This window comes from Sphingomonas sp. BK069 (assembly GCF_014193405.1).
Lineage (GTDB): Bacteria > Pseudomonadota > Alphaproteobacteria > Sphingomonadales > Sphingomonadaceae > Sphingomonas.
Genome location: NZ_JACHZH010000010.1, coordinates 1 through 56,477, shown reverse-complemented (window position 1 = coordinate 56,477; position 56,477 = coordinate 1). Strand labels below are relative to the sequence as shown.

The following is a 56,477-nucleotide window of genomic DNA, read 5'->3' as shown; positions in this document are numbered from 1 at the left end:
CGCCGTGCGGGGTCCCGGCGACGCGATGGTCGGCGATCCCCAGCGCGATGCCGAAATGCTGCAGCGTGCCGTCCGGGAAAAGCAGCCGCGCGCCGACGACGCCGACCTCGTCGAGGGACAAGAGCGCACGCGCGCGCGCCAGCCAGTCCGCCGCAAGCAGCTCGGTGTCGTTGTTGAGAAAGCACAGGATCTCGCCGCGGGCGTGCTCGGCGGCAAGATTGTTGAGCGCGGAGAAGTTGAACGGTCGCTCGTCGCGCAGCACGCGGATCTCCCCGGCCGCCTCGCGCTCGGCCAGATAGGCCAGCGTGGCCGGGTCGTCCGAACCGTTGTCGACGACGATGATCTCCACGTGCTCGTGCGGCGCCGCGAGGATCGAGGCGACGCACGGCGCCAGCACGTCGAGGCCGTTGCGGGTCGGGATGATGATCGACACGGGCGTGTCGAAGTCGCGCGCCGGGAACACGCCGGTGCAGCCCGGGGCAAAGCCGTCGCCCGAGCGGAAGGGCAGCCCGGTCCGCTCGAAATGCTCGTTGATCGCGCGCTCGGCCGCGACGATGGCATAGCCTTTCTGGTCGGCCGAGATCGCGGTTGAACCGGGCGTCGTCCGCCAATGGTAGAGCACGTGCGGGATATGCACGATCGCGTCGTCGCCGCAGCGCTCGTAGCAGCGCAGCAGCAGGTCATAGTCCTGGCTGCCTTCCAGACCCAGCCGGAAGCCGCCGATCTCGTTCAGCAGCGCGCGGCGGTAGACGCCGAGGTGGCTCACCATATTGTGGCCGTACATAAGGAACCGACTGAACGCGCCCTTGAAATAGGGGGCGAAGCGATTGTCCTGCAGGTCGATCTTGTCCTCGTCGGAGAACAGCACGTCCGCCGCGGGATGCTGTTTGATGTAATGCGCGACCACGAACAGCGTGTAGTCGGGGATGACGTCGTCGTGGTCGACCAGCACGACGTAATCGCCCGTGGCGAGCGCCAGCGCGCGGTTGCTCGCGTCCGAGATATGGCCGTTCTTGGGCGAGCGGACGTAGCGCAGCCGCGCGTCGCGCGCGGCATAGTCGGCCAGCGTCTCCACCACCGCGGGATCGGGCGAATGGTCGTCGGCGACGCAGATCTCGAAGTCGGGCCAGGTCTGCGCCAGCAGCGCGTCGAGGCACGCACGCAGCAGCGGGACCGGCGTGTTGTACGTCGGCATCACGAACGAGAAGGTCGGGCGGATCGGCATCGCCGCGGTCATCGCGCGGATCACCGCATAGTCCTCGGGCGCCGGGCGGCCGTGGCGGAACAGCCAGCGACGGTACAAGGTGTCGAGCCCGACGTCGGACAGCATCAGCGCCAGCGTCACCTCGGCCGCCTCGCGCGGGGTCAGCGCGCGCCGATCGAAGCAGGTCCGCGCCAGCTCGACCAGCGGCTCTGGGTCGAGCTCGCCCGCGGCGCTGTCGCGCAGCAGCGCGGCGGCCTCGGCGAAATCGGTGACGGTTCGAAACGCGAGCCGCGGCAGGTGGAGCAGGTTGCCCTTGCGGTCCGGATCCCAGCGCACCCCGCGGATCAGCTCGGGCGCGGCGAGCAGCAGCGCCACTCCGGTCGCCCCCACCCGGAACGACAGGCTGGTCTTCTCGACGAAGCCGTCGCCATAGTCGACGTACAGCTGGCCCTGGAGCGGACGCTCGGGGTCGAGCGGCCGGACGTCGATGGTCAGCACGCCCAGTCCGCCGCCCGCGGCGACCGCCGGGTCGAGCACCAGCCGCACCCAGGGATCGTGCGACACGAGCTGGAGCCGGCGCCCGCGCGCGGCGGGCGCGATGTCGCTCGCCTCGACCGGCACCAGCCCGGCGCAGCGCCGCGCCAGCAGCTTGACGGCGCGCTCGCGGTCCCGTCCGGCCGGCGCGGCCACCCCGGCGTGGCGCAGCGCGTCGAGCTCGGCGAGCGCGTGGCGGTTGCCGTCGAGCGCGGCGCTGCGGCGATACCAGCGCAGCGCCTCCGCGGCGCGGCCCGCCAGTTTGTGGACGTGCCCGATGCTGAGCAGCAGGTCGGCGTCGCGTCGCCGGCGCCACAGGGCGGCACGATAGGCCGCGAGCGCCGCGTCGAGCGCCCCCATCTCCTTGAGCGCGTGGCCCAGCTGGATGCGGATGGCGTGGTCGCCGCGCCGCACCGCCAGATGCGCGCGATAGTGGCGGACCGCCTCGGCCCAGTCGCCGGAGTCGCGCGCGCGGTCGCCGTCGACGCGCGCGTTGGAAGGTGGGCGGCGCCCCAACAGGACCCGGATCATCGCATCTTTCCCCGTATAGGCAGCCCGCTAGCGCAAGCGCCACGGCGGCACTAGAGCGACGCCGACATATGGCAAGGTTCGATCTCCGGGGAATGCGATGGCGCGAGGCGGCGCGGCGCCGCGCGCGTGCGCACGACTGGGCGGGCGCGGCCGCGGCGTGGCGGCACTACCTCGATCGGCGCCCGGCCGACGCCGGGGCGTGGGAGCAATATGGCCACGCCGCCAAGGAGACCGGCGCGCTCGACGAGGCCGCCGCGGCCTATGCGCGCGCGGTGGCGATCACGCCTGACGCGGCCGAGCCGTGGTGGCATCTCCACGATGCGCGCGCGCGGCTGGGCGATCGCGCCGGCGCGATCGAGGCGTGCGCGCGGGTCGCCGCGCTCGATCCCGACTTCGCCCCCGCACGCGAGCGGCTGGCGGCGTTGGGCGCGCGCGACTTGGCCCCGCCCGTGGCGAGCGACGGGACGCCCGAGACGGTGGTCGCCCCCGGCCGGTACGACAGCTGGCGCCGCGGCCTGCTCGTCGCTCCGCCGCCCCGACATCCCCGGCGCGACGGCGCGGTCACCGTGCTGGTCGACGCGCGCGAGGCGCTGCCGGTCGCAGTCCGCGCCACGCTGGCGGCCTTGCTCGACCAGACCGACCAGCGCTGGCGCGCGATCGTCCACGCCGCGCCCGCCCTGCGCAACCATCCCGTCGCGAGCCTCGCCGCGCTCGACCCGCGCGTGCGCTTCGACGCGGGCGACGCCGCCTGGCCTGAACCCGCCGCGACGCTGCTGCTGACCGCCGGCACGCTGCCCGACCGCGAGGCGCTGGCCTGGTTCGCCTATGCCGCCGCGCGCACCGGCTGTGCCGCTGCCTATGCCGATCACGACCACCACGTCGACGACTGGCGCGCTGGGCGCGGCTTCACGCGACCGGTCTTCCAGCCGGACGCGGACCCCGAGTGGTTCGCCGATCCGGCGGTCGCGCCAGCACTGCTCTACCTCGATCGCGCGCGGGTGCCACTGCACGGCTGGGACGCAATCGACGTCGCCGCGATCGCGCGGTCGGCCGGGGCGGATGGCGCGATGGCGCACCTGCCGCTGCTGCTCTCGAGCCGCAAGGAGCTGGCGCCTCAGGCCGAGCAGGCGCCGCCCGACCCCGCGCCCCTCGCGCCCGATCCGGGGCCAATCGCGGCCATGGTCGCGAAAGACTCGGTTGAGGGGCGCATACAGGTCGTGGTGCAGACCCGCGATGCGGCGGCGATGCTGAAGGCCGCGATCGACAGCCTGCGCCAGCACGCCGCGCGCGCCGAGCTGCTCGACGTCACGGTGGTCGACAACAGGAGCCGCGAGCCGGCGACGCGGCGGCTGCTCGACGACTGGGTGCGGCGCGGCGTGGCCGACGTGCTGCCGCTCGACGCGCCGTTCAACTGGTCGCACGCCAACAATCTGGCGGTCGCCGCGGGCACCGCGCCGCTGCTCCTGTTCCTCAACAACGACACCGAGATGCTGACCCCGGGCTGGGACATGCTGCTGCGCGACGCGCTCGCCGCACCGGGGACAGGCGCGGTCGGGGCGGCGCTCTTCTATCCCGACGGGACGCTCCAGCACGCCGGGATCGTGATGGGGATGGGCAGCGGCGGCCCGATACACGAGGGGGTCGGGCGCGACGCCGCGATGGGCCCGAACGACCGCTGGCGCCGGCGCCGCGCCGCCGCGGCGGTGACCGGCGCCTTCCTCGCCGTCCGCCGCGACCTGTTCGACGCCGCCGGCGGCTTCGACGCGACGCGCTACGCCATCGCCTTCAACGACATCGACCTGTGCCTGCGGCTCCGCGCCGCGGGGCGGCGGGTGGTGGTCGCATCGGACGTCCGGCTGCTTCACCATGAGTCGAAGACGCGCGGGTTCAACGTCACCCGGTCGCAGGTGGCGTGGGACCTGGACGAGCTCGCCGACCTGCACGCGCGCTGGGGCGCGGCGCTGTTCCACGATCCCGGCTACAACCCGCACTGGACCCGCGACGGGCATCCCTTCGACGGGTATCGCTACCCGTCACGCGACGAGATCCTGCGTCATATCGACCGCGCCGCGCGCGCGCTGCCCTGGTCCCCGATCACAGACGCGGACGCGCCTTACTGGTGGTGACGCGGCGCCGGCGGGCGCGTCAGCGGATCTGGCGCGCGGTGATGAACGGCGTGAACAGCTGGTTGATGATGCTGAACAACTTGGACGGCTGGTTCGTCGAGGCGTTGGCGAAGTACAGCACGTCCTTGTCGCGCATCATGAACCGCTGTGCCAGGAAATAGGCGTCGGGGCGCAGCAGGTTGAGGCGATAGATCACGGGCCGCTCGCCGGCCGCGTCGGCGGCCGCGTCGTAGCGGAACAGGAAGATCGCGGAGGGGTTGGCGAGATTGTCGTTGGGGCCGCCGACGCGCGCCAGCGCCTCGGCGAGCGAGACGCGGTCGGCGTCGAACGGCACCTGCGCGATCCGGTTCGCCGCGCCCAGCGCGGTATAGGTCCGCGGCCGCCGGATCAGCTCGATCCGGTCACCCGGCACTAGCGTGATGTCGTCGGCGCTGCCGGTGCGGATCGTCCCCAGCGGCTGCTCCACCACCTGCGTGCCGCGGACCACGCGCACCAGCGTGTCGTCCGCCGCGGCGGCGCTGCCACCGGCGTTGGCGATGGCGTCGAGCAGGCGCTCGCGACCGAGCGTCAGCGCGAGCCGACCGGGGCGCGGGATCGCGCCGGTGAGATAGACGGTGTTGGTGACGTTCTGGCGGATCGTCACCAGCGCGCGCGGATCCTGCGACTTGCCGCGCAGCCCCGCGACGACGCGCTGCTGCACCTCGCCGGTGGTCAGCCCCGCAACCGTAATCGGCCCGAGATAGGGCAGATCGATCCGCCCCTGCGCGTCGACCATCGTGTCCGGGAAGGTCTCGCCGTGCGCCGAGGGGTCGAACCCGCCCCCCGCGGCCGCGGCGGCGCGATTGCCTGCGAACAGCGACACGCCGACCTCGTAGATCGTGATCGAGAGCACGTCGCCGGGGCCGATCTGGTCGACCCGGCGCTCCCCCCCGAGCGTCGCCAGAGTGCGCGCGCCCGCCGCGGCCATGGGGGCGTTCATCCCCTCCACCGAGGCCAGCGTCAGGTCGGTGACCTGGAAGGTGGCGGTGCCGTCGGGCTGGCGCGCCTCGGCGCGGTGCAGGATCGCGCCCGCGGTCGGCCCGTTCGACGGAAGCGAGGTGCACCCCGCCGCGCCCAGCAACGCCACGGGCGCCAGCACGGCGGACATACGCGAACTCACGAACGGCACCGACATCGAGGCTTCATTCCCGCATTGATCGACGGGCGCGGCACGCGCCCTCCCCACGACACGCCGCCGACCGTCGCTCCCGGCGCGGTCACATCCCGCGCGTCTGGAGGCGATGATGCACCTCGCAGGCCTCGGCGATCGTGTCATAGCGTACCAGCGCGCCGCCATAGAGCACCGCGCCGGTGCGACAATAGGCTTTGAGCGTTCCGGGATCATGCGATATCATCACCAGCGTCGCATTGTCGCGCCGCGAGATCAAAGCGTCCTCCGAGCGCCGGCGAAAGCGCTCGTCGCCCGCGGCGGTGACCTCGTCGACCAGATAGCAGTCGAACTCGACCGCGAGGCTGATGCCGAAGGCGAGCCGCGCGTTCATGCCGGCCGAGTAGGTGCTCACCGGCTGATGCAGATAGGGGCCGAGCTGGGCGAATTCCTCTACGAAATCAAGCAGCTCGCGCTCAGGCCGGTCGTAGATGCGCGAGATGAAGCGCGCGTTGTCGGCGCCGGTGAGGCTCGACTGGAAAGCATTGGCATAGCCGATCGGCCAGGACGTCGTCATCGATCGGGTGATGCGGCCGGTGGTGGGCTGCTCGACCCCGGCGATCAGCCGCATCAGAGTCGACTTGCCCGCGCCGTTGGCGCCGCAGATGCCGAGCGCGTCGCCCTTGCCGATCGTGAAGTTGAGGTCGGAGAACACGCGCTTCTCGAACTTGCGCAGGTGGTAGCTCTTCGACACATGGTCGAATCGGATCATGGGATATTCCGTCGTCGTTCTAATCGGCTCTCGCCGGCTCGCCCCTACAGCCTCGGGCAGGCGATGAGAAGGCGCGCGCTGAACCGCGAACACGTCTCTTCCCCACCGCTGGCGGTGCCGCTGTGCCTCGACGCGCGGATGCTCGCCGCGGGCGGGACGGGCGTGTCGACCTACGCGCGCGCGCTCGCGGCGGCGACACGAGTGCTGAGCGACCGGCCCTATCGCCTCGTGGCGGAGCGCGACGACGACGGCCGCGCAAGGCGCTGGCTCGGGGCGCTATCGCGCGGGCCGCGGTCGCTGCGGACAGGCCGCGACGCCGAGGGCGCGGTGCTGCTGGGGCGCGACCTGTTCCGACGCGCGCACGTCCATTTCGACCTCCACCGCCGGCTCATGCCGCTGCGCTGCGACCTGCCCGCGGGCATCATGCACTGGACCTATCCGGTGCCGCTGCGGCTCCAAGGCTGGATCAACCTCTACACCGTGCACGATGCGATCCCGCTGGATCATCCCGAGCTCACCTCGATCGACCCGCGCCGGCACCGCGCGGTCCTCGACGCGATCGTCGCCGGCGGCGACGGCATCACCACCGTGTCCGGTGCGGCACGCGCGGGCATCGTCGCGGCACTGGGCTGTGACCCGGCCTTCGTGGTCGACACCGGGCAGCCGGTCGACGTCGACGACGCGGCACTCACCGCGCTGCCGGCCTCGCTCACCCCGGACGGCTATTTCCTCGCCGTCGGCACGATCGAGCCGCGCAAGAATCTCGCCGCGTTGCTCGCCGCCTATCGCCGCAGCGGCGCCGCGCTGCCGCTGCTGGTGGCCGGCCCCGCCGGTTGGCGCGCGGGGCCGATCCTCGACGACATCGCCGCGACGCCCGGGGCCACCCACCTCCCCTACCCGCCGCGTGCGCTGCTGCTGACGCTGCTCGCGAACGCACGGGCCCTGCTCTTCCCCTCGCTCGCCGAGGGTTTCGGCCTGCCCGTGGCGGAGGCAATCGCGCTTGGCACGCCCGTGCTGGCGGGCGCCGGCGGCGCGCCGGCGGAGGTGGCAGGCGACGCCGCGCTGCTGGTGAACGTCGCCGACCTGGACGCACTGGCGCAGGGGATCGCGCGACTGGCGAGCGACGACGCGCTGGTCGCCGATCTCGCCGCGTGCGGCCGCGCGCGCGCGCCGGCCTTCGCGCCCGCGCGCTTCGCCGAGCGGCTGTCTGAGGTCTATCACGCCGCGTTGCAGCGCTGCCCCGGGGCGGCTAACGCGCGGCATCCGTGAGTGTTCGGGGACAATGGCGTTTTGCGTGTCGGTATCGACGGCTATAATCTGGCGCTGCCGCACGGCACCGGCATCGCGACCTATGGCGCGATGCTGGCGCGGACGCTGCGCGCCGGCGGCCACCAGGTCGACGGTGTCTTCGGGCTCGACGTGGCGGGCCCGACCGATCAGCGCGAGACCTTGTTCTACGACCAGCTCGCACGACCCCATCCCTGGCGGATGCGGCGCAAGGGACCGCGGCGCGCGCTGGCGGTGCTGTCCGCGGGACGCGGCCTCGCCGCGCTGGAGGTGCCGCGAGGGACGGTCGACACGCGCGCGCTCGATCACCGCACCGCGATGTTCGACCGGCTGTGGAGCTGCCCGCATCTGTTCGAGCGCGCCCACGCTTATTTCCGCGCCACCGGCCGCTTCGTGCGGCTGCGCATGGCGACGCCCCCCGCCGTGATGCACTGGACCTATCCCGTGCCGGTCACGCTCGCAGGGACGCGCAACGTCTACACGTTGCACGACCTGGTGCCGCTGCGCCTGCCCTTCGCCACGCTCGACGAGAAGCGCCAGTATCGCGCTTTGGTTGCCGCCTGCGCCGCGCGCGCCGACGCGATCTGCACCGTCTCCGAGACCAGCGCGGCCGACATCACCGCGCTGCTCGGAGTGGCGCCGGAGCGGATCGTCAACACCTATCAGGTGTCGGCGATCGAGCCGGCGGTGCTGGAGGAACCCGCGGCGACCGCCGCGGCAGCGGTGCACGCCACCTTCGGCCTACGGGACCGGGGCTATTTCCTCTATTTCGGGGCGATCGAGCCCAAGAAGAACATCGGCCGGCTGATCGAGGCCTATCTCTCGCTGGGCACCGACACGCCGCTGGTGATCGTCGCGGGTCGGTCGTGGCAGAGCGAGGCCGAGCTGGTGCTGCTGCCGCGCGCCGACGATCCCGACAGCCCACGCCACGCGCACCTGGAGCGGCGAATCATCCAGATCGACTATCTGCCGCGCCACCTGCTGATGCGGCTGTTGCGCGGCGCGCGCGCGCTCACCTTCCCGTCGCTGTACGAAGGCTTCGGGCTGCCGGTGCACGAGGCGATGCTGCTCGGCGTGCCCGTGCTCGCCTCTGCCACCGGCGCGGTGCGCGAGGTGGCGGGCGACGCGGCGGTGCTGGTCGACCCCTATGACGTCGCCGCGATCGCGGTGGGGCTGCGCGCGCTCGACACCGATCCCGCGCTCCGCGCCGATCTCGCCGCGCGTGGCCGGCGGCAGGCGGCGCGCTTCTCGGCCGAGCGCTACGCCGCGGCGCTCGACACGCTCTACGCACGCGCGATGGCGGCGGCATGACGGCCGCGCAGGACGAGGCCGACGTGCCCGACCAGCTCAGCTTCCTGCCGATCGACCCGTTCGCCGCTTTCCCGCAGCTGGCGAGCGGGTTGGCGGGGCTGGGTGGCGACGCTACCGGCGACGCGCCCGGCTATGTCTTCCAGTCGCTCGACATCTACCCGGTGCTAGGCCCCAACCGCTTCACCGTGCACTTCCACGGGCTGAGCGCGACCTGCGGCACGCTGACCGTGCGCGTGCGCGCGCTCTCCTGCCATCCCGCGCTGCCGCCCTGCCCGGCGCCGATGCCGCTGCTCGAGATGTCGGTGCCGCTGCGCGAGCTCGCCGCGCGCGGCGGCCTCCTCCACGTCGACGTGATCGGCCGGCGCAACATGGGCTGTACCATCGGCGGCATGATCGACGACGCCACCGACGCGCGCGCCACCGCGCTGAGCCTGTCGATCGACCCGCGCGCGCGCGCCGCACCGCCGCTTCCCGACATGCCGGTCGAGCGCGTTGCACCCCCCGCGGTCGCGCCCGCCCCGGCGGAGCGCGCCGACCGGCCCGAGCTGGCGGTCATCGGCGTGCCGCAGCTCGCCCGCCCGGTGTCGCAGGCCCTGACCGCGGCGCAGCTGCGCGACCCGCTGGTGGCGGCGTGGAACGCGGCGTTGCGGCAGGACGGGGGCGATTCCTCCGAACGCTGGGGCCACGCGATCATCCTCCAGGCGCTGCGCCACTATGGCGTCGACCTCGACGCCGCGCGCGGGCTCGGCATCGTGACACGCCGCCACCCGCTGCCGTCCTATCTCGCGGGGCGCGGCGGCACGACGCTGGTGGCGGTGACGCGGCCCGAGGACCTGGGCGAGGCCGATCCCGGCATCGCCCTGGAGCGCTGGCATGATCCCGACCTGTGCTCGCCGCGGCGCTACGCCGAGGCGGTGCATCTAACGCTCTTCGACCGGCTGGCGCTCCCCGCGATGCGCGAGCCCTTCGACGCGATCTGGTCGATCGACGCGTGGCGCTCGGCCCCCGACCGCTTCGCCCCGATGGTGCGCGGCGCGATGCCGTGGCTGCGACCGGGCGGCGTCGCGGTGCACCTGCTCCCCTACGCCGGGACGCTCGACCACCCCGCTGACGGGCGCGGCCTCGGCCGTGTTGAGATCGAGCGGCTCGCGCTGACCCTGGTCGCCGACGGGAGTGAGGTGGCGCAGCTGGACTTCGCGCTCGATCCCGCGCCGCGCGGCGCCGCCCCGGTCACCCCGTTCGCGCTGATCGCACGGCGCCCGCGCTGAGCCGCGCGCCGCGTAGAGACAGAACCCTCCATGCCGACCCGTGCTCGCGCTCGCGCGGTTCAGGCAGCGTGCTCGCGCACGCCGGCGGCGATCAGCCAGCCGATGCTATACACCAGCAGCAGCGCGAAAAAGGCCGTCAGCACGATCTTGCCACGCTGGGGGAACAGCGACTTGACCGGCATGTTAGGCTCCACCACCCGGACAAGATAGAGCTGTTGCCGCCGCGCCCGCTCGCGCGCCTGCGCCAGCGCCGCCGCGGCCGCCTCGTAGCGCTTGCCCGCGAATTCCTGGCGTAGCCGGAGATCCTCGTAGCCGCCGAGATTGCCCGCGATGGTGCGCTCGCCGCCGTCCCCCGCGAGGCGCCCGGACTGCGCCGCGAGCTGCGCCTGGAGCGAGCGGACCTGCCGCGACAGCGCGACATATTGCGGGCTCGAGTGGCTGACGAACGCGCCCGTCGTCTCCAGCTGCGCCTGCGCCGCGGCGAGATTGGCGCGCAGCCCCGAGACCAGCCCGATCTGCGCCTTGCCCGACCCCTCGGGATCGACGTCGGCGCGGGTCTGACGAAAGGCGGTGAGGTCCCCCTGCACCGCGGCGAGCGCGGTCTCGGCCTCGCCGAGCTGGCGCCGCGACGCCGCGATCGCATCCTCATAGGAGCGTGCGTTCATCGTGTTGACCCGCTGCTCGCCCATCTCGAGCAGGTGGCGGATGATCGTATAGGCGTCGTCGGGGCGGAAGGCGTGGACCGACAATTTGGTGATGCCGGTGTCGTGGTCGGTCTCGACCGTCACCTTGCCCTCGTAATAGGTCAGCAGCTTCTCGGGCGTGGGATCGGCGGTCGACAGGCGGCTGACGACATCCACCTCCGGGCGGCGGAAACGCTCGACCAGCCCGATGTCGCGCGACAGCCGCGCCACGGCGTCGTGCGAGGTGAGATAGTCTGAGACGCTCGCCGCCTCCCCACCCGAGCCGCCCATGCCGCTGAGCCCGAGCAGCTGCCCGAAGCCCGAGGGCGAGGCGGTCGGCCCGTCCGCCGATTTCACGAGGAAATGGGCCTGCGACTCATATTGATCGGCCGAGACTAGATAATAATAGCCCGCCAGCAGCAGCGTCGGCAGCACCACGATCAGCATCAGCATGCGGCGTCGCCGCACGATGGCGAGCAGCCGCGCCATCGCCGAGGGCTTCAGCTCGGTGACCGGATCGTGGGCGGGGGCGATGATGCCGTGCATGTTCATGCGCAAGGGTCTCGTAGATCAGCTCAGGTGAATGCGGCGGCGCACCGCGCGGATGGCGAGCAGCCCGAACAGGTTGAGCACCAGTGTCCAGGCGGTCATGTAGGTGAAGTCGACATACTCCAGCGTCGCGGAGGGGAACTGCCCGTGGCGCACCAGCTCGAACATCTGCGGGAAGGGATTGTACAGCAGATAATGGCGGTAGGGCTCGGGCACCCACGACACTTGGTAAAAAGCGGCGGAGAGCGGGATCATGAAGTAGCTGAACGGGTGCACTAGCCGCTCTAACAGGCGATTGTCATGCGTGCCGCCCACGATGATCATCGAGATCCCGAAGGAGAAGAAGAAGATATAGGCGATTCCGGCGAGCAGCATCAGCGGCCGCGCGGGCAGGTCGGCGAAGCCCAGCACGATCACCAGGCTGAGCAGGATGGTGAAGGCCACGAACGTACCCGCCGCCTCCAGCAGCGCGCGCGCGATCGCGATGTCGAACACCGTGACCATGCGGTGATAGAGCAGCGGCAGGTTGCTGTGCAGCGTGCCCTCGGCGCGGTTGACGATGCCGCGGAACATGATGAAGATGGTATAGCCGACGACGGTCAGCGCGACCGGGTTGATCGTGCCCTTGTGTCCGGTCTGGCCGCTGTGCAGCAGCGCGATGATGCTGCCGAGCATCAGCGGCTCGGCGATCAGCCAGAGATAGCCGATATTCTCGCGGCCGTAGCGCGTGTGCAGCTCGCGCATCAGCACCGCGCCGATCACCCGGCCCTGGACGGACAGGGCGCGGCGCCACGGGGTACCGGCAGTGGGAGCGGGGGAACCGCTCATGCGTCGACGTCCTTCCTCCACAGAGCACGGCACCGGCTGGGCTGGCCGCGCCGATCTCCTCGCGGGCGCGCTCTAACCTATAGTGCACGCGACGGGAATGGCGCGCGCGCGGGTGACCGCGCTGCCGCGGCACCCTATAGCCGCGCGCGTGACCCCCGCCGATCCTCTCCTGCTCGACGTCGGGCGCCTGGTCTGGCGCGGCTGGGCCGGGCGGCTGCCGACCGGGATCGACCGCGTCTGCCACGCCTATCTCGACCGCTACGCCGGCCGCGCGCACGGCGTGATCCAGTGGAAGGGGCGCCGCTTCGTGCTGCCGCCGGCCGACACCGCCCGGCTCGCCGCGCTGCTGACGAGCGACATCGCCGACCGGCGACCGCGCCTCGCCGCGCTGCTGGCGCGCGCGCTGCGGCGCGCCGTGCGCCCGCCGTGCCGCGGCGCGCTCTATCTCAACGTCGGGCACACCGGGCTCGACGATCCCAGGCTGGTCGGCTGGATCGCGCGCCACGAGCTGCGCGCGGTTCATCTCATCCACGATCTGATCCCGCTCGAGACGCCGGAATATTGCCGCCCCGGCGAGGCGGCGCGGCACGAGCGGCGGATGCGCCACGCGCTGGCGAGCGCGAGCGGCATCATCGGCAACTCGCGGGCCACGCTCGACGCCCTCGACGCCTTCGGTGCGGCGCGCGGCCTGCCGCGCCCGCCCGCGGTCGCGGCATGGCTGGCGGCCGACGCGCTGCCGCGCTCCGCCCCCTCGGCCCCTGCCGGCGCGGGGCGGCCGTATTTTGTCGCGGTCGGCACGATCGAGGGGCGCAAGAACCACCTGCTGCTGCTCCAGCTGTGGCGCGCGCTGGTGCAGCGGCTCGGTGAGACCGCGCCGCGGCTCGTGCTGGTCGGGCAGCGCGGCTGGGAGGCGGCGGACGCGATGGCGCTGCTCGACCGCTGCGCCGCGCTGGCGACGCTGGTCGAGGAGCGCGGCCGCTGCGACGACGCGGCGCTGGCGACGCTGCTGAGCGGCGCGCGCGCGCTGCTCATGCCCTCCTTCGCCGAGGGCTATGGCATGCCCGTGGTGGAGGCGATGCGGCTCGGCGTGCCGGTGATCGCCTCCGACCTGGCGGTGTTCCGCGAGATCGCGGGGACGATCCCGACCTATCTGTCACCGCTCGACGCGGTGGCGTGGGAGCGCGCGATACTGGAGTTCGCCGGCGAGTCGCCGGCGCGCGAGCGCCAGCGCGCCGCGCTGCGCGGCTATCGCGCGCCCGACTGGGGCACGCATTTCGCCGCGGTCGAGCCGTGGCTCGCTACGTTGCCCGCGCGCGGCGAGCGCGCCAACACCGCGCGCGGCTAGAGCCCCTTCACCACCGCGTCGATCGCGATCAGCTGGCGCAGCAGCGGCTCGAGCTGGTCGAGCGGCCAGGAATTGGCGCCGTCCGACAGCGCGCGGTCGGGATCGGGGTGAGTCTCGATGAAGAGGCCAGCCACCCCCGCGCCGACCGCGGCGCGCGCCAGCACCGGTACGAACTCGCGCTGCCCGCCCGAGCGGTCGCCCTGCCCGCCGGGGAGCTGGACCGAGTGGGTCGCGTCGAACACCACCGGGCAGCCGGTCTCGCGCATGATCGCCAGCCCGCGCATGTCGGAGACGAGATTGTTGTAGCCGAACGAGGCGCCGCGCTCGCAGACGGTGAACGCGTCGGGGTCCTGCCCCGCCGCGATGGCCGCCGCGCGCGCCTTGGCGACGACGTTGACCATGTCGCCCGGCGCCATGAACTGCGCCTTCTTGATGTTCACCGGCCGCCCGCTCGCGGCGACCGCGGCGATGAAGTCGGTCTGGCGCGCGAGGAAGGCGGGGGTCTGCAGCATGTCGACCACGGCCGCCACGGGCGCGACCTGCTCCTCGGTGTGGACGTCGGTCAGCACCGGCACGCCGATCTCGTCGCGCACCTTGGCGAGGATGCGCAGCCCCTCCTCCATGCCGGGGCCGCGGAAGGTCCGGCCCGAGCTGCGGTTCGCCTTGTCGAACGAGCTCTTGTAGACGAACGGGATATCCAGCCGCGCGGCGATGTCGCGCAGCGTTGCCGCGGTGGAGAGCGCCAGCGCCTCGCTCTCAATCGCGCACGGCCCGGCGATCAGGAACAGGGGGTGCTCGGGACCTATCGCGCGGCCGAACAGGTGCATCGGATCCATTCCCGTCGTTTCTGCTGCGACCGCGAATTGGCGCGGCGCTAGACATGGGTTATAGCCGCGCGCTTCGGCGCCCGGTCCCGGCCGGTTAGCTCCCCTGCGGCGGATTGGCTACTCGCCCGACGAGGTGACGGTTGTGCGTATCAACGAGACGGGCCAGGCCGAGGCGGCGGTGCGGTCGGCGCTCAACACCATCCGCGTGGAGCGCGCCGCGCTCGAGGTGCTCGCCGACACGCTGCTGAACGCGCCGATGCGCGAGGCGTTCGCGCGCACCGTCGTCGCGATCGCCGCGACGAAGGGGCGGCTGATCGTGACCGGCATGGGCAAGAGCGGGATCATCGGCCGCAAGATCGCGGCGACGATGACCTCCACCGGCACGCCCTCGCTGTTCCTCCACCCCGGCGAGGCGAGCCACGGCGATCTCGGCATGATCACCGGCGACGACGTGGTGCTGGCGATCACCTGGTCGGGCGAGACCACCGAGCTGGGCGACCTGATCGCTTATTGCCACCGCTTCGCGGTGACGCTGATCGTCGCCACCGCGCGGGTGGACAGCACCGCGGGACGCGCCGCGACGATCTGCCTGCCGCTGCCGCAAGTCGACGAGGCCTGCCCCAACCGGCTCGCCCCCACCTCCTCCACCACGCTCCAGGCGGTGCTGGGCGACGCGCTGGCGATCGCTTTGGTCGAGCAGCGCGGCTTCTCGCCCTCCGACTTCCTCACCTTCCACCCCGGCGGGCGGCTCGGCGCGCGGCTCACCACGGTGGCGCAGCTGATGGGCAAGGCCGAGGACATGCCGGTGGTGCGGGTCGGCGCCTCGCTGATGGAGGCGACGATCGAGATGAGCCGCAAGCGCTACGGCGCCACCGCGGTGGTCGACGCGGCGGGGCAGCTCGTCGGAGTCTTCACCGACGGCGACCTGCGCCGCAGCTTCGCCACCCAGCACCTGCACGAGCCGATCGAGGCGCACATGACCCCCAACCCGCTCGCGGTCGAGGCCGACACGCTGTCGATTGACGCGCTGCGGCTGATGAACGCCGAGGCGGTCACCGTGCTGTTCGTCTGCGCCGGCCGCCGGCCGATCGGGGCGCTGCACATGCACGACCTGCTGCGCGCGGGCGTCGCCTGAGCCCGCCTCCGCACCGGCTCGCGGATCAGCCAGCGCGCGACCTCCTCGTCGTCCCGGCGCGCTACGGCTCGACGCGGCTGCCCGGCAAGCCGCTGCGCGCGATCGCCGGGCGCACCCTGCTCGAGCGGGTCGCGCAGGTCGCCGCCACGGCCGCGGCGCTGGCGGGTACGTGCGACATGGTGGTGGCGACCGACGACGAACGCGTCGCCGACCACGCGCGCGCGCTGGGGCACGAGGTGGCGATGACCGCGGCGGCGATCGAGTCGGGCTCGGGCCGCGCCTATGTCGCGGCGTGCCAGCGCGCCGCGCCGCCGGGAATCGTCGTCAACCTCCAGGGCGACGCGCCCTTCGTGCCGCCCGCGCTGGTGGCCGCGCTGCTCGCCGCGGCACGACGCAGCGCCGCCGCCTGCGTCACCCCGGTGGTGCGGCTCGACTGGGCGGCGCTCGACCGGCTGCGCGCGCACAAGCGCGACTCGCCGTTCAGCGGCACCACCTGCGTGCGCGGCGAGGACGGCGACGCGCTGTGGTTCTCCAAGGCGATCCTGCCTGCCATCCGCGACGAGGCGGGGCTGCGCGCGGCCGACCCGCTGTCGCCGGTGTACCGCCACCTCGGCCTCTACGCCTATCGCCTCGCCGCGCTGGCGCGGTTCGAGGCGGCGCCGCCCGGCCGCTACGAGCGGCTCGAGGGGCTGGAACAGCTGCGCTTCCTCGAGCTCGGCATGAGCGTGCACACGATCGCGGCGGACCCGCCGGCGCACAGCATGTCAGGGATCGACACGGCGGCCGACCTCGCGCTGGCGGAGGAACTGATCCACCGCCACGGCGATCCCCATCCCGCATGAGCGCCACCTTCGTCATCGTCCGCCACGGCGACACCTTCGCGCCCGGCGAGCCGCCGCGCCGCATCGGCGCGCGCACCGACCTGCCGCTGGTCGAATCGGGGCGCGCGCAGGCGGCCGCGCTCGGAGCGGCGTTCGCGCGGCGCGGCTGGCGCTTCGACCGGATCCTGGCGGCGCCGCTCCGCCGCGCGAGCGACACCGCCGCGGCGATCCGCGCCGCGCTGCCCGACGCCCCCGCGCCCGAGCCCACCGCCTTCCTCGCCGAGATCGACCATGGCCCCGACGAGGACCGCGCCGAGCCCGAGGTGGTCGCGCGCGTCGGTGCCGCGGCGCTGGGGGCGTGGGACGCGCGCGGCGAGCCGCCCCCCGGCTGGCAGGTCGACCCCGCGGCACGGCGCGCCGCCTGGCGCGCGCTCTACGCGCGCGAAAGGGGCGAGACGCTGCTGATCACCAGCAACGGCGCGGCGCGCTTCGCGCTGCTGGCCGAGCCGGCGCTGGCGCAGGGGCTGGCGACGCTCAAGCTGCGCACCGGCGCCTTCGGGGTGATCCGCGCCACGCCCGCCGGGTTGGCGCGGCTCGCCTGGGACGAGCGACCGTGAGCGGTTGCGCGCGCGCGCCGCATCGGGGAGAGACGCGGCGATGAACCCGGTGCGCCTGCTCCTCTACCCCTGGTGGGTCGCCCAGCTCGCGACCGGCGCCAAGGCCTTCTGCGACAATCCCGTGATCGGCTCGCCGCGGCTCAATCGCTGGGGGCTGCACGCCGCGCGCGTGCGCACCGCGGCACGGCTCGCGGCGGCGCGACGGCACCGACTGGCGCCGCTCGTCGACCCCGCCGACCGCGCCGCCTTCGACCGCGACGGCTTCGTGCTGCGCCGCGACTTCCTGCCGCCGGCCGAGTTCGCCGCGCTGCGCCGGCAGGCGCTCGGCCGCGCCGCGCCGGCGCGCGAGATGGTGCAGGGCGACACGATCACACGCCGCATCGCGCTTGACCCCGCCGCGCTGGCGGCGATGCCCGCGGTCGCGGCGCTGGTGCGCGGCGCGACCTGGCGTGGGCTGATGCGCTACGCCGGCAGCTACGACAGCGAGCCGATCGGCTATATCCAGACGATCCTGTCGCACGTGAACGACGGCCCGCCCGACCCGCAAACCGCGCTCCACGCCGACACCTTCCACGCCACGGTGAAGGCGTGGTTCTTCCTCACCGATGTGGCCGCGGACGAGGGCCCGTTCGTCTACGTTCCCGGCTCGCACCGGATGACCCCCGCGCGTATCGCCTGGGAGAAGGAGCGCAGCGTCCGCGCCGCGAGCGGGCTCGACCGGCTGTCGTCGCGCGGGTCGCTGCGCGTCGCCGCGGAGGAGCTCGCCGCGCTCGGCCTTTCCGCGCCGCGCGCCTTCGCGGTGCCGGCGAACACCCTGGTGGTGGCGGACACGTCGGGCTTCCACGCGCGCGGCCCGTCGCTGCGCCCGGCGACGCGGATCGAGATCTGGACCTACGGGCGGCGCAACCCCTTCCTGCCCTGGACCGGGCTCGACGCGATGAGCCTGCCCGGCATCGCCGAGCGTCGCGCCACGCTCGCCTGGGCGGCGCGCGACCGGCTCGCCGGTTGGCTCGGCCAACCCTGGGCCGACGTCGGGACGAAGACGCCCGACGCCCCCGCGGCGCGGGGCTGAGGCGATGCCCGACCCCGCGGGCGAGGTGCCGCTGCTGCGCGCCCCGCCCTTCCCCGGCGCGCGCGTGCTCCTGTCCGAGCCGGGTGTGGCGCCGCCCCGCCCGATCGCGGCGGCGACGGTGGAGCGTATCTTCGCCGCGCTGCGCGCCGCGCGCGTCGGCGGCAGCTACTGGGCGCCGGCGGGAACAGCCACGCCGCGCGTCGACCGCGCCGCGACACCCGCCGGCGAGCCGGTCGACCCGTGGTCGGTGCTCGCGCCGGGGGTGACGGTGCGCGGCCACGGTGACGACGAGTGGGTCGCGCTCGCACACGTCGCCGGCGCGCGGGTCGAGCTGACCGCGCCAGGGCGCTACGACACGCCCGAGGGCGTCGCCGCGGCGCTGCTGGCGCGGCGCTATCGCGACCCCTTCACCGGCGCGTCGAGCGACCTCGACACGACGGTGGCGCTGCTCGGGCTGTGGCGGGAGATCGCCGCGACCAACCGCGCGATCGTCGCCGCCTGCGGCATCGCCTGGTGGAAGCGGCGCGAGATCCGGCGCTTCCTGTGGTCGCCGGGGCGGTCGCTGCGCTTCTACCGATCGGAACGGGCCGCGATCGCGCACGCGGCGCGGGTCGGCGGCGCGGTCGCGGTGTGGCCGTCGCGCGTCTCGGCGGCGATGGCGCGCGACGCCGCGGCCGCGGGGGTGCCGCTGGTGCGCGTCGAGGACGGCTTCGTCCGCTCGGTGGGGCTCGGCAGCGACATGGTGCCGCCGTCGTCGATCACGGTCGACGCGCGCGGCATCCACTATGACCCGGCGCGCGCCAGCGACCTCGAGCAGCTGCTCGCCACCGCGACGTTCGCGCCGGCGCTGCTGGCGCGCGCGGGGCGGCTGCGCGCGACCGTGATCGCCGGCCGGATCAGCAAATATGGCGGCGCCGCGGCGCAGAGCTTCCCGCCGCGCGCGGCCGATCGCCGGCTGGTGCTCGTTCCCGGCCAGGTCGAGGACGACATGTCGGTGCGGCTCGGCGGCCACGGGCTGGCGAGCAACCTCGAGCTGCTGCGCCGCGCCCGCGCACTCGAGCCCGACGCCGAGATCTGGTTCCGCCCGCACCCGGACGTCGACGCCGGGCACCGTCGCGGCGCGGTGCGCGATGCCGACGCGCTGGCGCTGGCCGACCGGGTGGTGCGCGGCGGCGCGATGGCCGACCTGCTCGACCTGGTCGACGGCGTCCACGTGCTCACCTCGCTGACCGGCTTCGAGGCGCTGCTGCGCGGCCGCGACGTGACCTGCCACGGCACGCCCTTCTACGCCGGCTGGGGGATGACGCGCGACCTCGCCCCCGTGCCCGAGCCGCGCGGCCGCGCGCTGACGCTCGACGAGCTGGTAGCGGGCGTGCTGATCCTCTACCCGCGCTACCTCGATCCCGTGACCGCCTTGCCCTGCCCGCCCGAGACGCTGGTGGCGCGCATGGCGGCGGGGGGAGCGCTCAACCGGCTCGACCGGGTCAGCCGGCTGCGCCGCTGGCAGGGCCGGCTCGCGCGGCGCTGGCGCTAGGGTCTAGGCGTCTGCGCGCGGTGCCGATCCCGCCGCCTTCTTGGCGGAGAGATAGGTGCCGAACACATGGTCCCAGAACATCGCGGTGATGGCGTAATTGCCCTCTTCCCGGCCGTGGTGGTGGCGCAGGTGGTGGCGCCGCAGCATGCGCATCAGCCGGCCGCGCACCGGCAGCCGGTGGCAGGCGAAATGCACCGCGTCATAGACGACATAGCCCAGGATGAAGCCGAGGAAGAGCACCGTGCCCGCCCCGCCCAGCACCCACGCCATCGCCGCCCAGATCGCGCCCGACCAGGTTACGCTGACGATGGGCGGCATGATGCTGCGCCATGGATCGTCGGGGTCGTCGTGGTGGTTGCCGTGCATCAGGAAGACGAACCGGCGCCCCCACTCGGTCGGCAGCGCCAGGTGGAACAGGTAGCGGTGCATGACATATTCGAACAGCGACCAGGTGAGCAGCCCCGCCAGCACGAGCCCGGCCCATGCCGCCGCCCCGACGCGCCCGAGGCTGGCGCAGAACACGACCGTCAGCAGCACCGCCCAGAGCGCGACGAACAGCTGCGGCGGCATCACCGTCAGCCGCTCCATCCAGCCGTACCGGAAGAGCCGCAGGCGCGGGTGGCCGACGCCGGCGCTGACGCGCCGCGAGGGTTTGCGGCTGGCTCGGCTCACATCCATGGCCCGGCCATGGACAGATAAGCGTCTGGTCTGTCAAGTTGCGGTGCAGCGAGAACCGCCGAACCGGTACAGTAATACCACAGCGTACCAGCATGATGATTGATCCCGATCAAGCCGCGGGGCCGTGGCGCCGCATCCTTGTCACCGGTGCGTCGAGCGGTCTGGGCGCGGCGCTGGCGCGTCACCATGCCGCGCCCGGCCGCGCGCTGCTGCTGTGGGCGCGCGATCCGGCGCGGCTCGAGGCGGTCGCCGCGGACTGTCGTCGCGCCGGCGCGACCGCGCAGGTCCGCTCGCTCGACCTCGCCGACAGCGCCGCCGCGCTCGACGCGCTCGCCGCGGAGGACGCCGCCGGCGCGATCGACCTGGCGATCCTCGCGGCGGGGCTCGGCGACGTGCGCGGCCGCGGGCGCACCGTGGAGGAGGCCGCGGCGGTGGTGCGGCTCGGGCTGGTCAATTTCGTCACCCCCGGCGCGATGGCGGCCGACCTCGCCCAGCGCATGGCCGCGCGCGGACGCGGCGACATCGTGCTGATCGGCTCGGCCGCGGCGGCGCACTCGCTGCCCTTCGCCGCGGCCTATGCGGGCTCGAAGGCGGGGCTGGCGCGGCTCGCCGACGCGCTGCGGGTCGCGGTCGCGCCGCGCGGGGTGCGCGTGCTGCTGGTCCAGCCGGGCCCGTTCGACACGCCCGGCGGCCGGCTCGTCCCCGCGCCGGCGTGGCTGACGCGGCGCCCCGAATGGGTCGCGGCGCGGATTGCGCGCGCGTGCGAGCGCGGGCAGCCGCGACTGACGCTGCCGCGGTTCTTCGCGGCACTGCGCTGGGTGGATCGCCTTCTCCCGCGCCGCGTGCGCGACCGCCTGCTGCGCGCGCTGGCGCCCGACCAGGCCAACCCGCCTTAGGGCTCTGCGACCGCGGCCAGGATGGCGTGATGCAGCCACGCCGGGGTGAGATCGACGCGGCGGCCGGGCTCGCCCCCCTCCCCCGTGCGATCGCCGAGGCGGAGGATCACATAGGGCGTGTGGCGCTCGGGGCCGGGCGCGATCGCCCCGGGGATGCTCGGGCGATGGTCGCCGAAGAACACCAGCACCGCGCGACGGCCGGCGCGCTCGAGATGGTCGATCAACGCGCCCAGCATCGCGTCGCCGCCGCGCAGGTGGTGCAGATAGGCGTCGAGCCCGCCGGGCGAGCCCGCGATCCGCTCCTTCCCCCACGGCCCGTGGTTCTCCATCGTCACCGCGTAGACGAAGGTGGGCGCGGTCGCTGCGTCGGCGAGCGCGCCCAGCGCCGTGCCGAGCGTCCGGTCGTCGACGTAGCGCCCGGTGCCCGGTGCGGCCGCGGCGAACGCCTTCTCGCCCACCAGTCGCTCGAAGCCGACCGCGGGCATCAGCCGGTCGCGCCCGTAGAAGCGCAGGTCGTGCGGGTGGACGAACAGGGTGCGATAGCCGCGCCCGCGCAACCGCGCCGACAACGCGTAACTGGCCTCCCCCGCCGCGGTAAGGAAGGGATCGTAGCGGCGGAAGCCGAGCGCCGCCTCGTCGCGCCCGAACAGCACGCCATATTCGGTCCGCATCGTATAGGCGCCGAAGCCGCTGACGTGGAGCTCGCCCCATTGCCACGCCGCCGCGCGCGCGCGTTCCAGCCCGGGGAGCGGCGCGGCGCCCGCGAGCGCGACCGGGTCGGCGAAGGACTCGCACTGGACGACGATCACCAGCTCGGGGCCGGGCGCGGGGCCGGGCTCGCGGTCGCCGGGCAGCGCGGGCGGGTCGGGCTGCGCGCGCCAGCGCCGCCAGTAGAGCAGCAGCGTCGCCACCAGCCCGTGGCGCGCGAGATCGGCCTCGGCGTCGGGCACGCGCGCCAGCGCGGCGAACGACCGCCGGCGCAGCAGCCCCGCCAGCGCCGCCAGCGCGACCGCGGCGATCGCGGCGCCGGCGAGGTGCGGCATCACCCGCGGCACGAACAGCCAGGCCAGGGCCGCGGGCAGCGCCAGCGCGCCCAGCACGCCGAGCGCGCGCTGCGCCGGCGACAGCGCGGTCAGGTAGAAGCCGGGATGGCGCACCATCGCGCCGATCAGCGCGAGGTCGGAGAAGAGCAGCGGCTCGCCCAGCACCGCGCGCTTGGCGTTGGACGCGATCGCGAGCACCGCCAGCAGCGCCGCCGCGAGCAGCGCCGCCGCGGGCGCGTTGCCCGTCACGGCGAGACCCAGCCCGAAGACGATCGTCATCACCACCAGCAGCACCGCGCTGCCCCGTCCGCTGCGCCGCAGCCGGCGCGCGCGCGGCCGCACCGTCGCGTCGAGCGCGAGCGCGGCGAGCAGCAGCAGGAGATAGGACAGGACGGGGATCGTCACGCTACGGCCGCGCACTCGCTCGAGGATGGGGCGGCGGCCCGGCGGCACGCGACCGTGCGGCGCTATAGGTCGACGAGACGCGATTGTCATGTCGCCTCGGCGCGAGAACCGCTGTATCGCGGCACGATGACTGACCTGCCGCTCATCCCGGACGCGCTGCCGAAGATCGCGGCGCCCGGTGCGACGCCGCTGCCGCAGCGGCGCGAGATCCTGCTGCTCCAGGGACTGATGGGGCCGCTGTTCCGCCGCGTTGGCCAGGCGCTGCGGCGGCGCGGCTACGGCGTGCACAAGGTCCATTTGAACGGCGGCGACCGGCTGTTCTGGCGGCTGCCGGGCGGGGTCGACTATCGCGGCGCGCCGGCGGACTGGCCCGACGCGCTGGCCGCGCTGATCCGCGAGCGCGGCATCACCGACGTGATCCTGTTCGGCGACTGCCGCCCGCTCCACATCGCCGCGATCGCCACCTGCCGCGCGCTGCACGTGCCCGTCCACGTCTTCGAGGAAGGCTATATCCGCCCCGATTGGGTGACGTTCGAGCCGGGCGGGGTCAACGGCCATTCCAGCCTGCCGCGCGACCCGGCCTGGTACCTCGCCGAAGCGGCGCGCCTGCCGCCCGCGCCCGAGCATCGCCAGGTCCCCTCCTCGTTCCGGCGCCGCGCCGCCGAGGCGGTGGTGTACAACAGCGCGGACGTGTTCACGCGCTGGTATTACCCGCACTGGGAGAACCACCGCCCGTGGCACCCGCTGGTCGAGGCGGCGGGCTGGATCCGGCGGCTGCGCCGGCGCCGCCAGGCGGCGGAACGGTCGCGCCTGCTGGTCGAGCGGCTGCTCGGCCGTGGCGAGCCCTATGTGCTGTTCCCGCTCCAGCTCGATTCGGACGCGCAGATCCGGCTCCACTCGGATTTTGCCGGCATCTCGGACGCGCTGCGGCTGGTGATCGAGTCGTTCGCGCGCCACGCCCCGCCCGAGCTGCGCCTCGTGATCAAGGAGCATCCGCTCGACAATGGCGTGCGCGACTGGTGCGGCGAGGCGGCGGCGCTCGCGGCGCGCCACGGCGTGGCCGACCGGATCGACTATATGGAGAGCGGCGACATCGTGCCGGTGGCGCATGCCGCGCGCGGCATGGTGACGATCAACAGCACCAGCGGCACGCTCGCGCTCGCCGCCGGGGTGCCCGTGATCGCGCTCGGCCAGGCGGTCTATGACATCGCCGGGATCACCGATCAGCGCGGGCTGGACGCGTTCTGGCGCGATCCCGTCGCGCCCGACCCGGCGGTGTTCGCCGCCTTCCGTCGCGTGCTGATCGACCGCTGCCTGGTGCCGGGCGGTTTCTTCTCCGACGCCGCGCTTGACGCGGTGACGCAGGGCGTGGTCGCGCGGTTCGAGGCGGCGAGCCCGCTCGGGCTGGCGGCGCCGGTCGTGCAGGACGTACCGACGCCGCTAGCGCGCACGACCGGCTCCGCCGCGGGCTAACCCCCCCTCCCCCGGCATCACGCGGCGCATGAACTGATCGAACAGCGGCACCGTGAAGGCGGTGTCGCCGTGCGCGGGGCTGTAGAGCATGCCCTTGGCGATCAGGCTATTGCGCGTCGGCGCCACCGAGGAGACCTTCACCCCGAGCGCCTCCGCCACGTCGCCCGAGCGGTGCGGCCCCGGCCCCAGCGTCGCCATCGCGCGCAGGTAGCGCTTCTCCGCCGGGGTGAGCCGGTCGAAGCGGACGCGGAAGAAGCTGGCGTCCAGCTCGGCCAGCGCTGCCGCGCGCGCCGCGGCGACGTCGGCCGCGGTGATCGGCGAGACGTCGGCCGCGTCCCAGCTGTGCTTGCCCCATTCCTGCAGGAAATAGGGATAGCCCTGCGTGTCGGCGACGATCGCGGTGACCGCCTCGGGCTGGATCGCCTCTTCCTCGCGCTCGATCGGCAGCCGGATCGCGTCGGCCGCGGCCGCGGCGTCGAGCGGGCCGAGCGCGACGAACTCGAACAGCCGCTCGGCATAGGATTTGGCGCGCCCCATCTGACCGAGCAGCTGCGGCAGCCCCGCCCCCACCAGCGTCACCGGCAGACGCTTCTGGTTGGCGCGGTGGAGCGCGCTGATCAGCGCGGCGAGCTGGTCCTCGGCGACATATTGCAGTTCGTCGACGATCAGCACCAGCGCGCTGTCGCGCTCGCGCGCCGCCTCGCCCACCGCCACCATCAGGTCGGCGAGATCGAGATCGAGGTCACCCGAATCGGCCAGGCCAGGCTCAGGCTCGAGATCGAGCGCGACCTCGAAGTCGCTGTACTTCACCTTGAGCTTGGCGAAGCCGGCGAGCGCGCGCAGCGCGCGGCGCACCCCCTCCCCTGCCCGGGCACCGCGATCGAGCCGCAGCAGCCCGGCGCGCAGCGACGGCGCCAGCAGCGCGGGGAGCGAGCGCTGCTCGGGCGCCTCGATCGTCACCGCCAGCATGCGCTCGGCCTCGACCGCGTCGCGCACCGCGCCGAGCAGCACCGTCTTGCCGACGCCGCGCAGCCCGTAGAAGATCGTCGAGCGCGCCGGCCGCCCGGCGCGGATGCGGTCGAGCGCGACGAGGCTCCGCTCGAGCAGCGGCTCGCGCCCGGCGAGCTCGGGCGGCGGCGTGCCGGCGCCGGGAGCGAAGGGATTGCGGCGCGGGTCCATAGCGATGTTATGGCAAGTTAGCGCAATCCTGTAAACTCGGATAAACTTCGTATAGGCGAACCGACGCCGGGCCCCTCCCCTTCAGGGGAGGGGTTGGGGTGGGGTGCCTCCGCTGGCGCGGTGTTCGTGGATACGCCCCACCCCCGATCCTCCCATGGGGGAAGGCAGATAAATCCGTCTTCCCTGAGCCGTGCGCGGTCGCCTGCACCTCTCGGCCCCTCCCCTTGCCCGACTTCACCTTCCCATGTACCGTAACGCCATATAAGCTTCAATCATGGGCGGTTCACACGCGATGAATTCAGTCGTCACTCAGATCGGCGATCTGGCCGAGGCCGGCGAGCGGATGATCGAGCGGTTGCGCCGCAAGGCCTTCCTGCCCGAGAGCCGCAAGGGGCTCAACGTGCGCGTCGGCATCGCCGAGGCGGCCCAGCTGCTCGGCTGCTCGACCAACCGCATCCGCATGGCCGAGGACGACGGGCGCCTGCCCCCCGCCCCCGCCTCGGAGACCGGGCGGCGGCTCGGCTATACCATTCCCGAGCTGCTCCACATGCGCGAGGTGCTGGGCGCCTCCCCTGCCCGCGCCCCGCTCGACGTGCCCGCGATCGTCGCGGTGCAGAATTTCAAGGGCGGCGTCGGCAAGTCGACCGTCACCACCCACCTCGCGCACTATCTCGCGGTGCAGGGCTATCGCGTCCTCGTCGTCGACTGCGACAGCCAGGCGACCACCACCACGCTGTTCGGCTTCAACCCGCATTTCAACGTCACGCGCGACGAGACGCTGTACCCCTATCTGTCGATCGACCCGACGCAGACCGACCTGAGCTACGCGGTCAAGCGCACTCCCTGGCCCAATGTCGACCTGATCCCGAGCAACCTCGAGCTGTTCGACGTCGAATATGAGCTCGCCGCGGCGGGCAGCGACGGCGGCTCGGTGCTGGCGGCGCGCTTCCGCAAGCTCAAGCGCGGCCTGTCTGACCTCGCGCGCGACTATGACATCGTGCTGCTCGATCCCCCTCCCGCGCTCGGCACGATCAGCCTGGCGGTGATGCAGGCGGCCAACGCGCTGCTGGTGCCGCTCGCCGCGACCACGCCCGACTTCTGCTCGACGGTGCAGTTCCTGTCGATGATGGACCAGGTGCTCCACCAGCTCACCGGCGCGGGGATCGACGTCGACTATCAGTTCGTCCGGCTGATCTGCTCCAAATACGACGCCAACGATCCCAGCCACGCGATGGTGCGCGCGATCATGGAGCAGAGCTTCGGCGCCGCGCTGCTGCCGGTGCCGATCCTCGACTCGGCCGAGATCAGCCACGCCGCGATGCGGATGATGACGATCTACGAGCTTGACAAGCCGATCGGCACGCCCAAGACGCACAAGCGCTGCCGCGCCAACCTCGACGAGGCGCTGCGCCAGGTCGAGCAGCTCGTCCGCCATGGCTGGGGCCGGGTCGAGCCCGCCAGCGAGGAGGCGGTGATCCATGCTGCGGCATGACGCAGGTCCGGGCCGGGCGGGGCTGTCCTACATGCCCTCGTTCCGCCTATGTTCCGTGACGGAGGTGCGCCATGGCACGTAAGCAATCCGACTATCTCGCCGCGCTGCTCGCCGAGGAGGCGGAAGGCCCTGCCCCCGCCCCTTCGCGTTCGCCGGTCCGCGAGGCGGCGCCCGAGCGCGCGCGCGCCACCACCTTGCTGGGGCGCGAGTCGGCGCTGGCGCGGGTGGCCAGCGGCGAGGTGCGCCAGGTGACCCAGCTGCTGCTCGACCCCGCGCGCGTGCGCGTCTGGTCCGGCAATGCGCGCAGCTACGCGCATCTCAGCGAGGCGAGCTGCCGCGAGCTGATCGACTCGATCATCGCCGAGGGTGGCCAGAAGGTGCCCGCGGTGGTGCGCCGGGTCGAGGGTGATCCCGCGCACGATTACGAGGTGATCGCGGGGACGCGGCGCCACTGGTCGATCAGCTGGCTGCGTGCGAACAGCTACCCCGATCTACCCTTCCTGGCACAGGTGGCGCAGCTCGACGACGAGGCCGCCTTCCGCCTCGCCGACCTGGAGAACCGCGCGCGTGCCGATGTCTCCGACCTCGAGCGCGCGCGCAACTATCGCGCCGCGCTGGCGACGCATTACGGCAACCACCAGACGCGCATGGCCGAGCGGCTCAAGCTCTCCAAGGGCTGGCTCTCGAAGATGCTCAAGGTGGCGACGCTGCCCGACGAGGTGATCGCCGCCTTCGCCAGCCCGGCCGAGGTGCAGCTCAAGCCTGGCTATGCGCTGGCGCAGGCGCTCGACGACCCGCGGTCGGCGGCCGCGATCCTCGCCGAGGCGCGCGTGCTCGCCGCGGATCAGGCGTTCCGGCGCGAGCAGGCGGTGACCTTATGGGGCGCGGCCGAGGTGGTGCGTCGTCTGCTCGCGGCGCCGCTGGTGCGCACCGCGCCGCCCGAGCCCTGGACCTGGCACGGCGCCGCGGGGCGCCCGGCGCTGACGATCCAGTCGGTCAACCGCCAGGGCGTTACGGTGCGTCTGCACGCGGGCTCGGGTGCCGGCGCGGACGAGCTCGCCGAGGCGCTGCGCGCGGCGCTGGCGCATCTGGAGGACGAGGGCAGGGGGCTGCGGCCGTGACGCCGCGCCGCCCCGCCGCACGCGATGTTTCCCCGGGGAAACGCGCCGGCGGCTCAACATTCTCAACATTCGTGCGCCACGAGCGGGGGGTAGCTTCGAGCGTGGCAGGCACTCGCGTCGCTGCGGCAGCCCATGTTTCCCCGGGGAAATGCCGCCCGCGCGGGTGGAGCGCGCCAGGTCGGAAGATCGTCACCGTGGATCAGAGTGTTTCCCCGGGGAAACACCGACCCTGCCCCTCCCGCACGTTTCCCCAGGGAAACCTCGGAGCGGCGGCATGACGCGCGCGCGCCGCGAGGCCGTGTCGGATCAGTTCGAGCTCTTCCTCCCCTATCTCGCCGACCTGCCGCTGCGCGACCAGCGCGAGATGATGGAGCGCCCGTTCTTCAGCTTGGCCAAGTCGAAGCGGGTCAAGCCGATCGACTATCGCTCGCCCGACGGCAAGACCTGGGTGCATGTCTCGGCCAGCGCCGAATATGGCATGGCGACGATCTGGGACGCCGACATCCTGATCTACTGCGCCTCGATGCTCGCCGACATGGCGCGACGCGGCGCGAACGACGTGCCGCGCAAGCTCCACGTCATGCCGTTCGACCTGCTGCGCGCGATCGGGCGCGAGCCGACCGGGCGCGCCTATGAGCTGCTCGGCCAGGCGCTCGACCGACTGGTCGCGACCACGGTCAAGACCAACATCCGCGCCGACGCGGGCGCACCCGCCAACGCGCGGTCGCGACGCGAGGCGACGTTCAGCTGGCTCGACGGCTGGGCCCAGTTGGTCGACGAGCGCACCGAGCGATCGCGCGGCATGACGATCGAGCTGTCCAACTGGTTCTACGAGGGCGTGCTGATGTCCGGCGGGGTGCTGTCGATCGACCGCGCCTATTTCGACATCACCGGCGGGCGCGAGCGCTGGCTCTACAAGGTCGCGCGCAAGCACGCCGGCGGGGCAGGGGAGGGGGGCTTCGCCATCTCGCTGCCGACCTTGTTCGAGAAGTCGGGCGCCGAGGGCCAGTATCGCCGCTTCAAGTTCGAGATCGCCAAGATCGCCGAGCGCGACGAACTGCCCGGTTTCGCGCTGGTGATCGAGCCAGGTGAGGGCAAGCGCGAGCCGGCGTTGCGCATGCGCCGCCGCGCCGAGGACGCGCGGCCGTCTGCCTCGATATCGGTCGCGAACCCGGCGTCGGCGTCCGTCGCGCCGCCTCGTTCGCGCGGCGGCGCCGTGCCCGCCGCGACACCGGCTGAGGCATCGCCGACCGGCACCGTCGCGCCCGCCGCGCCCGAGGGCAGGGCAGGGGAGGCGGACCTGCTCGCGCCCGCCGATCTCGATGTCAGCGCGCTGGTCCGCCGCAGCGTGACCAGCCTCTCGACGCGCGCCAGCTTCGGCGAGATCACCGCGGCGACGCTGGCGACGCTCCGCGCGGAGTGTCCGGGCTGGGACTATCAGACCCTCCACGCCGACTTCCGCACCTGGGTCGAGGCCGATCCGGCGCGCACGCCGGTGAGCTACCAGAGTGCCTTCATCGGCTTCGTGCGCCGCTTCGACGCCAAGAATCGCCACCTGCTGCGCTGAGATCTGCGGCGCGGACGACCGGCGCGTTCCCGATGTATCGGCTCGCCCCGCCCCTGATGTCTCCGCCATAACGGGTCGAGCCAGCGTCTGAACATGCGCGAGCGCCGGATGTCATGAACTGATTCAAACGGCGCGGTGCGCGCGGTCGCTGATCCAGAGTGTCGACACATCGGGAACGGTCAACGATACATCGGGAACGATCCGTCGATACATCGGGAACGCGAGCGTCGATACATCAGGAACGTTTCGACGATACATCGGGAACGGTGAAGGCGGCGCGACTCGCGCGAAATCGTGCACTTGCGCCCTGTAGGTGCGGGCGTAACCTCTTAACTCCATATCTAACCCTCTAACCCGGGTGAGATGTTGAGCTAAGGGAGAGGAGAGGAGAGAAGGGGAGGGGGAGTAGAGCTCGATAGCCGACGCCCAACCGGCGCGTCGCCGTCGCGCGTCGGGCCAGTAGCGCGCGCACGTAGCGGGCCGCGGCACGCTCGTCGCCGAAGTCACGCTGCAACCGCCGCCCGGGCCCACCCAGTCGACCCCAGCTGGTCTCGACGACGATCCGCCCGAACAGGTCGCGCGCCGCGACCACCGACCAGCGCCGGCGTACCCCGAGTGTATCGTCGATCGCCACCAGTTCGAGCGGATCGTAGGGAAGTATATCCATGTGGCGATGCTAGCGCGCGCGTGGACGGCCGTCCGACGACTTGTCTGAATCACTGGCGCGCGATTGATTCACCCGACCGATCGCTGGCGGTGGCCGCACTCGCGCGCGGCAACCGCGCGACCTCTCGCCTTCATCCCGTCTCTCGCATCAGAGAAGAGGCAGCGACCGGCCCGCTTCGTCCCATTCACCCCTTCTCTGGGGCGCGTATACGATCGGTGCCTTCTACTAGCGCGGATCCTTCCAGGCGCGCGCAGGCCACAGAGGCGTGGGCGAGCAACCGCTGTCCAACCGACCGATGATGCACCGCTGCACCCTGCTCGCCGGCGTACGGTCGCTCGCTTGCACCGTCCAGCAGCGGGTCGGCTAGCAGGGGAGGGAGCCTTGGTCGAGCGCGTGGCCAACGGCGTTACGCGGCGTGATCAGATCCGCACGCGTGCGTCGACGTTTAACACGCGGCGGCGGTGTCGTAGCACGAGGCGTCGAATGCCGTCGTGTTGATCGAAGTGAAGGCCGGCTTGCAAGAGAGGATGCTGCGACCGCCCTTGTTGACCGTGAACAGGCGCACCGGCTGCCAGCGACGGTTCGGGTCGCGGGTAGCGAGCGCGCGGATCGGAAAGGACGTGCCGCGGCTCAAGGCCTGATCCAGCGGTACGTCTCCGAGCCAAACGATACCGTACGACGAGCGAAGGTCGCGCTTGCTCGCGCGAACCCACGCTTGATCGCGGTCGGCGGTTGGGCCGATAGCATCGCATGCACTGGTTCTATCTTGCGGGAGCGATCGGGTTCGAGATCGTCGCCACCTCGGCGCTGAAGGCGACGGCCGGGTTCACGCGGCCGCTCCCCTCAGTCGTCGTGGTCCTGGGCTACGCCGCCGCCTTCTACTGCCTGTCGGTCGCGCTGCGCGTGATCCCGATGGGCATCGCTTATGCCATCTGGTCGGGCATCGGTATCGTGGTGATCTCGTTCGTCGGGCTCCTGGTGTATCGCCAGCGGCTTGACGCGGCGGCGCTGCTCGGCATCGCGCTAATCCTGGCGGGCACGCTCGTGATCAACCTGTTCTCCACGGCGCGACACTGAGCGTCCGGCGGAGGACGGGGCGGGTGGAGCCGGACGCACCGCGCCGCAGCGCACGGCCTCGCGTCAGGGCAGCGTCAACCGTACAAGGGACGTCCGCACCGGATCTTGATTGGTACCCGCCGGGCCGGGGCGCATGGGCCGTCGGTGAAAGGATCCAGCGCTGCCATCCCCCCGGGAGCGTCTCGCGGCGCGGCTGAATCAGCGTGCGAGAGCCGCGACGATGGTCATGGGGTGCGGCACGCCCTATCCACCCCGCTCGCCCCCCCCCAGCATAAACGTGGCGACCCCGACGCGCGACGATGGTAGCGCGTGCCCTGCGTCGGCGGTCATCGATCGCGTCGCGCACATGGGCCAGCGGGGAAGGAAATCGCCGCGCCGCGCCTCTCAACCGTCAGCGGCACCAGCGAGGAACCGGAAAGGACGAGATGGCGGGCGGGACGGCAGGAGGCGCGATCGACGCCGCGCGCAGGCGGCAGACCGCCGTCTGGGTGGCGCGCGAGATTCTGCCGCACGAACATCGCGTCCGCGCCTGGCTGCGGCGCGCGGGCACCGCCCCCGAGGATGCGGACGAGCTGATCCAGGAGGCCTATTGCCGGCTCGCCATGCTGGAGGCGGTCGATCACATCGACAGCCCCTATGCCTATTTCTTCTCGATCGTGCGCAACCTGCTGGTGCGGCGGCTCAAGCGCCAGCGCATCGTGCCGCTCGAGACGATCGCCGAGATCGACGCCTATCACGACGATCGCCCCTCGCCCGAGCAGCTCGCGGCGGGGCGGCTGGCCTATGGCAAGGCGCTCGACCTGATCGCGCGCCTGCCCGAGCGCTGCCGCCGCATCGTCCAGCTGCGCAAGATCGAGGGCTGGTCGCAGCGCCAGATCGCCGAGCATCTCGGCACCACCGAGAAAGCGGTCGAGAAGCAGGTCTGGCTCGGCGTGCGGTTCCTGCGCCAGGCATGGAGCCAGGCCGAGCAGGACGCGGACGAACTGATGGGCGAGCACGAGCAGCGCGGAGGGCGTCGGCGATGACGGGTCCGGTGACAGGTGCGGGGATGAAGCAGAGCGCGGGCGAGATCGCCGACGAGGCGGCGGCCTGGGTCGCGCGGCTCGACGCCGACGGCTGGTCGGCCGCGGACGAGGTGCTGCTCGAGCAGTGGATGGCGGCCGACCCGCGCCGCCGCGGCGCGCTGCTCCACGCCCAGGCCTGCTGGGTCGCGCTCGACCCGCCGGCGCCGCGCGCGCGCGCGACGGTGCGGCGGCGCGGGCTGTTCGTGGCGGCGGGCGGCGCGCTCGCCGCCTCGGTGGTCGGCGGCTTCCTCTGGTTGGCGGCGGGCACGACCTATCGCACCGAGATCGGCGAGATCCGTCGTGTCCCGCTCGCCGACGGCTCGACCGCGACGATCAACAGCGACACGCAGCTCGAGGTGACGCTGGCGAGCCGCCGGCGCGAGGTCCGCATCGCCAGCGGCGAGGCGTGGTTCCGCGTCGCCAAGGATCCCGCGCGGCCGTTCGTCGTCGAGGCCGGGCAGGTGGTGGTGCAGGCGGTCGGCACCGCTTTCTCGGTGCGGCGCCGCGACGGCGGCGCGGACATCGTCGTCACCGAGGGCGTGGTGCAGGTCTGGGCGGCGCAGGCGGACGGCTATCGCACCAGCCTGGTGGCGGGGCAGAGCGCCTTCTTCGGCGACAACGCGGCGGTGCGCGTCAGCGACGGGCCGCCCTCGGCGGTCGACCGCGCGCTAGCGTGGCGCTCGGGCGCGATCGACCTGAGCGGCCAGACGGTCGCGCACGCGGTCGAGGATTTCAATCGCTACAACCGCCGCAAGCTCGTGCTCGCCGACCCGCGGCTGGCGGGCGAGCAGATCGACGGCATCTTCCGCACCGACGACCCGGAAGGCTTCGCGAAGGCGCTGCACGACAGCTTCGGGGTGCCGCTCGATACCTCCGACACCGCGGCGATCCGCATCGGCCACGCGAAAAATACATCCAACGTGGAAGGAACTTCACCGCTCACGTCTCTCCACCAGCACGGGAAAGAAACGAGACCGTGAGGAGTGGAATGATGGGGGGAATGAGGCGGCACCTGTGGCTCGCGACGGGCGCGGCGGTGGTGGTGGCGGCGCAGCCGGCGATCGCGCAGGCCAAGCAGTTCGACATACCCGCGCAGCCGGCCGAGAGCGCGATCACCGCGCTCGGCCGCCAGGCGGGCGTGCAGATCGTCGCGGCGCGGTCGTTCAGCCGCGGCAAGCGCACCAACGCGGTGCGCGGTGCGATGAGCGTCGACACCGCGCTGACGCGCCTGCTCGAGGGTACCGGGCTGCGCGCGCAGCGCAGCGGGCCGCAGACCTATGTCGTGCTCGGCCCGGTCGCGGCGATGTTCGCGCCGGCCCGGGCGACCGCGCGGCAGGTGTCGGCGAGCGAGCCGCAGGTGGCGCCCGGCGTCACCACCGACCAGCCCGCCGACGGCGCGACCGGCAGCACCACCGCTGCCAACGTGGCGGGTGAGGGCCAGGCGGAGGAGCCCGCGCGCGACGTCGTCGTCACCGGCTCGCGCATCGTCTCGAGCGGCTTCACCGCGCCGACGCCGACCCAGGTGCTGAGCTACGAGGCGATCACCAAGAACGCCCAGCCCAACGTCTTCACCACGGTGGCGCAGCTGCCCGCGCTGCAGGGCTCGACCGGGGCCACAGTGGGCGCCAACGGCACCTCGACCGGCGTGCAGGGGCTCAGCACGCTCAGCCTGCGCGGCCTCCAGCCGATCCGCACGCTGACGCTGATCGACGGCCAGCGCGTCGTCGGCGCCAACGTCACCGGCGTCGCCGACGTCAGCCTCTTCCCGCAGCTGCTGATCGAGCGAGTCGACGTCGTCACCGGCGGCGCCTCGGCCTCCTACGGCTCGGACGCGGTCGGCGGCGTGGTCAATTTCGTCACCAACACGCGCTTCACCGGCTTCCGCGCCAATATCCTCGGCGGGATCAGCACCTATGGCGACGACGCCAATTGGACCGTCCAGGCGGCCGCGGGCAAGTCGCTCGCGGGCGACCGGCTGCACCTGATCGTCAGCGGCGAGTATAGCCACGAGGACGGCATCCGCTCGGCCGGCTTCGGCGTGGGCAACGATCCCAACGGCGACGGGCCCAACGGCCGCACCTGGCTCACCGCGCGCGGCGTGCAGAATCGCGGCATCACCACCGACGGGCTGCCGCAATATCTCGTGCGCGACCACGTCCAGTCGACCTTGTTCGGGCGCTACGGCCTGATCAACGCGGGCCCGCTCGCCGGCACCGCCTTCGACGTCAACGGCAACCCGGTGCCGTTCCGCTACGGCACCGGCTGTCTGCCGGGCTCGTGCATCGGCGGCGATCTCAGCGGCAGCGTCACCAACGGCAACAGCTTCAAGTCCGAGATCACGCGGCTCAACTCCTACGGCCGGATCGGCTTCGACGTGGATCCCGACAATGAGATCTACGCCACGCTCAACGTGGCGCGCGTCGACACGAGCAACACGCCCAACCCCGGCTCGGCGCAGGACAATCTGACGATCCAGTGCGCCAACCCGTTCGTGCCGGCGGCGATCCAGTCGGCCTGTGCGGCCAATGGCATCACCAGCTTCCGCTTCGGCACGGTCAACCCGATGTTCGACTTCATCGACGTCAACACGCGGCGGCACCAGTATCGCGGCGTGGTCGGCGCCAAGGGCAAGGTCGCGGCGTTCGGCACCGACTGGCGCTACGATGCCTATTACGAGCACGGCACCGGCATCACCGACATCAACGTCAACAACATCCCGCTGATGCCGCGCTACCGCGCCGCGATCCAGGCGGTGCGCGGCGCCAACGGCGTGATCACCTGCGCCGACCCGGTCGCGGTGGCGAGCGGCTGTTCCCCGCTCAACGTCTTCGGCGGCCAGGCGCCGACCGACGCGACGCGCTATTACGTCGAGCCGCAGAACGGCCCGTACCAGCACACCCGCCAGACCCAGGACGTCGCGAGCTTCTCGGTCAGCGGCGAGCCGGTCGCGCTGCCCGCGGGACCGCTCGCGGTCGCCTTCGGCGCGGAGTTCCGCCACGAATTCTACCGCGTCACCGCCGACCCGTACGGCAACGGCGTGCTGACCGGGAACGGCTATACCGACGACTACCCGGCGGACCCGCTGCTGAACCCGCAGGGCGGCAACTGGTACGCGGGCAACTACCGCAACGGCAGCGGCGGCTATGACGTGCTCGAATCCTACCTCGAGTTCAACGCGCCGCTGTTCGACAGCGAGTCGATCGGCCGCGCCAACCTCAACGTCGCCGGGCGCGCGACCAACTACAGCACCTCGGGCACGGTCTACACCTGGAAGGTCGGCGGCACCTGGGACACGCCGCTCGACGGCTTCCGCCTGCGCGGCGTGACCTCGCGCGACATCCGCGCGCCCAACCTCTCCGAGCTGTTCGCCGCGCCGGTGACGAGCAACCGCACTGGCACAATCGACCCGTTCAACGGCAACCGCTCGATCACGGTGCTGCAGACCACCACGGGCAACCGCGCGCTCACCCCGGAGATCGCGCGCAACACCGAGGTCGGCTTCGTGCTGTCGCGCGCCAGCTGGCTGCCGGGCTTCAGCCTGTCGGTCGACTATTTCCGCATCAAGATCGACGACGCCATCTCGGCGCTCGACGCGCAGACGCAGATCAACCTGTGCTACGGCGGGGTGCAGTTCACCTGCGGCTCGTTCGACCTGAGCAACCTCGACTCGGCGTATGTCACGGTGCAGCCGTTCAACTTCGCCTCGATCTTCACCGACGGGCTCGACATCGAGGCGAGCTACACCACCAAACTCGACGGCATCGGCCTGCCGGGGCGGCTCAGCCTGCGCGGGCTGGCGACGCACACGATCAACTTCGTGCAGGACACCGGCCTGCCCGGCACGATCCCGCGCCAGCTCGCCGGGACCAACATCGAGGCCACCGCGGTGCCGCACTGGAAGGTGCTGGCGTCGCAGGACTGGAGCACCGACACGGTCAGCCTCACGGTGCAGGAGCGCTGGTTCAGCGCGGGCGTGTTCTCGAACGAGAACATCGTCTGCCAGACGAACTGCCCGGTCTCGACCGTCAACCACCCGACCTACGACTATAACCGCGTGCCGGGGGCGCTCTACGTCGACCTCGCGGCGTCGTACCGCTTCACCCCGGCGTTCCAGGCCTATGCCAAGGTCGACAACGTCTTCAACCGCGACGGCGAGACGGTGCCCGGCAACATCACCACGCCGACGCTGTACGACGTGGTCGGCCGCGCCTTCCGCCTCGGGCTGAGGGCGAACTTCTGACCGACCCGATCCTCCCCGCTCAGCGGGGAGGAGGACCGCGCCCGTAGGGCGTGGTGGAGGGGGCTCTCCACGCGGCGCAGCGCCTGTGGAAGCCCCCCTCCACCAGCCTGCGGCTGGTCCCCCTCCCCGCGAGCGGGGAGGATCCTGCTGCATTCCTCCGTGACGTAGGCCTCACCATGCTCCCTCTCCTGCTGATCGCGGCGCAGGCCGAGACCGCCGCGCCCGCGATCGAGCGCGCGATCGCGGCGATGTCGCTCGAGGAGAAGGCCGCGCAGCTCGGCAATGCCGCGCCGGCGCTGCCCGCGGCCGAGCTGCCCGCCTATGATTATTGGAGCGAAGGGCTGCACGGCCTCGCGCGCAACGGCGTCGCCACCGTCTTCCCGCAGGCGATCGGCTTGGCGGCGAGCTGGGACGTCGACCTGCTGCGCCGCGTCGGCGACGTGGTGTCGACCGAGGCGCGCGCCAAGTACAACGCGCTGCCCCGAGCTGCGGCGCGGCCGCGCTTCGCCGGGCTGCACCTGTGGTCGCCCAACATCAACATCTTCCGTGACCCGCGCTGGGGCCGGGGGCAGGAGACCTACGGCGAGGACCCGTATCTCACCGGCCGGCTCGGTGTCGCCTTCGTCCGGGGCGTGCAGGGGCCCGATCCCGCGTCTCCCAAGGCGATCGCGACGCCCAAGCATCTCGCGGTCCATTCCGGCCCCGAGGCGGGGCGCAACGCTTTCGACGTCGACGTCTCGCCGCGCGACATGGCCGAGACCTACACGCCCGCCTTCCGCCTCGCGCTGACCAAAGGCGGCGCGCTGTCGACGATGTGCGCCTATAACGCGCTCCACGGCGTGCCCGCCTGCGCCTCGGCGCCGCTGCTCAACGAGCGCGTGCGCGCGCGCTGGCGCTTCGGCGGCATGATCGTCTCCGACTGCGACGCGGTCGGCTATATCGAGAGCTTCCACAATTACCGGCTCGACCTGCCCTCCGCCGCCGCGGCGGCGCTGCGCGCGGGCACCGACCTCGACTGCGGGCCGAGCTACGACGCGCTCCCCGCGGCGGTGCGGCAGGGGCTGGTGAGCGAGGCCGAGGTCGACACCGCGCTGCGCCGCGTGCTCGGCTCGCGCGCCGCGCTCGGCATCGCCTTCGGGCGGCGCAGCCGGTGGGACCGCATCCGCCCCGACCAGGTCGACACGCCGGCGCACCGCGCGCTCGCGCTGGAGGCGGCGGAGAAGTCGCTGGTGCTGCTGACGAACAAGGACCGGCTGCCGCTCGCGGCCGGCACGCGGCTGGCGGTGATCGGCGCCAACGCCGACTCGCTCGACGTGCTCGAGGCCAATTACCACGGCACCGCCGCGGCGCCGGTCACCCCGCTCGAGGGCATCCGCGCGCGCTTCGGCGCCGCGCGCGTCCGCTACGCGCAGGGCAGCGTGCTCGCCGAGGGCGTCGCGGTGACGGTGCCCGAGACCGCGCTCTCCGCCGACGGCCGGCCGGGCCTGCGCGGCGAGTATTTCCGCGGCGCGATCGCCGGCGGTCGCCCGCTGCTGACGCGCCAGGACCGCGTCATCGACTTCGACTGGGACCGCGCGCCGCCCGTGCGGGGGCTCGACGATCGCCGCTACGCGGTGCGCTGGACCGGGCAGCTGACGCCGCCCGCGCCGGGCACCTACACGCTGCGGCTCGAGGTGCCGCGCTGCTTCGACTGCGACGGCCACGACCCGGTGCGGCTGTGGGTCGACGGCAGACCCGTCATCGCCGATCGCGGCAGCGACGAGGGCGTCGAGGCGAGCGTCACCTTCGCCGACGCGCGCCCGCGCGCGCTGCGCGTCGAGCTCGACCATGTCAGCGCCGACGGCGGGATCGGGCTGCGCTGGGTCGCGCCCGCCGCGGCGCAGCTGGCCGAGGCGGTGGCCGCGGCGCGCGACGCCGACGTGGTGGTCGCCTTCGCCGGCCTGTCGCCGACGCTCGAGGGCGAGGCGCTGCGGCTCGACGTGCCCGGCTTCGTCGGCGGCGATCGCACCAAGATCGAGCTGCCCGAGCCGCAGCGCGCTTTGCTCGCCGCGCTGGCGGCGACGGGCAAGCCGCTGGTGGTGGTGCAGATGACCGGCGCCGCCATCGCCGATCCCTGGACCAAGGCGACCGCCGACGCCGCGGTCGCGGCCTGGTATCCCGGCCAGGCCGGCGGCACCGCGATCGCGCGGCTGCTCGCGGGCGACATCAGCCCGAGCGGGCGGCTGCCGGTGACCTTCTACGCCGCCACGCGCGATATGCCGGCGTACATCGACTATAGCATGAAGAACCGCACCTACCGCTTCTTCACCGGCACGCCCTTGTACCCGTTCGGTCATGGGCTGAGCTACACCCGCTTCGCCTATGCCGCCGCGTCGCCCGCGGCGGTGACGATCGCGGCGGGGGAGGGGCTCGGCGCCGCGGTGCGCGTGACCAACACCGGCGCGCGTGCCGGCGACGCGGTGGTGCAGGCCTATCTCGCCCCGGTCGCGCCGCAGCCGCAGGGGCGGACCGTGCCGGTGCTGCAGCGCCAGCTCGTCGGCTTCGCGCGCGCGTCGCTCGCGCCGGGGGAGTCGCGCGAGGTGCGGGTAACGATCGACCCGCGCTCGCTCAGCCTGGTGGCGCGCGACGGCACGCGCGCGATCGCGCCCGGCGCCTACCGGCTGTTCGTGGGCGGAGGCCAGCCCGGCGACGCCGACGGCGCCTGGATCGAGCTGACGATCACGGGTGAGCGCACCGTCCTGCCGGAGTGAGTCTGCGTCGCCTCGTGCTGCTGCGAAAGGAGGAGCTTAGGCGCAATTGACGTTCAGCCGATCCTCCCCTGCAAGGGGAGGTGGCAGCGCGTCAGCGCTGACGGAGGGGTGACCCGGCCGGCGATCATCGCTCGGCTCACCAGCGGCGACACCCCTCCGTCAGGCCTGCGGCCTGCCACCTCCCCTTCCAGGGGAGGATCCAAAGAGGCTCTCGTATCTCAATCACGCTTAGGGCCGCAGGGGTCAGGCTCCGTAAGTTTAAGCGGTGCTCACACCAGCGCGGACAGCCCCAGCGTCAGCACCAGCGCCACGACCGAGATCAGCGTCTCGCACACCGTCCAGCTGCGGATCGTGTCGGCGACGCTGAGGCCGAAATATTCCTTCACCAGCCAGAAGCCGCCGTCGTTGACATGGCTCAGCACCACCGATCCCGCGCCGGTGGCGAGCACGAGCAGCTCGGGCCGCACCCCCGGGTTGGCGGCGGCGAGCGGGGCGACGATCCCCGCCGCAGTCGCCATCGCCACCGTCGCCGAGCCGGTCGCGACGCGCATCAGCGCCGCGATCAGCCAGGCGAGCAGGATCACGGGGACGTGCAGCTGCGCCGCCAGCGCGACGATCGCGCCGGACGCGCCGCTGTCGGTCAGCACGCGGCCGAAGCCCGCGCCGACGCCGACCACCAGCGTGATCATCGCGGTCGGCGCGAGGCACTCGTTGGTGTAGCGCTGCAGCGTCGCCGCGTTCAGTCCGCGCGCCAGGCCGAGCGTCCAATAGCTCACCAGCACCGCCGCGAGCAGCGCCACCACGGGCGTGCCGAGGAAGCGCAGCGCCTGGTCGAGCGGGGTGCCCGGCGCGGCGAGCGACGGCGCGAGGCTGCCGAGCAGCATCAGCGCCACCGGCAGGAGGAGCGTGGCCACCGTGATCGCGAAACCGGGCAGCGCGCGATCGGGCACGTCCTCCGCCGCGGGCGGGGGCGGCACCGCCGGGGCGAGCCGCGGCACCACCAGCCGCGCGTATAGCGGCCCCGCGACCGCCGCGGTGGGCACGCCGACGATCAGCGCGAACAGCACCGTCAGCCCGACGTCGGCGCCGTAGGCCTGGGTCGCGAGCATTGCGGCGGGGTGGGGCGGCACCATCGCGTGCACCACCGACAGCCCCGCCGCCATCGGCAGGCCGAGCCGCAGCGGGTGCTGGCGCAGCCGCCCCGCGACCGCGAAGACGATCGGCACCAGCAGCACGAAGCCGACCTCGAAGAACACCGGCAGGCCGACGATCAGCGCCACCGTCATCGCCGCCCAGTCGGCGCGGCGCGCGCCGAACAGGCCGATGACGGTGCGCGCGACGCGGTCCGCGCCGCCCGACTCGACCATCATCTTGCCGAGGATCGTGCCGAGCCCGACCACCAGCGCGATATGCCCGAGCGCGCTACCGACCCCGGCCTCGAAGCCCTTGACGATATCGGCGGGCGCGATGCCCGCGACCAGCGCGAGCCCGAGCGACACCAGGGTCAGCGCGACGAACGGGCTGAGCCGCGCGCGCACGATCAGCAGGATCAGCAGCGCGACCGCGCCCGCGGCCTCCAGCAGCAGCAGCGTGCCGCCGCTCACTCAGGGCTGCTTCCACGCGACGCAGTCGACCTCGACCTTGCAGTCGACCACCATCTGGGAGACGACGCAGGCGCGCGCCGGCGGGTGGGCGCCGAAATATTCCTTGAAGATGCGGTTGAACGACATGAAATCGCGCGCGTCGTCGAGCCACACGCCGCAGCGCACGACATGCTCCGGGCCGTAGCCGGCCTCTTCCAGGATCTTGAGCACGTTGCGGATCGCCTGGTGGGTCTGGGGGATGATGCCGCCGTCGATCACCTCGCCGTCGACCATCGGCACCTGGCCCGAGACGTAGAGCCAGCCGTCGGCCTGCACCGCGCGCGCGAACGGCAGGTGCTGCCCGCCGGTGCCGCTGCCGCCCTCGACGCCGTAGCGCTTGATGCCGTCACTCATCGATGATGTCCTTCTCGTTGATCTGTATCTTGAAACTCCTTCCCGGCACGGGGAGGAGCTTGGGGCCCCGAGAGCCGCGTCACTACCGCCCAGTGCCCGGGCGCCGCAGCAGCCGCCCGCCGCGCGCGCCGGTGGGGCCGCCGCGATCGAGCGTGGCGACGCCGTTGACCCACACGCCCAGCACGCCCTCGGCGGCGCGCACCGGATCGTCGTAGCTGGCGCGATCGAGCACGCGCGCGGGATCGAACAGCACCAGGTCGGCGGCGAGCCCGGCGCGGACATAGCCGCGATCGCGCAGGCCGAGCCGATCCGCGGTGAGCCCGGTCATCTTGCGGATCGCCTCGGGAAGCGCCAGCAGCCCGCGCTCGCGCACGTAATGCGCCAGCACGCGCGGGAAGCTGCCCCACAGCCGCGGGTGCGGGCGCGGGTCGCACGGCAGCCCGTCCGAGCCGATCATGGTGAGCGGGTGCGCCAGGATACGGTCGACGTCGCTCTCTGCCATGCAATGATAGACCGCGCCCGCGGGCTGAAGCCGCTGTGCCGCCTCGCGCAGGTCGCAGCCCCAGTCGGCGGCGATGTCGGCGAGCATGCGCCCGGCTTGGTCGGGTGCCGGCCCGGACCAGGTGATCAGGATCGGCGTCTCGGGCACCACCTGCTTCAGGTCGAGCGTCGAGGAGCTCGCGGTGTAGGGATAACAGTCGCAGCCGGTCGGGTGCGTCGCCGCGGCCGCCTCGAGCCGCGCCAGGATCTCGCCGCTGCGGCCGTACTGGCTCGCGCCGGCGCATTTGAGGTGCGACACCACCAGCGGCGCGGCGGCGTGGCGCGCGATCGCGACCGCCTCGTCGATCGCGGGCAGGATCGCGGCGCCCTCGCTGCGCAGGTGCGTGGCGTAGAGCGCGCCGGTATCGCGCAGCGCCGCGGCCACCGCCATCACTTCCTCGGTCGAGGCGTGCGCGGCATTGGCATAGGCGAGGCCGGTCGAGAAGCCGAAGGCACCGGCGTCGAGCGCGGCGGCGAGGTCGGCGCGCATCGCGGCGCGCTCGCCTTCCGCGGCGTCGCGGTCGAGCCGGTCGAGATGGCGCGCGCGCAGCGCGGTATGGCCGACCAGCGCGACCACGTTGGTCGCGGGCAGCGCCGCGTCGACCGCGGCGGCATAGGCCGCGAAGTCGGCGTAGGCGAAGTCGCCGGGCGCGCCGAGCAGCACCATCGGATCGGGCAGCGCGTCGCCCGCGCGGCCCGCGCCCGCGCTGATCCCGCAATTGCCGACCACCACGGTGGTGATGCCCTGGGTGATCTTGGGCGTCATCGCCGGCGCGGTGATCGCGACCAGGTCATCGTGCGTGTGCGCGTCGATGAAGCCCGGCGCGAGGGCGAGCCCGCGCGCGTCGATCGCCTGCTCGGGCAGGGTGTCCGCGGCGGGAGCGACCGCGGCGATGATCCCGTCGCGTAACGTCACGTCGGCGCGATAGCCAGCGGCGCCCGAGCCGTCGTACAGCTCGGCGCCGGCGATGATCGTCTCGGTCATGGCTCCTCCCCGTCGCGATGCCGTCGCCACTGTCTCCTGCCGTGAGATTAATGTAAACAATTTTAGGTATCTGGGAGACACAAGGTGGACGAGCTGAACAAAGGGGTGGGGCAGGGCGGCAGCGGGTGGGACCTGCTGGCGGGCGACGTGCCGCTCCCCGCCGCGGTGCTGAGCGGCCCCGACATGGCGCACAATCTCGCCTGGATGCGCGCCTTCATCGATTCCTACGGCCTCGCGCTGGCGCCGCACGGCAAGACCACCATGGCGCCCGCGCTGTTCCGCCGCCAGCTCGACGCCGGCGCCTGGGGGATCACGGTCGCGACCAGCCAGCAGGCGCGCGTCGCCGCGGCGCACGGGGTCGAGCGCGTGCTGATCGCCAACCAGGTGGTCGGCGCGGCCAATGTCGCGGCGGTCGCCGAGCTGGCGGCGCGTCCCGGGCTCGACCTGCTCTGTCTCATCGATAGCCCCGCGGGGGTGGCGCAGCTCGGTGCGGCGTGCCGCGCGCGCGGCGCCACGCTGGACGTGCTGATCGAGCTCGCGCCCGAGCGCGACCAGGAGGGGCTGCGCTGCGGCGTGCGCGACGCGGCGCAGCTCGACGCGGTGCTCGCCGCGCTGGCGGACTGGCGCGGCGCGCTGCGGCTGGCGGGGATCGAGTTCTACGAGGGCGTGCTCGCCGACGAGGCGTCGGTGCGGCGCTTCGTCCGCCGCGCGGTGGCGACGGTCGAGCGGCTGGTGGCGGAGCGGCAGGTCGAGCGGAGCCCGGCGATCCTGACGGGGGCGGGTTCGGCCTGGTACGACGTGGTGGCGGAGGAGAGCGCCGCGGTGGCGCGCGCCGGCGCGGTGCAGGTGGTGCTGCGGCCGGGCTGCTACATCAGCCACGACGACGGGCTGTACCGCGTCGCGCAGGAGCAGATCCTGCGCCGCAATCCCGTAGCGCCGGGGCTGGGCGCGCCGCTGCGGCCCGCGCTGCGGGTGTGGGCGGCGGTGCAGTCGATCCCCGATCCCGCGCGCGCGGTGGTGGCGATGGGCAAGCGCGACGTCGCCTTCGACGCCGGCCTGCCGCGGCCGGCGACGCGCTATCGGCCGGGAGAGGATGCGCGGCCCAGCGAGGCGCCGGCGCACTGGACGGTGACGGGACTGATGGACCAGCACGCCTATCTGGCGATCGCGCCGGGCGACGATCTCGCGGTCGGCGACGTGATCGCCTTCGACATCTCGCACCCGTGTCTCACCTTCGACAAATGGCGGCGGGTGCTGGTGGCGGACGCGGAGCACCGCGTGACGGAGGTGATCGAGACGTTCTTCTGAGCGGTGGCGGAGGTCGTTCGGGCGCGCGTTCGACGACCTTCGCGCGCTTCATCGCGTCGCGACGCGTGTCGCGGTGAATGCGGACGAGCGCCATGACGCTGGTGGGACGAGCGACGCTCTTCTTCCTTACATAAGATATATTATCGATCCGGAAGGCTGTAAGCGGGTGCATTCTAGATTGAAGTGCGAAAACCTCGCTTAAGTGCGGGTTCCACCGGGCTGAGGGTTGCGCATGGGCAGCTACACGCATCTGGATCTCGATGAGCGTCGCAAGCTATATCAGCTCACAAGCGCTGGCAGAAGCCCGCGCCAGGCCGCGGCCGAGCTCGGGCGCCACCCGTCGACGATCTACCGGGAGCTGAAGCGCAATCACCGGTTTGACGAGGAGCCGATGTTCCGCGGGTACTTTCCGCTGACTGCTCAATCGATGGCGGCTGGGCGACGGCTTAGGGGCGCGAAAATCAGCCGACATCCCGAGCTCGCCAGCTACATCGTCGACCGGCTGGAAGCCGCCTGGTCGCCGGAGCAGATCGCCGGCTACCTTCGGCACCGTACCGCAGGCCCGCTGCGGGTGAGCCATGAGACGATCTATCAGTTCGTGTATGGGCCCGACGGTCAGGCGGCCAAGCTGGCACGTCTGCTACCAACCGGCAGGCGGAAACGCCGACGTCGCTACGCTCGCAAGCCACGCGGCCTGAACATTCCGCCCGCTCACACCATTGCGGCGCGACCGCCAGACATCGCTGAACGGGGCGGCTTTGGTCATTGGGAAGGCGACCTCATCGCGTTCAAGCTGCATCACGGTAAAGCCAACCTCACCTCGTTGGTTGAGCGCCGGAGCCGCTACACCGTGCTGATGCCCAACAGCAGCCGTCACTCGGCCGGCATCATGGAAGGCATTGAACGCCACCTAGGCACCCTCCCCCCTTCCCTCCGTCGCACCATCACGCTCGACCGAGGCACCGAGTTCGCCGGGTATGGGCGCCTACGGGAGAGCCTGGGCATGGCCGCGTACTTCTGCCAGCCGTCAGCGCCATGGCAGAAGGGCAGCGTGGAGAACAGCAACGGCAGGATACGGCGCTTCCTACCCTCCGACACGGACATCGCACGGGTACCGCGAGCCGAGCTCGAGCAGTTGGCAGACCGCCTCAACCGAACGCCACGCAAGTGCCTTGCGTATCGAACGCCGAGCGAGGTCCTGGCCGAGCAGATTGCCCTCGTGCTTGAAGCGGAACCCTGACGATCCGGCATGTCCGCAAGCGCCCAGTGCCGGACATTGCCTCTTTTCGGCAATCAAGCCGTTTGGCATTGTCCGGCGATGCTCATTCGGAGATCAGCGGCCGCTTTGCTTGTTTGCCTGGCTTTGCTGGCCTGTATGATGGCAATCATCAACACGACCAGCTTCGATCACACCATCCAACATAGCTTGCGATTAAATCATCAGTTTCGAAGTGCTGCCAACGCGATCGAAGTCTTTCGCCGCAGTCATGGTCGACTGCCAAACGCTCGAGAGTTTGGCGCTGTTTCGCCCTCCGCCGGACCTGAAGATTACGAGATTGTCTTGGCACCCGCTGGCTTCCAATATTGTGATCGAGATACTACGGAATTTGCCAAAATGGCGGGTCCCGACTACGTCCTGGCAGCGTGGCGGGGAGAGTGGTGGGAGTGTTATGCGCCGACAAGGCACATAAGCACGCTCTTACTTGATCGAGCCGCGTATTCGATGTTTGGCGCGGCTTGGTTAGATACGTTAGTGTTCTTGACGTTTGCAGCTGCGTCAATGGCGGCTGCTCTCAAGTTGAGCGTGCGTCGAAAGCCGGCCGGCGACCCGACGCGCTAACGACTGCTTTCCTGCCATCCCGGCCATTCACCCGTGGCGCTGACCGGACGCACCTTCAACGTCTGAAATTGAGGGCAGAGTTTAGCTACATCAGTATATTGCGGAGGTCATCCGCTCATGAATGCTTAAGCACCCGCCGAGCCTTCGTCGTCGGCACAGGAAATTACGCTCAGAAAGTCGATGCCGTAGCGAGCCTCGAAGTCTGTCGCACACAAAGCGCGCAGACTCTGGACCATCCTTATCGCCTCCACAGGAGCTCCAAGCCCGTCGAGATCTTCGTCCATCGGCATTAACTCGCGTATCAGCGAAGCGTAGGACCGCATATTAACGTCGTCGAGATTCGCTCCGGCTAAAGGGTACCTGTCCGCGGCCATACGCTTCTCCTCAGCCGCCTAAGCTATACACACGCAAAGATGGTAAGAAGGGGTGAATTAAGTATAACCTCAATGCCGTTTGTACCCCCTCTCGTGCGCGCGGGCCGGGTAGCGGAAATCGACCGCGACGAACGCGTCCTCAGCCCTGATGTTCGCATGTGGGCGTTAGCGGACGCCGCGCTTTGGCCGAAACAACGCCGCAAACATCGCTGCTAGCGCCAAGGTCGATGCACCGTAGAGGGCCATCCGAATAGGCCCATCGACGTTGAAGGCCGCGAACATCAGCCCACCGCTGATAAGCGACAGCGCGCCGGACGAGCCGTGCCGTTGCGTCCGCAAATATGGCGAAAGCCAAGCTGCCTTCGCCCAGAGGAACGACGGGGCGAGGAGTGCGAGCCAGGACATCCGTTCACCCTATCTGCTCTCGAACGTCGCTGCCAATGGCCGGAATGGGCGTTCGCGGCCATCCATCGGCGTAACCGAGCCCGCTGCTAGCGCAGCGGGTCCGAAGGCGCAGGAACCGAGAGGTCACCGCATCAGCGGGGGCAGCGCTGCGCTGCGGGAGGGCTACACGCTGCCCCCGCTGCCACGAGGCGTGTCGCGCTTCGCTTGAAACCGCAGCGCTAAGTACAAATGGCACCATCCCGCTAGATAGAAATGGCACTCTGCGGTGCTATCGGCGGGTCGCCGGTGTCATAACCGTTCTCGGCAACGAGGACGCGCATTGTATGACGGTGCTGGCGATGAGTGCTGCTGAGATCACCCGCTTCGACACGCTGATGCGGCTCGACCGTGGTGAAATCCGGATCGCAGACGCGATGGAGCTGCTCGGCCTTGCGAGGCGGCAGGTGTACCGGCTGCTGGGCCGCCTGCGAGAGGACGGCGCGAGCGGCCTGGTGTCGCGCAAGCGAGGACGCCCGAGCAACCGGCGCTACAGCGACGCCTTTCGCGCCGAGGTGGTCACGCTGGTGCGCGAGCACTACGCCGACTTCGGACCGACGCTCGCTCGCGAGTACCTCGCCGAGCGCCACGGCATCGGCCTTTCGTGCGAGACCCTGCGGCGCATCATGCTGGAGGCTGGGCTGTGGCAGGACCGTGCGGCCAAGCGCCCTCGCCCGTACCAGCCTCGCTACCGGCGTGACTGCCGCGGCGAGCTCATCCAGGTCGACGGCTCCAAGCACTGGTGGTTTGAGGGCCGCGGTCCGCAATGCACGCTCCTGGTCTTCATCGACGATGCCACCAGCGAGCTTATGCACCTCGAGATGGTCGAGAGCGAGAGCACCTTCTCCTACATGCGCGCCACCCGAACCTACCTCGAGCGGCACGGCAAACCGGTCGCCTTCTACACGGACAAGCACAGCGCCTTCCGCAACAACACGGCCTCGGCGAAGGGCGACGGCATGACCCACCTCGGCCGAGCGCTGGACCGGCTCAACATCGAGCTCATTTGCGCGAACTCGCCGCAGGCGAAGGGACGCGTCGAGCGGGTCAACGCGACGCTGCAGGACCGCTTGGTCAAGGCGATGCGGCTACACCGCATCTCCACCATCGACCAAGCCAACGCCTTCCTCCCCTCCTACATGGCGCAGCACAATCGTCGGTTCGCCAAGGCGCCGTTCGACCCGCGCGACCTGCACCGGCCGCTGGCCATCCACGAAGACCTAGAGGCGGAGCTGGTGTGGCGCGAGCAGCGCACCGTCACCGGCGCCCTCACCTTGCACTACAACAAGGCCATGTTCATCCTGGAGCCCTCGCCTGCGGCGCAGGCGCTCGCGCGCAAGAAGGTGGACGTGTGCGAGTACCCGGACGGTCGGCTCGAGATCCAGCATGAGGGCACGGCCCTGCCCTATCGCATGTTCGACAAGATGCGCCGGGTGAACCAGGCTGCTGTGGTCGACAACAAGCACCTCGACGCGGCGCTGGCACTAGCCCGCGTGATACAGCAGGCTCAGCCACATCACGCCAAGCGCAACAACAACGAGCCGGCTCGGACGGCGCAGCCGGCCGGCGTGTTCAAGGCACCCCATTCGGTTCCATCCGGTCCAAAGCTGGATCGTCGCACGCTCGGCAACGGCAGGCTCAAGCGTGGTCCACGCCTCTCCAACGAGGAGCTGGTTGCGCGCGGCCTCGGCGAGTACGCCCGCTAGCGTCCGAAAGCGCCCAAAAGCGGACAACCGCGCAGCTACATCAGCAGCCACTTAACGATGCCCGCGGCACCCAAAAGGACAAGGGCGCATCCCCACCACGGAACGGGGATGCCGTCGTCATATTCCCCATGATCGACATACCTGTGAACATCTTGTCGCTGCCTCGCCCCGTATGAGTTGTCGCGAGAGCGAATGTCGGCATCATCCAGGTAGCGATGCACCGCCTCCGGCGTGGCGTCGATTGGCAGTTCACGTTGAAGCTGGCTCGCCAACCGTTCGACTTCCAACCAGTCCGTAGGCTCTGCTTCCTCAACGGCTAAGATTGCCGCCAAGCGGCTGCGCAGCTCGTCCATATCCATGCGTACAGACTACCGGAGGGGGCACTTGGCGCAACGTCCGCTAACCTGCCAATCTCAGACGTTCGAGGTACGTCCGGCGGGCGGCACGGGTGAATGGCCGAGATTGGCAGGGAAAGCGGACGTTCTCGGGATCGCTAGATCAGGTCTTCTAGGGTCAGAAGCGGACCCGTGCCGGACGGATCAGGCAGGGAAATGGATCCCACACAGTTTGTTGCCATCGGGGTCACGAAAATAGGCCAGTTCGATGGTGCCCATCGAGGCAGTTTTGCGCGGTCCGGGCGGAGCTTCGATCGAGGTCCCGCCGGCAGCAACGGCGGTATCGTGAAGCTGCTTCACCTGCTCGGGCGAGTCGCAGGAGAAGGCGACGGTGCTGCCGTTAGCGACGCTTGCCGGTTCGTCGTTGATCGGCTGACTGACGATGAAGTTGGTCCCGCTGCCGTTGTTGTAGATCAGACGTGTATGGCCGCTGTCGGCGTTGTTCCGCGTCCCTTCCCCTGCACCCAAGGTGCCAAGCACTAAATCGTAGAAGCGCTTGGACCGTTCAATGTCGTTCGATCCGACCATGGTGTGAAAAAGCACGCAGACTCTCCTGAAGGCTGATCGAATTTTGATCGCGATAAGCGATCTCACCTACCCGGCACGTGACCCGCCGTCACGCCGTCTTTCTAAATGTCCGCTACTGGGCGTTAGCGGACGTCGCCGCCGGATGGCCGCGGCGGAGGTCCCCTCCGTCGCGATCAGCCGAGGCGATCAGGCCCGACCACCAGCTCGACATCGAACCGTCGCACCACTCCCGAATGTTCGTTGCGGATCTCGCAGATCGCAGTGGTCGCAGCTGAGCTGGATCTCCGTTCCAACAGGATGTTCACCGCTGAGCGGACTGCCGACCTACGCACCGCCGAGTAGCTGGTGTGTCGCTCACAGCCCTCGCTCGTTACGTCGGAATAAGTGATCGTGACTCGAAAGGCTCCCGTGCGCGAACCATCTTAGGTTCCTTGCCGCTTCGCCTAGATACAGGTTTAGGACTGATCAAGGTGAGCTACTCCGGCTGTGGAAATGGTCAGCGCGGCGGAGGTGACCTCCGCCGCGATGTCTGCTTATGGCAGGGAAGCGGCTCTTCGTCTGTGGACGAACCAGGAGCCACGATCAGCTGTGTCGGAGGCCTCATGCCTGCAAGACTAGCGCGGCGGCCGTCGCGGAGGCACCCACATTTTCAAGCTCAAGATCGTACCTGCAGTGATCATGCGTGCGGTGATGCTCCTGCGCCTCGCCCAAAGCTCGATCACCTCGCAGGCGCTCTCGCTCTTTCAGGATGTCGATGGGCACATGGATGCCGACCCAGAACGTATCGAAGGGACGCAGAAGAGCCCTGAGTTCATCCGCCCAAGACGCCTGCTCGACGATATGCTCAACGAGCAGATCGAGCCCAGCCTCAGCGAATGCTGCGATCGACCGGTGAAACCCGGCAAAGAAGGCTTCTCGCCCTTCGCAACGCGCGGGCTCAGTGATCGGTCGAAAATGGGCATCTGCGAGCTGATCAGACGCATAGTAGCAAAAGGATCCGGGCAGCAGCGGTCGAAGGGCTCTCGCCAAGGTCGACTTGCCAGCACTAGAGGTGCCGTTCAGCAGGATGATGCGTGCAGCCATGTAAGTCGCCCCGCTAGGTCCGAACGAACGCCTAGCATGGCGCGTCGCACGCTCGCCAGCATCCGCCACCTTGCTAACAGCCTAGCGCGGCGCGCAAGGAACGGCTGGAATGGCAGGATTGCGGTCTGTCGGCTTTGCCAGCTAGATCGTGAAAACCCGCCGTTGGCGGTTTCTGTGCTGAAGAGGCTCCCGTTGGAAAAGCTGGCATGAGTGTCGATTTTTACGTGACCCTGCCTGTCGCAAGTTGGCCGACGGCCGCTGCCGTCCAAAAGTGCATGTCCGACCACGCTTACCCGGCTCAGTTGAAACGCTTTCCGGCCCTAAATGGCGACCATGTTGTGACCGACGGAGCCCTCGCGTCGGTGGACGGCAAAGATGCTTATCTTGAAGGTGAGCTGGCTGCGGCGACTGCGATGCCCACCGACGTCAAGTTTATAAATGACCGGCTAGCCGCCTCTGCCTCCCATGAGCGGATCAAGTCGGATAGTGCGCTGATGTCTGTTCGTGTTCGCTCTCTCGCAGAGATGCGAGCCGCGAGCTACGTAGTCTCGGCCTTGATCGTTTGCTTCGATGGGTTCGGATTCGAGTCGCAGGGAAATACTAGTGGCCGTGCTGCTTTTGCGCGGTCCCTCCTCTTAGGTGCCGAAGCGCTCAAGGGCCGCTGAACGAACGACCACTTTCGACGCCTCAAGCCTCACGCTTCAACAACCGCTAATGGGCGTTCGCGGCCGCGCACTGGTGTGACCGAGCCCGCTGCTGGCGCAGCGGGTCCAAGGTCGCAAGAGCCGAGAGATTACCGCCTCAGCGGGGGCAGCGCTGCGCTGCTTGGGGGGCTCCACGCTGCCCCCGCTGCCACGAAGCGGTGTCATTTCTATCTAGCGGAGAATGTGTCTTTTCTAACTGGCGGCAACAATGTAGGCGCAACGTACAAATGTCAGCTGTCTGCAAGTTAGAGATGTCACAACCGACGTCAACGCGGCCGACGGGTGGCATGTCGCCCGCACGGTTGAGAGCGCGCGCTGATGACGGTGGTCGCAATGAGCCAGGGCGAACTGACGCGGTTTGACATCCTGCAACGGGTCGAGCGTGGCGAGCTGCGCGTCAGCGATGCGGCAGCATCGCTGAGCCTCTGTCCGCGGCAGATCTACCGGCTGCGGGATCGTCTCAGAGCCGATGGCGCAGCCGGCCTTGTGTCCCGCAGGCACGGGCGAGCGAGCAACAGGCGGCTCAATGACGCATTCCGTGACCGCGTGGTCGGCATCGTGCGGGAGCACGATACCGACTTCGGTCCGACGCTGGCGTCTGAGTACCTGGCCGAGCAGCATGGGATCACGCTGTCCCGTGAGACGCTGCGCCAGATGCTGATCGCGGCCGGCGTGTGGAAAGGCAAGGTTGCCAAGCGCGCCGCCTCCAGCAGTCGCGCTACCGGCGCGAGTGCCGCGGCGAGCTGGTGCAGATCGACGGTTCGGACCATGACTGGTTCGACGGGCGGGTTGCGCACCTTCGATCATGTGCTTCACCGTTTCCCCTTCGCAGCACCGCTACGGCGCGGCGCCGCATCGGTGCTGGAGAGCGTTCACGTCAGCTTGACCGCGTGCAGACCGGTCTTGGTGGCGATGATCAGATAGTTGTCCGGGGTGATCGCTAGATTGCCGCCGTAAGAGGTCTTCCATGCCACCGGATTAGCAAAGTCACTCAGATCGATCGCGAAGGTCGTGGCGGCGCTCGCGACGAACATGTGGCTGTCCGTGATAACAACGTTGCTCTTGAGGTTGTCGCTGCCTCCGACGTTGATCGACGCCGACACCAGCCCTGTTGCCGCGTCAATAACATCGACGATCGTGCTGGAGGAGCGAACCGCGTAAAGTTTGCCGGCATGCGCGGCAGGCTGACCGGTGTAGCTATAGCTCGAGCGCCATAATGGTCTGTCGTTGTTCAGCACGAAGGCCGCGAGCGGCAAGGCGTCGCCGATGCTGTAATTGTCGGTGAAAGTTACAATTCGCCCGTCGTCGAGCATTGGGGCGCCGATATACCCACCGGAATAGCTGATACCAGTTTTTGTGAAGAACGGGTTCCTAATCGCTTGGGCCAGCGAGCCATCGTCACGGTTCAGTACGATCAGCGCTCCAGCATTGAAATAGTAGACGTAGCGTTGATCGACGGCGACACTCTCGCCTTCCATGACATAGCCGGAATACTGATTGACGATCGTCGCCTGCCAGCCATTGGTGCCGGTGGCCGCGTTCGCCTGAAAGACGGCGTTGCCGTAATAGCCGGCGGCGAAAAACAGCTCGTCCCCAACGAGCGTTGGGACGCTGCCCGCGCTGAACTGCGCGTCATAGGTCAACGTGCTGACATAGCCGCCCGTAGCGGCGTTGATGACCTGTAGCGGGGCGGCGCTGGACGTCTCATTCGGTGCCATCGCGGCGACCCGGCCATTGGCATAGGACGGGCCGAACGGCTGCGTGTTCGGATAGACGTTCTTGTTCCCGAGGTCGAAGCCCCAGCGCAGCGCACCACTCGTCGTCGACACCGCCTGTGTGTAGATATGGCGATCAGCTTGCAGCACGTTGAAGAAGACGCTGCCCGACGTTGCGGCGACGTCGCTCGGCGCACTCGCGGTGGTGATCGTCCAGGCATCAACGAAGTTCGCGGTCGAGAACCGAGTCGCGACATAGCCGGTGTGGCCGGGATTGCCCTGGAATGTGGACCAATTGCCGTCGGTGGCGACCGGCGCCGCGGCGGGAAGCGGGGTCGGCGTGGGTGACGGCGCAGGCGTTGGTGAAGGGGTGGGCTGCGGTGTGGGAGCTGGTGTTGGCGTGGGAGTCGGGGTCGGCGTGGGTGACGGCGCGGGGGCGGGAGTCGGGGGCGGTGCGACGATTACGCCACCGGGGGCGCTCGCGCTGCCGCCGCCATCGCCTCCACCGCAGGCGCTCACCAGGAACAGCAATGGGAGGCTCGCCAACGTCGATTTTTTCATGTGTCCCCCGCATGTTGTTCTACTTGTTTGGTGCAGCGTGGTACCAAATGCCGGATGCGCGGCAAGCGCCCGGCGCCAACCGATTGCCCCAGAATGACGACGTCGCCCCGGCGATCGTGATGGTGATGCGAAACGCGTTACTAAAGGCAGGTCCGTTCCCAGTAGAAATGACACTGATTGCGGCGACGAGGGCAGCGTTCACCCCCACCCCGTGGCTCAGCGCTACCCCGCTGACGGAGTGTCTCCGCGATCCGTGACCTTCGGACCCGACGCTACAGCAGCTAGCCCGGCCAGGCCGGGGGTGGCTGCCAACGCCCACATTCACGCCCGCAGGCTAAGCCAAAAAGCTCCTTCTAATCGGACCCTTGTAACGCCAAACAACTCAGCTCAAGGTGGGTAGCGACAAATAGGAGCGGCGTCCTAATTACGGAAACCACGAGAGCAGCAATACCGCATGCGATCGCCTTCATCTACGATCCGGCCAGTATTATCGACGTACCAGAGAATGCCGGTGCTTGGGCAGCAGTCTGTGGGCTGTGCGTGATGGGACGGACAAATACCTTGGTATGGCTGTCGCGCATCTGTTGCGCCGGCATCATCGCGCACGGACGTTCTTTGCGGCCGCCCTCGGCGCCCGGTCGGCCTCGCGCTCTTAGAGATATTTGTAGCTGATGAACTGGCCGGGGCGCGGCGCCGGTACGTGCACCCTCAGTCCAGCTCGTGGTTGAAGGCCTTAGATTCCTCAGGCGCCTTCGAGGCGGCGACGGCGTCGTGCATAACTTGCGTGACCTCGTCGATCGACATGGCCACTCGGTCCCGGCTCTTCACGCGGGTATCTTCCTGCATCGACATAGGGGCTGCGCCCTCGTCGCCGTGGTTGGTGATGGTAAGCGGCTCGACCAGCGCGCGCCGGCCGAAGCGGCCAAACGGCTTCGGGACCTCACCGGCAGTCGCTGACTGCACCATTGGTCAATCTCCTCATCCGTATGATACGGATCTCGCCCTTCCCTTTCAACCGCCCGGCGCTCTCGTTCACCTCGCAGTCGATCGACCAAGTCACCATTGGAATGAGACTGGATCAGCCGCTCAAGGGCATCATCGGGTAGGTATCGCGATACATGCGAGCACCCTTAGGCTTCGGCGCTAGGCGGCCGACCGCCAGCAACTGGCGTTAATTTCCGAGCTCGGCCAAGAGGGCGCTGCGCTTCGCACATGTGAAGGCGCGATCGAGACCGTAGAGTCAGATGGCCTTGTCGGACAGCATGAAGGTCTCACCGGCCTTGGCGAGTAGCAGCGCCACGCCGATTTCCTCGGCCATGCCCTCGGCCGCGGCCACGGGGCTGCATTGCCGATCCATTCGCGCTCTCGCGCGTCGGAGCTGCCCTCCAGCGCGAACGGCTGCACCATCGATCCATAGCCCCATGATTGGCGCGTCGAACGTGTCGGCCTGCCGCAGCCGGCGAATGGCAGCCAGCTGCTCATCCTCAATGCGGCGACCTGGATCTCGATAATTGTGCTGCTCCTGGGCAAGCCGATACACCGGGCTACGATCAGGAACTGGAGGAGTATGTGGTCGATGACGACTGCTCCGACGACTTCGAAGACGCACACCGGATCGCCAAAGGTATCGCGGCGAAAGCGCCACGCGGGCACGCACGTGGGATCATCATCGCACAGGGCCGCAACGACGAAGCCGCGCTGATGATCCTTGTGGCAAGCCCCTCGCCGGCGTGGAGTTCGGTGCCCGCGGCGCCCGGCTCGCTCGCGTCGGTCCGGCCCTTCGGCCTCCCCTTGCTACGCCTCGGCCGGGCAAGCGCCGGAGCGGGCATCGAGCCCGCCCCGGCGCTGCTGCCGCGGGGAAAAACTCTCTCTCAAGTCGTCCCAGTCTGTCGGCCGGGGCGTGAGCTTCGTCATAGAGACGAAGGAGGAACAGACATGCAGGTCACGTTGTTTCAGGCCCTGATTTCGGCTAATGTCGCCGAGGATGTGGCTGCCCGTGCAGTCGCCGCTGTCGAGGAACACATCGACATGACTGTCGGAGACGCAATCAAACCACTTCAGGCCGAGATGTCGGCACTTCGCACGACCGTGGATGCCAAGCTCGGCACCATGGAGGCGAAACTCGAAGCCGGTTTGAAGGGCATGCAGACCTCGATCGACGGCCTCAAATGGTTCCTGATTTTGCAGGGCACCGCACTGGTCGGCATCGCCAGCTACGTGCAGCTGGTCAAGTAACTCAGCGGGGCCGCGAGGCTCCGGTTACCACATCCAAACAAGGGCTGCTCGGGCGACCGGGCGGCCCTTTTTGCTGCCTGCTCGACCCCTGCCGCATCCCGGCTCGCTCGCATCGTTCGGCCCCTCCGGGCCGCCCTCGCTACGCCTCGGCCGGGGAAGCGCCATGGCGGGCATCGAGCCCGCCCTGGCGCCGCTGGCGCGGCCTAAGGCGAAGGCGGCCCGGCGGGTCCGCAGAGAGCCGTCACGCCCCGCCCCGCAGGCGGAGCATAATCGCCGGAGAGGAGGGAGAAAGAGAGACGCGGTTTCAACGAAGGAGGTCGAGATGACCATCACGTTCCGCGTCGACGACGGCCACAACATCCTGTCGCCCTCCCCTGCCGTCATCATGCCCGACCAGCTCGGCGCGTTGCGCGATCTGCTCGACAGCCATGTCGTGCGCAGCGGCGTCGCCATGGTGGTCCCGATCCACGGCGATCCGGCGTCCGGCTCGTTCGAGATCGAGGTCCGCGTCTGCCCCCTCGCGCTCGCGTCGATCGCGCGCTGTTTCGACTGGGACCCAGCCGTCATCACCGTCGTCGACGAGGCGCAATTCCTCGGCCGCGGCGCGCGCATCTGGCAGGCCGAACCGGGCGGCGACATCAGGCTCGGTCTTGGCCTCAACCCCGACGCTGCGCCCGAGTTGGAGGTCGCCAACGGCAACGCCTTCGCGATCCTCGCCAGCCTCGGTCTCGCGGAGCCTCGCCGCATGCGCCTGACGGCGCTCGGCGATCTTCCGCTCGTCGGCTTCGATCGCGGCCATTTCAGCGTCCAGTGACTTCGCCA

49 protein-coding genes (1 of these 49 running past the window's edge) are annotated in these 56,477 nt (G+C 70.6%); 28 read left to right on the top strand and 21 right to left on the bottom strand.

Annotation, left to right across the window (positions count from 1 at the left end):
* A protein-coding gene (locus tag FHY02_RS22745; protein WP_221198757.1) for a glycosyltransferase family 2 protein crosses the window boundary here: on the bottom strand, positions 1–2,269 show its 5' portion. It extends 428 nt beyond the left edge of the window; the window shows 2,269 of its 2,697 coding nt (coding positions 1–2,269); its start codon is at positions 2,267–2,269; its stop codon lies off the left edge, out of view.
* A 92-nt stretch (positions 2,270–2,361) separates the two neighbouring features.
* On the opposite strand from FHY02_RS22745, the gene FHY02_RS20230 reads away from it, so the two are divergent.
* Complete coding sequence (locus FHY02_RS20230; RefSeq protein WP_183925655.1) at positions 2,362–4,395, top strand: glycosyltransferase; 2,034 nt, start codon at positions 2,362–2,364, stop codon at positions 4,393–4,395.
* A 19-nt stretch (positions 4,396–4,414) separates the two neighbouring features.
* On the opposite strand, the gene FHY02_RS20225 is transcribed toward FHY02_RS20230, so the two are convergent.
* Both FHY02_RS20225 and FHY02_RS20220 read right to left on the bottom strand, forming a co-directional pair.
* Positions 4,415–5,542, bottom strand: a complete 1,128-nt coding sequence (locus FHY02_RS20225) for a polysaccharide biosynthesis/export family protein (RefSeq protein WP_260173022.1) — start codon at positions 5,540–5,542, stop codon at positions 4,415–4,417.
* Positions 5,543–5,651: 109 nt separating this feature from the next.
* Positions 5,652–6,314: an ABC transporter ATP-binding protein gene (locus FHY02_RS20220; RefSeq protein WP_183925653.1), complete on the bottom strand. Its 663-nt coding sequence runs from the start codon at positions 6,312–6,314 to the stop codon at positions 5,652–5,654.
* Positions 6,315–6,377: 63 nt separating this feature from the next.
* Between FHY02_RS20220 and FHY02_RS20215 the strand changes: the two genes are divergently transcribed.
* From FHY02_RS20215 to FHY02_RS20205, 3 genes are read left to right on the top strand one after another with little or no spacing between them, the layout of a single operon-like run.
* Positions 6,378–7,583: a glycosyltransferase family 1 protein gene (locus tag FHY02_RS20215; protein ID WP_183925651.1), complete on the top strand. Its 1,206-nt coding sequence runs from the start codon at positions 6,378–6,380 to the stop codon at positions 7,581–7,583.
* Positions 7,584–8,912 (top strand): glycosyltransferase family 1 protein, encoded by a 1,329-nt coding sequence (locus tag FHY02_RS20210; RefSeq protein ID WP_311731895.1) that lies wholly within the window; start codon positions 7,584–7,586, stop codon positions 8,910–8,912. It abuts the gene before it with no gap.
* Positions 8,909–10,180 (top strand): hypothetical protein, encoded by a 1,272-nt coding sequence (locus FHY02_RS20205; RefSeq protein ID WP_183925649.1) that lies wholly within the window; start codon positions 8,909–8,911, stop codon positions 10,178–10,180. Before FHY02_RS20210 ends, FHY02_RS20205 begins: the two co-directional genes overlap by 4 nt.
* A 59-nt stretch (positions 10,181–10,239) precedes the next feature.
* On the opposite strand, the gene FHY02_RS20200 is transcribed toward FHY02_RS20205, so the two are convergent.
* Entirely contained in the window at positions 10,240–11,415 is a 1,176-nt protein-coding gene (locus tag FHY02_RS20200) for a Wzz/FepE/Etk N-terminal domain-containing protein (protein ID WP_183925647.1), read from the bottom strand.
* Positions 11,416–11,433: 18 nt separating this feature from the next.
* A complete protein-coding gene (locus FHY02_RS20195) occupies positions 11,434–12,240 on the bottom strand; it encodes an ABC transporter permease (protein WP_183925645.1) in 807 nt (268 codons plus the stop codon).
* Positions 12,241–12,388: 148 nt separating this feature from the next.
* Between FHY02_RS20195 and FHY02_RS20190 the strand changes: the two genes are divergently transcribed.
* Positions 12,389–13,585 carry a glycosyltransferase family 1 protein gene (locus FHY02_RS20190; RefSeq protein WP_311731894.1) on the top strand — a complete coding sequence of 399 codons (1,197 nt, stop codon included), beginning with the start codon at positions 12,389–12,391 and terminating at the stop codon, positions 13,583–13,585.
* Here FHY02_RS20190 and kdsA read toward each other — a convergent pair.
* Complete coding sequence (kdsA, locus tag FHY02_RS20185; RefSeq protein ID WP_183925641.1) at positions 13,582–14,412, bottom strand: 3-deoxy-8-phosphooctulonate synthase; 831 nt, start codon at positions 14,410–14,412, stop codon at positions 13,582–13,584. The two genes, FHY02_RS20190 and kdsA, sit on opposite strands and share 4 nt — an antisense overlap.
* 142 nt (positions 14,413–14,554) lie before the next feature.
* Between kdsA and FHY02_RS20180 the strand changes: the two genes are divergently transcribed.
* Genes FHY02_RS20180 through FHY02_RS20160 form a run of 5 tightly spaced genes read left to right on the top strand, consistent with a single transcriptional unit; the run spans position 14,555 to position 19,591 of the window.
* Complete coding sequence (locus FHY02_RS20180) at positions 14,555–15,547, top strand: KpsF/GutQ family sugar-phosphate isomerase (RefSeq protein WP_311731893.1); 993 nt, start codon at positions 14,555–14,557, stop codon at positions 15,545–15,547.
* Positions 15,544–16,389, top strand: coding sequence for a 3-deoxy-manno-octulosonate cytidylyltransferase (kdsB, locus tag FHY02_RS20175; protein ID WP_183925743.1), 846 nt, complete (start codon positions 15,544–15,546; stop codon positions 16,387–16,389). Before FHY02_RS20180 ends, kdsB begins: the two co-directional genes overlap by 4 nt.
* On the top strand, positions 16,386–16,985 hold the full coding sequence (locus FHY02_RS20170) for a histidine phosphatase family protein (RefSeq protein ID WP_183925639.1): 600 nt from the start codon (positions 16,386–16,388) through the stop codon (positions 16,983–16,985). Before kdsB ends, FHY02_RS20170 begins: the two co-directional genes overlap by 4 nt.
* Positions 16,986–17,025: 40 nt before the next feature.
* Positions 17,026–18,057 (top strand): phytanoyl-CoA dioxygenase family protein, encoded by a 1,032-nt coding sequence (locus tag FHY02_RS20165; protein WP_183925637.1) that lies wholly within the window; start codon positions 17,026–17,028, stop codon positions 18,055–18,057.
* A 4-nt stretch (positions 18,058–18,061) separates the two neighbouring features.
* Complete coding sequence (locus FHY02_RS20160; protein ID WP_183925635.1) at positions 18,062–19,591, top strand: beta-3-deoxy-D-manno-oct-2-ulosonic acid transferase; 1,530 nt, start codon at positions 18,062–18,064, stop codon at positions 19,589–19,591.
* 3 nt (positions 19,592–19,594) lie between these two features.
* Here the strand turns inward: FHY02_RS20160 and FHY02_RS20155 are convergent, their stop codons facing one another.
* Positions 19,595–20,269, bottom strand: a complete 675-nt coding sequence (locus tag FHY02_RS20155; RefSeq protein WP_183925633.1) for a sterol desaturase family protein — start codon at positions 20,267–20,269, stop codon at positions 19,595–19,597.
* Between the two features lie 92 nt (positions 20,270–20,361).
* Between FHY02_RS20155 and FHY02_RS20150 the strand changes: the two genes are divergently transcribed.
* Entirely contained in the window at positions 20,362–21,165 is an 804-nt protein-coding gene (locus FHY02_RS20150) for an SDR family oxidoreductase (RefSeq protein ID WP_260173021.1), read from the top strand.
* On the opposite strand, the gene FHY02_RS20145 is transcribed toward FHY02_RS20150, so the two are convergent.
* Positions 21,162–22,613, bottom strand: coding sequence for an LTA synthase family protein (locus tag FHY02_RS20145; protein ID WP_311731892.1), 1,452 nt, complete (start codon positions 22,611–22,613; stop codon positions 21,162–21,164). The genes FHY02_RS20150 and FHY02_RS20145 overlap by 4 nt on opposite strands.
* 126 nt (positions 22,614–22,739) lie before the next feature.
* Between FHY02_RS20145 and FHY02_RS20140 the strand changes: the two genes are divergently transcribed.
* Positions 22,740–24,086: a capsule biosynthesis protein gene (locus FHY02_RS20140; protein ID WP_183925629.1), complete on the top strand. Its 1,347-nt coding sequence runs from the start codon at positions 22,740–22,742 to the stop codon at positions 24,084–24,086.
* On the opposite strand, the gene FHY02_RS20135 is transcribed toward FHY02_RS20140, so the two are convergent.
* Positions 24,054–25,265: an AAA family ATPase gene (locus FHY02_RS20135; protein WP_183925627.1), complete on the bottom strand. Its 1,212-nt coding sequence runs from the start codon at positions 25,263–25,265 to the stop codon at positions 24,054–24,056. The two genes, FHY02_RS20140 and FHY02_RS20135, sit on opposite strands and share 33 nt — an antisense overlap.
* A gap of 292 nt (positions 25,266–25,557) precedes the next feature.
* Between FHY02_RS20135 and FHY02_RS20130 the strand changes: the two genes are divergently transcribed.
* The 3 genes from FHY02_RS20130 (at position 25,558) to FHY02_RS20120 (ending at position 29,445) form a co-directional block, all read left to right on the top strand.
* Complete coding sequence (locus tag FHY02_RS20130; RefSeq protein ID WP_183925625.1) at positions 25,558–26,757, top strand: AAA family ATPase; 1,200 nt, start codon at positions 25,558–25,560, stop codon at positions 26,755–26,757.
* Between the two features lie 71 nt (positions 26,758–26,828).
* Entirely contained in the window at positions 26,829–27,878 is a 1,050-nt protein-coding gene (locus tag FHY02_RS20125) for a ParB/RepB/Spo0J family partition protein (protein ID WP_183925622.1), read from the top strand.
* 274 nt (positions 27,879–28,152) lie between these two features.
* Positions 28,153–29,445 (top strand): replication initiator protein A, encoded by a 1,293-nt coding sequence (locus FHY02_RS20120; RefSeq protein WP_183925620.1) that lies wholly within the window; start codon positions 28,153–28,155, stop codon positions 29,443–29,445.
* A 349-nt stretch (positions 29,446–29,794) separates the two neighbouring features.
* On the opposite strand, the gene FHY02_RS20115 is transcribed toward FHY02_RS20120, so the two are convergent.
* A complete protein-coding gene (locus tag FHY02_RS20115; protein ID WP_221198756.1) occupies positions 29,795–30,112 on the bottom strand; it encodes a WGR domain-containing protein in 318 nt (105 codons plus the stop codon).
* 445 nt (positions 30,113–30,557) lie between these two features.
* A complete protein-coding gene (locus FHY02_RS20110) occupies positions 30,558–30,746 on the bottom strand; it encodes a hypothetical protein (RefSeq protein WP_183925618.1) in 189 nt (62 codons plus the stop codon).
* A gap of 116 nt (positions 30,747–30,862) precedes the next feature.
* On the opposite strand from FHY02_RS20110, the gene FHY02_RS20105 reads away from it, so the two are divergent.
* The 5 genes from FHY02_RS20105 to FHY02_RS20085 all read left to right on the top strand — a co-directional run bounded on the left by FHY02_RS20105 (position 30,863) and on the right by FHY02_RS20085 (position 39,243).
* Positions 30,863–31,189 (top strand): multidrug efflux SMR transporter, encoded by a 327-nt coding sequence (locus FHY02_RS20105; protein WP_183925616.1) that lies wholly within the window; start codon positions 30,863–30,865, stop codon positions 31,187–31,189.
* A gap of 425 nt (positions 31,190–31,614) precedes the next feature.
* Entirely contained in the window at positions 31,615–32,214 is a 600-nt protein-coding gene (locus FHY02_RS20100) for an RNA polymerase sigma factor (RefSeq protein ID WP_221198755.1), read from the top strand.
* 23 nt (positions 32,215–32,237) lie between these two features.
* Positions 32,238–33,233 (top strand): FecR domain-containing protein, encoded by a 996-nt coding sequence (locus tag FHY02_RS20095; protein WP_183925614.1) that lies wholly within the window; start codon positions 32,238–32,240, stop codon positions 33,231–33,233.
* A gap of 20 nt (positions 33,234–33,253) precedes the next feature.
* On the top strand, positions 33,254–36,493 hold the full coding sequence (locus FHY02_RS20090) for a TonB-dependent receptor (protein ID WP_260173020.1): 3,240 nt from the start codon (positions 33,254–33,256) through the stop codon (positions 36,491–36,493).
* A 176-nt stretch (positions 36,494–36,669) separates the two neighbouring features.
* Complete coding sequence (locus FHY02_RS20085; protein ID WP_183925612.1) at positions 36,670–39,243, top strand: glycoside hydrolase family 3 protein; 2,574 nt, start codon at positions 36,670–36,672, stop codon at positions 39,241–39,243.
* A 269-nt stretch (positions 39,244–39,512) separates the two neighbouring features.
* On the opposite strand, the gene FHY02_RS20080 is transcribed toward FHY02_RS20085, so the two are convergent.
* The 3 genes from FHY02_RS20080 to FHY02_RS20070 all read right to left on the bottom strand — a co-directional run bounded on the left by FHY02_RS20080 (position 39,513) and on the right by FHY02_RS20070 (position 42,765).
* The gene (locus FHY02_RS20080) at positions 39,513–40,847 is read right to left on the bottom strand and encodes a gluconate:H+ symporter (protein WP_183925610.1); all 1,335 of its coding nucleotides are present in this window, start codon (positions 40,845–40,847) and stop codon (positions 39,513–39,515) included.
* Complete coding sequence (locus FHY02_RS20075; RefSeq protein ID WP_183925607.1) at positions 40,848–41,240, bottom strand: RidA family protein; 393 nt, start codon at positions 41,238–41,240, stop codon at positions 40,848–40,850.
* Between the two features lie 82 nt (positions 41,241–41,322).
* Positions 41,323–42,765, bottom strand: coding sequence for an amidohydrolase family protein (locus FHY02_RS20070; protein ID WP_183925605.1), 1,443 nt, complete (start codon positions 42,763–42,765; stop codon positions 41,323–41,325).
* Between the two features lie 84 nt (positions 42,766–42,849).
* Between FHY02_RS20070 and FHY02_RS20065 the strand changes: the two genes are divergently transcribed.
* The 3 genes from FHY02_RS20065 to FHY02_RS20055 all read left to right on the top strand — a co-directional run bounded on the left by FHY02_RS20065 (position 42,850) and on the right by FHY02_RS20055 (position 45,913).
* Positions 42,850–44,073: an alanine racemase gene (locus FHY02_RS20065; protein ID WP_221198754.1), complete on the top strand. Its 1,224-nt coding sequence runs from the start codon at positions 42,850–42,852 to the stop codon at positions 44,071–44,073.
* A gap of 232 nt (positions 44,074–44,305) precedes the next feature.
* Positions 44,306–45,313 (top strand): IS30 family transposase, encoded by a 1,008-nt coding sequence (locus tag FHY02_RS20060; protein WP_183925603.1) that lies wholly within the window; start codon positions 44,306–44,308, stop codon positions 45,311–45,313.
* A gap of 138 nt (positions 45,314–45,451) precedes the next feature.
* Positions 45,452–45,913 (top strand): hypothetical protein, encoded by a 462-nt coding sequence (locus tag FHY02_RS20055; protein WP_183925601.1) that lies wholly within the window; start codon positions 45,452–45,454, stop codon positions 45,911–45,913.
* 539 nt (positions 45,914–46,452) lie between these two features.
* Here FHY02_RS20055 and FHY02_RS20050 read toward each other — a convergent pair.
* On the bottom strand, positions 46,453–46,692 hold the full coding sequence (locus FHY02_RS20050; RefSeq protein WP_183925599.1) for a hypothetical protein: 240 nt from the start codon (positions 46,690–46,692) through the stop codon (positions 46,453–46,455).
* Between the two features lie 323 nt (positions 46,693–47,015).
* Between FHY02_RS20050 and FHY02_RS20045 the strand changes: the two genes are divergently transcribed.
* Complete coding sequence (locus FHY02_RS20045; protein WP_183925597.1) at positions 47,016–48,434, top strand: ISNCY family transposase; 1,419 nt, start codon at positions 47,016–47,018, stop codon at positions 48,432–48,434.
* A gap of 35 nt (positions 48,435–48,469) precedes the next feature.
* On the opposite strand, the gene FHY02_RS20040 is transcribed toward FHY02_RS20045, so the two are convergent.
* The 3 genes from FHY02_RS20040 to FHY02_RS20030 form a co-directional block, all read right to left on the bottom strand.
* Positions 48,470–48,793, bottom strand: coding sequence for a hypothetical protein (locus tag FHY02_RS20040; RefSeq protein ID WP_183925594.1), 324 nt, complete (start codon positions 48,791–48,793; stop codon positions 48,470–48,472).
* A gap of 180 nt (positions 48,794–48,973) precedes the next feature.
* Positions 48,974–49,372, bottom strand: coding sequence for a VOC family protein (locus FHY02_RS20035; RefSeq protein ID WP_183925593.1), 399 nt, complete (start codon positions 49,370–49,372; stop codon positions 48,974–48,976).
* Positions 49,373–49,957: 585 nt separating this feature from the next.
* A complete protein-coding gene (locus tag FHY02_RS20030) occupies positions 49,958–50,440 on the bottom strand; it encodes a chloramphenicol phosphotransferase CPT family protein (protein WP_183925591.1) in 483 nt (160 codons plus the stop codon).
* A gap of 206 nt (positions 50,441–50,646) precedes the next feature.
* On the opposite strand from FHY02_RS20030, the gene FHY02_RS20025 reads away from it, so the two are divergent.
* Together FHY02_RS20025 and FHY02_RS20020 are read left to right on the top strand one after the other, a co-directional pair.
* On the top strand, positions 50,647–51,105 hold the full coding sequence (locus FHY02_RS20025) for a hypothetical protein (protein WP_183925589.1): 459 nt from the start codon (positions 50,647–50,649) through the stop codon (positions 51,103–51,105).
* 357 nt (positions 51,106–51,462) lie between these two features.
* Positions 51,463–52,068: a helix-turn-helix domain-containing protein gene (locus tag FHY02_RS20020; protein WP_183925587.1), complete on the top strand. Its 606-nt coding sequence runs from the start codon at positions 51,463–51,465 to the stop codon at positions 52,066–52,068.
* Here the strand turns inward: FHY02_RS20020 and FHY02_RS20015 are convergent.
* From FHY02_RS20015 to FHY02_RS20005, 3 genes are all read right to left on the bottom strand, one after another.
* Positions 52,017–53,420, bottom strand: coding sequence for a PQQ-binding-like beta-propeller repeat protein (locus FHY02_RS20015; RefSeq protein ID WP_221198753.1), 1,404 nt, complete (start codon positions 53,418–53,420; stop codon positions 52,017–52,019). The genes FHY02_RS20020 and FHY02_RS20015 overlap by 52 nt on opposite strands.
* A 708-nt stretch (positions 53,421–54,128) precedes the next feature.
* Positions 54,129–54,386, bottom strand: a complete 258-nt coding sequence (locus FHY02_RS20010; protein ID WP_183925585.1) for a hypothetical protein — start codon at positions 54,384–54,386, stop codon at positions 54,129–54,131.
* Positions 54,387–54,660: 274 nt separating this feature from the next.
* Positions 54,661–54,960 (bottom strand): hypothetical protein, encoded by a 300-nt coding sequence (locus FHY02_RS20005; RefSeq protein ID WP_183925583.1) that lies wholly within the window; start codon positions 54,958–54,960, stop codon positions 54,661–54,663.
* A 29-nt stretch (positions 54,961–54,989) separates the two neighbouring features.
* Between FHY02_RS20005 and FHY02_RS20000 the strand changes: the two genes are divergently transcribed.
* Positions 54,990–55,655: a hypothetical protein gene (locus FHY02_RS20000; RefSeq protein WP_183925581.1), complete on the top strand. Its 666-nt coding sequence runs from the start codon at positions 54,990–54,992 to the stop codon at positions 55,653–55,655.
* A gap of 163 nt (positions 55,656–55,818) precedes the next feature.
* Complete coding sequence (locus FHY02_RS19995; RefSeq protein ID WP_183925579.1) at positions 55,819–56,469, top strand: hypothetical protein; 651 nt, start codon at positions 55,819–55,821, stop codon at positions 56,467–56,469.
* Positions 56,470–56,477: the final 8 nt, after the last annotated feature.

Excerpts from the sequence above, each read along its gene's own strand:
- FHY02_RS19995 (WP_183925579.1), top strand. The coding sequence starts at position 55,819 with ATGGCGGGCATCGAGCCCGCCCTGGCGCCGCTGGCGCGGCCTAAGGCG.
- FHY02_RS20225 (WP_260173022.1), bottom strand. The coding sequence starts at position 5,542 with ATGTCCGCCGTGCTGGCGCCCGTGGCGTTGCTGGGCGCGGCGGGGTGC.
- FHY02_RS20015 (WP_221198753.1), bottom strand. The coding sequence starts at position 53,420 with ATGAAAAAATCGACGTTGGCGAGCCTCCCATTGCTGTTCCTGGTGAGC.
- FHY02_RS20150 (WP_260173021.1), top strand. The coding sequence starts at position 20,362 with ATGATGATTGATCCCGATCAAGCCGCGGGGCCGTGGCGCCGCATCCTT.
- FHY02_RS20050 (WP_183925599.1), bottom strand. The coding sequence starts at position 46,692 with ATGTCCTGGCTCGCACTCCTCGCCCCGTCGTTCCTCTGGGCGAAGGCA.
- FHY02_RS20095 (WP_183925614.1), top strand. The coding sequence starts at position 32,238 with ATGAAGCAGAGCGCGGGCGAGATCGCCGACGAGGCGGCGGCCTGGGTC.
- kdsA (WP_183925641.1), bottom strand. The coding sequence starts at position 14,412 with ATGCACCTGTTCGGCCGCGCGATAGGTCCCGAGCACCCCCTGTTCCTG.
- FHY02_RS20195 (WP_183925645.1), bottom strand. The coding sequence starts at position 12,240 with ATGAGCGGTTCCCCCGCTCCCACTGCCGGTACCCCGTGGCGCCGCGCC.
- FHY02_RS20120 (WP_183925620.1), top strand. The coding sequence starts at position 28,153 with ATGACGCGCGCGCGCCGCGAGGCCGTGTCGGATCAGTTCGAGCTCTTC.
- FHY02_RS20085 (WP_183925612.1), top strand. The coding sequence starts at position 36,670 with ATGCTCCCTCTCCTGCTGATCGCGGCGCAGGCCGAGACCGCCGCGCCC.
- FHY02_RS20105 (WP_183925616.1), top strand. The coding sequence starts at position 30,863 with ATGCACTGGTTCTATCTTGCGGGAGCGATCGGGTTCGAGATCGTCGCC.
- FHY02_RS20075 (WP_183925607.1), bottom strand. The coding sequence starts at position 41,240 with ATGAGTGACGGCATCAAGCGCTACGGCGTCGAGGGCGGCAGCGGCACC.
- FHY02_RS20045 (WP_183925597.1), top strand. The coding sequence starts at position 47,016 with ATGACGGTGCTGGCGATGAGTGCTGCTGAGATCACCCGCTTCGACACG.
- FHY02_RS20160 (WP_183925635.1), top strand. The coding sequence starts at position 18,062 with ATGCCCGACCCCGCGGGCGAGGTGCCGCTGCTGCGCGCCCCGCCCTTC.
- FHY02_RS20230 (WP_183925655.1), top strand. The coding sequence starts at position 2,362 with ATGCGATGGCGCGAGGCGGCGCGGCGCCGCGCGCGTGCGCACGACTGG.
- FHY02_RS20215 (WP_183925651.1), top strand. The coding sequence starts at position 6,378 with ATGAGAAGGCGCGCGCTGAACCGCGAACACGTCTCTTCCCCACCGCTG.
- FHY02_RS20135 (WP_183925627.1), bottom strand. The coding sequence starts at position 25,265 with ATGGACCCGCGCCGCAATCCCTTCGCTCCCGGCGCCGGCACGCCGCCG.
- FHY02_RS20020 (WP_183925587.1), top strand. The coding sequence starts at position 51,463 with ATGACGGTGGTCGCAATGAGCCAGGGCGAACTGACGCGGTTTGACATC.
- FHY02_RS20010 (WP_183925585.1), bottom strand. The coding sequence starts at position 54,386 with ATGGTGCAGTCAGCGACTGCCGGTGAGGTCCCGAAGCCGTTTGGCCGC.
- FHY02_RS20125 (WP_183925622.1), top strand. The coding sequence starts at position 26,829 with ATGGCACGTAAGCAATCCGACTATCTCGCCGCGCTGCTCGCCGAGGAG.
- FHY02_RS20200 (WP_183925647.1), bottom strand. The coding sequence starts at position 11,415 with ATGAACATGCACGGCATCATCGCCCCCGCCCACGATCCGGTCACCGAG.
- FHY02_RS20115 (WP_221198756.1), bottom strand. The coding sequence starts at position 30,112 with ATGGATATACTTCCCTACGATCCGCTCGAACTGGTGGCGATCGACGAT.
- FHY02_RS20070 (WP_183925605.1), bottom strand. The coding sequence starts at position 42,765 with ATGACCGAGACGATCATCGCCGGCGCCGAGCTGTACGACGGCTCGGGC.
- FHY02_RS20090 (WP_260173020.1), top strand. The coding sequence starts at position 33,254 with ATGAGGCGGCACCTGTGGCTCGCGACGGGCGCGGCGGTGGTGGTGGCG.
- FHY02_RS20205 (WP_183925649.1), top strand. The coding sequence starts at position 8,909 with ATGACGGCCGCGCAGGACGAGGCCGACGTGCCCGACCAGCTCAGCTTC.
- FHY02_RS20100 (WP_221198755.1), top strand. The coding sequence starts at position 31,615 with ATGGCGGGCGGGACGGCAGGAGGCGCGATCGACGCCGCGCGCAGGCGG.
- FHY02_RS20220 (WP_183925653.1), bottom strand. The coding sequence starts at position 6,314 with ATGATCCGATTCGACCATGTGTCGAAGAGCTACCACCTGCGCAAGTTC.
- FHY02_RS20130 (WP_183925625.1), top strand. The coding sequence starts at position 25,558 with ATGAATTCAGTCGTCACTCAGATCGGCGATCTGGCCGAGGCCGGCGAG.
- FHY02_RS20040 (WP_183925594.1), bottom strand. The coding sequence starts at position 48,793 with ATGGATATGGACGAGCTGCGCAGCCGCTTGGCGGCAATCTTAGCCGTT.
- FHY02_RS20170 (WP_183925639.1), top strand. The coding sequence starts at position 16,386 with ATGAGCGCCACCTTCGTCATCGTCCGCCACGGCGACACCTTCGCGCCC.
- FHY02_RS20165 (WP_183925637.1), top strand. The coding sequence starts at position 17,026 with ATGAACCCGGTGCGCCTGCTCCTCTACCCCTGGTGGGTCGCCCAGCTC.
- FHY02_RS20140 (WP_183925629.1), top strand. The coding sequence starts at position 22,740 with ATGACTGACCTGCCGCTCATCCCGGACGCGCTGCCGAAGATCGCGGCG.
- FHY02_RS20155 (WP_183925633.1), bottom strand. The coding sequence starts at position 20,269 with ATGGATGTGAGCCGAGCCAGCCGCAAACCCTCGCGGCGCGTCAGCGCC.
- FHY02_RS20060 (WP_183925603.1), top strand. The coding sequence starts at position 44,306 with ATGGGCAGCTACACGCATCTGGATCTCGATGAGCGTCGCAAGCTATAT.
- FHY02_RS20030 (WP_183925591.1), bottom strand. The coding sequence starts at position 50,440 with ATGGCTGCACGCATCATCCTGCTGAACGGCACCTCTAGTGCTGGCAAG.
- FHY02_RS20055 (WP_183925601.1), top strand. The coding sequence starts at position 45,452 with ATGGCAATCATCAACACGACCAGCTTCGATCACACCATCCAACATAGC.
- FHY02_RS20025 (WP_183925589.1), top strand. The coding sequence starts at position 50,647 with ATGAGTGTCGATTTTTACGTGACCCTGCCTGTCGCAAGTTGGCCGACG.